This window comes from Actinomadura gamaensis, from assembly GCF_042652125.1.
GTDB lineage: Bacteria > Actinomycetota > Actinomycetes > Streptosporangiales > Streptosporangiaceae > Spirillospora > Spirillospora gamaensis.
In genome coordinates, this window is record NZ_JBHSIT010000004.1 from 57,672 (window position 1) to 114,762 (window position 57,091).

General features: G+C 72.8%; 47 protein-coding genes, 1 tRNA gene and 2 pseudogenes (2 of these 50 only partly in view). 18 read left to right on the forward strand and 32 right to left on the reverse strand.

Going from position 1 to position 57,091, the window contains the following annotated elements; genetic code table 11:
• Window positions 1-736: the beginning of an indolepyruvate ferredoxin oxidoreductase family protein gene (locus ACFPCY_RS14395; RefSeq protein WP_378255257.1), read on the reverse strand. Its footprint begins 2,942 nt before the window's first position; only the first 736 of its 3,678 coding nucleotides appear in the window; its start codon is at window positions 734-736; its stop codon lies off the left edge, out of view.
• Window positions 737-883: 147 nt separating this feature from the next.
• On the opposite strand from ACFPCY_RS14395, the gene ACFPCY_RS14400 reads away from it, so the two are divergent.
• Window positions 884-1,393 (forward strand): Lrp/AsnC family transcriptional regulator, encoded by a 510-nt coding sequence (locus tag ACFPCY_RS14400; protein WP_378255260.1) that lies wholly within the window; start codon window positions 884-886, stop codon window positions 1,391-1,393.
• A gap of 305 nt (window positions 1,394-1,698) precedes the next feature.
• On the opposite strand, the gene ACFPCY_RS14405 is transcribed toward ACFPCY_RS14400, so the two are convergent.
• Entirely contained in the window at window positions 1,699-2,688 is a 990-nt protein-coding gene (locus ACFPCY_RS14405; RefSeq protein WP_378255262.1) for an adenylate/guanylate cyclase domain-containing protein, read from the reverse strand.
• 86 nt (window positions 2,689-2,774) lie between these two features.
• On the opposite strand from ACFPCY_RS14405, the gene ACFPCY_RS14410 reads away from it, so the two are divergent.
• Window positions 2,775-3,551 (forward strand): MerR family transcriptional regulator, encoded by a 777-nt coding sequence (locus ACFPCY_RS14410; protein ID WP_378255264.1) that lies wholly within the window; start codon window positions 2,775-2,777, stop codon window positions 3,549-3,551.
• Here the strand turns inward: ACFPCY_RS14410 and ACFPCY_RS14415 are convergent.
• Both ACFPCY_RS14415 and ACFPCY_RS14420 read right to left on the reverse strand, forming a co-directional pair.
• Complete coding sequence (locus tag ACFPCY_RS14415; RefSeq protein ID WP_378256462.1) at window positions 3,540-4,358, reverse strand: hypothetical protein; 819 nt, start codon at window positions 4,356-4,358, stop codon at window positions 3,540-3,542. The two genes, ACFPCY_RS14410 and ACFPCY_RS14415, sit on opposite strands and share 12 nt — an antisense overlap.
• A gap of 939 nt (window positions 4,359-5,297) precedes the next feature.
• A pseudogene (locus ACFPCY_RS14420) lies at window positions 5,298-5,828 on the reverse strand (RNA polymerase sigma factor); the annotation flags it as partial.
• Between the two features lie 240 nt (window positions 5,829-6,068).
• Between ACFPCY_RS14420 and ACFPCY_RS14425 the strand changes: the two are divergent.
• Window positions 6,069-6,992, forward strand: a complete 924-nt coding sequence (locus ACFPCY_RS14425) for a DUF1906 domain-containing protein (protein ID WP_378255266.1) — start codon at window positions 6,069-6,071, stop codon at window positions 6,990-6,992.
• A gap of 98 nt (window positions 6,993-7,090) precedes the next feature.
• Here ACFPCY_RS14425 and ACFPCY_RS14430 read toward each other — a convergent pair whose 3' ends face one another.
• Window positions 7,091-7,237: a hypothetical protein gene (locus tag ACFPCY_RS14430; RefSeq protein WP_378255268.1), complete on the reverse strand. Its 147-nt coding sequence runs from the start codon at window positions 7,235-7,237 to the stop codon at window positions 7,091-7,093.
• 353 nt (window positions 7,238-7,590) lie between these two features.
• Between ACFPCY_RS14430 and ACFPCY_RS14435 the strand changes: the two genes are divergently transcribed.
• Complete coding sequence (locus tag ACFPCY_RS14435) at window positions 7,591-7,941, forward strand: DUF4234 domain-containing protein (RefSeq protein ID WP_378255270.1); 351 nt, start codon at window positions 7,591-7,593, stop codon at window positions 7,939-7,941.
• A 151-nt stretch (window positions 7,942-8,092) separates the two neighbouring features.
• Here ACFPCY_RS14435 and ACFPCY_RS14440 read toward each other — a convergent pair whose 3' ends face one another.
• The 3 genes from ACFPCY_RS14440 to ACFPCY_RS14450 form a co-directional block, all read right to left on the reverse strand.
• Window positions 8,093-9,715, reverse strand: coding sequence for a long-chain fatty acid--CoA ligase (locus tag ACFPCY_RS14440; protein ID WP_378255272.1), 1,623 nt, complete (start codon window positions 9,713-9,715; stop codon window positions 8,093-8,095).
• Between the two features lie 96 nt (window positions 9,716-9,811).
• Complete coding sequence (locus ACFPCY_RS14445; RefSeq protein ID WP_378255274.1) at window positions 9,812-10,372, reverse strand: SigE family RNA polymerase sigma factor; 561 nt, start codon at window positions 10,370-10,372, stop codon at window positions 9,812-9,814.
• Complete coding sequence (locus ACFPCY_RS14450; protein WP_378255276.1) at window positions 10,369-10,545, reverse strand: hypothetical protein; 177 nt, start codon at window positions 10,543-10,545, stop codon at window positions 10,369-10,371. Before ACFPCY_RS14450 ends, ACFPCY_RS14445 begins: the two co-directional genes overlap by 4 nt.
• Before the next feature lie 182 nt (window positions 10,546-10,727).
• Between ACFPCY_RS14450 and ACFPCY_RS14455 the strand changes: the two genes are divergently transcribed.
• Entirely contained in the window at window positions 10,728-12,167 is a 1,440-nt protein-coding gene (locus ACFPCY_RS14455; protein WP_378255278.1) for a hypothetical protein, read from the forward strand.
• Between the two features lie 20 nt (window positions 12,168-12,187).
• Window positions 12,188-13,438: a MauE/DoxX family redox-associated membrane protein gene (locus tag ACFPCY_RS14460; protein WP_465251224.1), complete on the forward strand. Its 1,251-nt coding sequence runs from the start codon at window positions 12,188-12,190 to the stop codon at window positions 13,436-13,438.
• Window positions 13,439-13,647: 209 nt separating this feature from the next.
• On the opposite strand, the gene ACFPCY_RS14465 is transcribed toward ACFPCY_RS14460, so the two are convergent.
• The 3 genes from ACFPCY_RS14465 to ACFPCY_RS14475 all read right to left on the reverse strand — a co-directional run bounded on the left by ACFPCY_RS14465 (window position 13,648) and on the right by ACFPCY_RS14475 (window position 17,179).
• A complete protein-coding gene (locus ACFPCY_RS14465) occupies window positions 13,648-14,832 on the reverse strand; it encodes an AAA family ATPase (protein WP_465251228.1) in 1,185 nt (394 codons plus the stop codon).
• 550 nt (window positions 14,833-15,382) lie between these two features.
• Complete coding sequence (wrbA, locus tag ACFPCY_RS14470; protein ID WP_378255284.1) at window positions 15,383-16,018, reverse strand: NAD(P)H:quinone oxidoreductase; 636 nt, start codon at window positions 16,016-16,018, stop codon at window positions 15,383-15,385.
• 150 nt (window positions 16,019-16,168) lie between these two features.
• Window positions 16,169-17,179, reverse strand: coding sequence for a pirin family protein (locus tag ACFPCY_RS14475; protein ID WP_378255285.1), 1,011 nt, complete (start codon window positions 17,177-17,179; stop codon window positions 16,169-16,171).
• Between the two features lie 136 nt (window positions 17,180-17,315).
• Here ACFPCY_RS14475 and ACFPCY_RS14480 point away from each other — a divergent pair, with 136 nt between their 5' ends.
• Window positions 17,316-17,774: a MarR family winged helix-turn-helix transcriptional regulator gene (locus ACFPCY_RS14480; RefSeq protein ID WP_378255287.1), complete on the forward strand. Its 459-nt coding sequence runs from the start codon at window positions 17,316-17,318 to the stop codon at window positions 17,772-17,774.
• Between the two features lie 119 nt (window positions 17,775-17,893).
• Here ACFPCY_RS14480 and ACFPCY_RS14485 read toward each other — a convergent pair whose 3' ends face one another.
• The gene (locus tag ACFPCY_RS14485; protein WP_378255288.1) at window positions 17,894-18,286 is read right to left on the reverse strand and encodes an MFS transporter; all 393 of its coding nucleotides are present in this window, start codon (window positions 18,284-18,286) and stop codon (window positions 17,894-17,896) included.
• A gap of 164 nt (window positions 18,287-18,450) precedes the next feature.
• Between ACFPCY_RS14485 and ACFPCY_RS14490 the strand changes: the two genes are divergently transcribed.
• Window positions 18,451-19,296 (forward strand): M15 family metallopeptidase, encoded by an 846-nt coding sequence (locus tag ACFPCY_RS14490; RefSeq protein WP_378255289.1) that lies wholly within the window; start codon window positions 18,451-18,453, stop codon window positions 19,294-19,296.
• A 127-nt stretch (window positions 19,297-19,423) separates the two neighbouring features.
• Here the strand turns inward: ACFPCY_RS14490 and ACFPCY_RS14495 are convergent, their stop codons facing one another.
• Both ACFPCY_RS14495 and ACFPCY_RS14500 read right to left on the reverse strand, forming a co-directional pair.
• Window positions 19,424-19,606, reverse strand: coding sequence for a hypothetical protein (locus tag ACFPCY_RS14495; RefSeq protein WP_378255291.1), 183 nt, complete (start codon window positions 19,604-19,606; stop codon window positions 19,424-19,426).
• Between the two features lie 33 nt (window positions 19,607-19,639).
• Complete coding sequence (locus tag ACFPCY_RS14500) at window positions 19,640-20,725, reverse strand: alanyl-tRNA editing protein (protein ID WP_378255293.1); 1,086 nt, start codon at window positions 20,723-20,725, stop codon at window positions 19,640-19,642.
• A 74-nt stretch (window positions 20,726-20,799) separates the two neighbouring features.
• Between ACFPCY_RS14500 and ACFPCY_RS14505 the strand changes: the two genes are divergently transcribed.
• Window positions 20,800-20,889 (forward strand) — tRNA-Ser (locus ACFPCY_RS14505).
• Between the two features lie 157 nt (window positions 20,890-21,046).
• Here ACFPCY_RS14505 and ACFPCY_RS14510 read toward each other — a convergent pair.
• Complete coding sequence (locus ACFPCY_RS14510) at window positions 21,047-21,421, reverse strand: cupin domain-containing protein (RefSeq protein WP_378255295.1); 375 nt, start codon at window positions 21,419-21,421, stop codon at window positions 21,047-21,049.
• An 83-nt stretch (window positions 21,422-21,504) separates the two neighbouring features.
• Window positions 21,505-24,102, reverse strand: a complete 2,598-nt coding sequence (locus tag ACFPCY_RS14515; RefSeq protein ID WP_378255297.1) for a nucleotide-binding protein — start codon at window positions 24,100-24,102, stop codon at window positions 21,505-21,507.
• A 170-nt stretch (window positions 24,103-24,272) separates the two neighbouring features.
• Between ACFPCY_RS14515 and ACFPCY_RS14520 the strand changes: the two genes are divergently transcribed.
• Window positions 24,273-25,235 (forward strand): NAD(P)H-quinone oxidoreductase, encoded by a 963-nt coding sequence (locus tag ACFPCY_RS14520; RefSeq protein ID WP_378255299.1) that lies wholly within the window; start codon window positions 24,273-24,275, stop codon window positions 25,233-25,235.
• An 11-nt stretch (window positions 25,236-25,246) separates the two neighbouring features.
• Window positions 25,247-25,789 carry a bacterial proteasome activator family protein gene (locus tag ACFPCY_RS14525; protein ID WP_378255301.1) on the forward strand — a complete coding sequence of 181 codons (543 nt, stop codon included), beginning with the start codon at window positions 25,247-25,249 and terminating at the stop codon, window positions 25,787-25,789.
• Between the two features lie 121 nt (window positions 25,790-25,910).
• Here ACFPCY_RS14525 and ACFPCY_RS14530 read toward each other — a convergent pair whose 3' ends face one another.
• Window positions 25,911-26,720: an HAD family hydrolase gene (locus tag ACFPCY_RS14530; RefSeq protein WP_378255303.1), complete on the reverse strand. Its 810-nt coding sequence runs from the start codon at window positions 26,718-26,720 to the stop codon at window positions 25,911-25,913.
• 214 nt (window positions 26,721-26,934) lie between these two features.
• Between ACFPCY_RS14530 and ACFPCY_RS14535 the strand changes: the two genes are divergently transcribed.
• The gene (locus tag ACFPCY_RS14535; protein ID WP_378255304.1) at window positions 26,935-27,843 is read left to right on the forward strand and encodes a tyrosine-protein phosphatase; all 909 of its coding nucleotides are present in this window, start codon (window positions 26,935-26,937) and stop codon (window positions 27,841-27,843) included.
• Between the two features lie 60 nt (window positions 27,844-27,903).
• Here the strand turns inward: ACFPCY_RS14535 and serS are convergent, their stop codons facing one another.
• The 3 genes from serS to ACFPCY_RS14550 all read right to left on the reverse strand — a co-directional run bounded on the left by serS (window position 27,904) and on the right by ACFPCY_RS14550 (window position 32,149).
• Window positions 27,904-29,163, reverse strand: coding sequence for a serine--tRNA ligase (serS, locus tag ACFPCY_RS14540; RefSeq protein ID WP_378255306.1), 1,260 nt, complete (start codon window positions 29,161-29,163; stop codon window positions 27,904-27,906).
• A gap of 122 nt (window positions 29,164-29,285) precedes the next feature.
• Window positions 29,286-31,268: a carboxypeptidase-like regulatory domain-containing protein gene (locus ACFPCY_RS14545; protein WP_378255308.1), complete on the reverse strand. Its 1,983-nt coding sequence runs from the start codon at window positions 31,266-31,268 to the stop codon at window positions 29,286-29,288.
• A gap of 80 nt (window positions 31,269-31,348) precedes the next feature.
• A complete protein-coding gene (locus ACFPCY_RS14550) occupies window positions 31,349-32,149 on the reverse strand; it encodes a class I SAM-dependent methyltransferase (RefSeq protein WP_378255310.1) in 801 nt (266 codons plus the stop codon).
• A 118-nt stretch (window positions 32,150-32,267) separates the two neighbouring features.
• Between ACFPCY_RS14550 and ACFPCY_RS14555 the strand changes: the two genes are divergently transcribed.
• Complete coding sequence (locus ACFPCY_RS14555; protein ID WP_378255312.1) at window positions 32,268-33,542, forward strand: FUSC family protein; 1,275 nt, start codon at window positions 32,268-32,270, stop codon at window positions 33,540-33,542.
• Here ACFPCY_RS14555 and ACFPCY_RS14560 read toward each other — a convergent pair.
• The 5 genes from ACFPCY_RS14560 to ACFPCY_RS14580 form a co-directional block, all read right to left on the reverse strand.
• Window positions 33,524-35,479, reverse strand: a complete 1,956-nt coding sequence (locus ACFPCY_RS14560) for a carboxypeptidase regulatory-like domain-containing protein (RefSeq protein ID WP_378255314.1) — start codon at window positions 35,477-35,479, stop codon at window positions 33,524-33,526. The two genes, ACFPCY_RS14555 and ACFPCY_RS14560, sit on opposite strands and share 19 nt — an antisense overlap.
• An 85-nt stretch (window positions 35,480-35,564) precedes the next feature.
• Complete coding sequence (locus tag ACFPCY_RS14565) at window positions 35,565-37,535, reverse strand: hypothetical protein (RefSeq protein ID WP_378255316.1); 1,971 nt, start codon at window positions 37,533-37,535, stop codon at window positions 35,565-35,567.
• 135 nt (window positions 37,536-37,670) lie between these two features.
• Window positions 37,671-38,606: a prephenate dehydratase gene (gene pheA, locus ACFPCY_RS14570; RefSeq protein WP_378255318.1), complete on the reverse strand. Its 936-nt coding sequence runs from the start codon at window positions 38,604-38,606 to the stop codon at window positions 37,671-37,673.
• Window positions 38,607-38,725: 119 nt separating this feature from the next.
• Complete coding sequence (locus ACFPCY_RS14575) at window positions 38,726-39,181, reverse strand: DUF4446 family protein (RefSeq protein ID WP_378256428.1); 456 nt, start codon at window positions 39,179-39,181, stop codon at window positions 38,726-38,728.
• Entirely contained in the window at window positions 39,181-40,920 is a 1,740-nt protein-coding gene (locus ACFPCY_RS14580; RefSeq protein WP_378255320.1) for a glycosyltransferase 87 family protein, read from the reverse strand. Before ACFPCY_RS14580 ends, ACFPCY_RS14575 begins: the two co-directional genes overlap by 1 nt.
• An 82-nt stretch (window positions 40,921-41,002) precedes the next feature.
• On the opposite strand from ACFPCY_RS14580, the gene ACFPCY_RS14585 reads away from it, so the two are divergent.
• Complete coding sequence (locus tag ACFPCY_RS14585; protein ID WP_378255322.1) at window positions 41,003-43,372, forward strand: hypothetical protein; 2,370 nt, start codon at window positions 41,003-41,005, stop codon at window positions 43,370-43,372.
• Between the two features lie 562 nt (window positions 43,373-43,934).
• On the opposite strand, the pseudogene mptB reads toward ACFPCY_RS14585, so the two are convergent.
• From mptB to ACFPCY_RS14600, 3 genes and pseudogenes are all read right to left on the reverse strand, one after another.
• Window positions 43,935-44,993: pseudogene (gene mptB / locus ACFPCY_RS43110) on the reverse strand (polyprenol phosphomannose-dependent alpha 1,6 mannosyltransferase MptB); the annotation flags it as partial.
• Window positions 44,990-45,724: a glycosyltransferase family 2 protein gene (locus ACFPCY_RS14595; RefSeq protein WP_378255324.1), complete on the reverse strand. Its 735-nt coding sequence runs from the start codon at window positions 45,722-45,724 to the stop codon at window positions 44,990-44,992. The gene ACFPCY_RS14595 and the pseudogene mptB, both read right to left, overlap by 4 nt.
• A gap of 457 nt (window positions 45,725-46,181) precedes the next feature.
• On the reverse strand, window positions 46,182-46,520 hold the full coding sequence (locus ACFPCY_RS14600) for an STAS domain-containing protein (RefSeq protein WP_378255326.1): 339 nt from the start codon (window positions 46,518-46,520) through the stop codon (window positions 46,182-46,184).
• A gap of 258 nt (window positions 46,521-46,778) precedes the next feature.
• Between ACFPCY_RS14600 and ACFPCY_RS14605 the strand changes: the two genes are divergently transcribed.
• Window positions 46,779-47,150 (forward strand): hypothetical protein, encoded by a 372-nt coding sequence (locus ACFPCY_RS14605; protein WP_378255327.1) that lies wholly within the window; start codon window positions 46,779-46,781, stop codon window positions 47,148-47,150.
• Window positions 47,151-47,431: 281 nt separating this feature from the next.
• On the opposite strand, the gene ACFPCY_RS14610 is transcribed toward ACFPCY_RS14605, so the two are convergent.
• On the reverse strand, window positions 47,432-48,550 hold the full coding sequence (locus ACFPCY_RS14610) for a sensor histidine kinase (protein WP_378255330.1): 1,119 nt from the start codon (window positions 48,548-48,550) through the stop codon (window positions 47,432-47,434).
• Window positions 48,547-49,617 (reverse strand): response regulator transcription factor, encoded by a 1,071-nt coding sequence (locus ACFPCY_RS14615; protein WP_465251225.1) that lies wholly within the window; start codon window positions 49,615-49,617, stop codon window positions 48,547-48,549. Before ACFPCY_RS14615 ends, ACFPCY_RS14610 begins: the two co-directional genes overlap by 4 nt.
• 269 nt (window positions 49,618-49,886) lie before the next feature.
• Here ACFPCY_RS14615 and ACFPCY_RS14620 point away from each other — a divergent pair, with 269 nt between their 5' ends.
• The 3 genes from ACFPCY_RS14620 to ACFPCY_RS14630 all read left to right on the forward strand — a co-directional run bounded on the left by ACFPCY_RS14620 (window position 49,887) and on the right by ACFPCY_RS14630 (window position 53,037).
• Window positions 49,887-50,993, forward strand: coding sequence for a hypothetical protein (locus ACFPCY_RS14620; protein ID WP_378255331.1), 1,107 nt, complete (start codon window positions 49,887-49,889; stop codon window positions 50,991-50,993).
• A 168-nt stretch (window positions 50,994-51,161) separates the two neighbouring features.
• Window positions 51,162-51,332: a hypothetical protein gene (locus ACFPCY_RS14625; protein ID WP_253876738.1), complete on the forward strand. Its 171-nt coding sequence runs from the start codon at window positions 51,162-51,164 to the stop codon at window positions 51,330-51,332.
• A gap of 124 nt (window positions 51,333-51,456) precedes the next feature.
• On the forward strand, window positions 51,457-53,037 hold the full coding sequence (locus ACFPCY_RS14630) for a long-chain-fatty-acid--CoA ligase (protein ID WP_378255333.1): 1,581 nt from the start codon (window positions 51,457-51,459) through the stop codon (window positions 53,035-53,037).
• A 110-nt stretch (window positions 53,038-53,147) separates the two neighbouring features.
• Here ACFPCY_RS14630 and ACFPCY_RS14635 read toward each other — a convergent pair whose 3' ends face one another.
• Together ACFPCY_RS14635 and ACFPCY_RS14640 are read right to left on the reverse strand one after the other, a co-directional pair.
• Complete coding sequence (locus tag ACFPCY_RS14635; protein WP_378255335.1) at window positions 53,148-54,062, reverse strand: endonuclease/exonuclease/phosphatase family protein; 915 nt, start codon at window positions 54,060-54,062, stop codon at window positions 53,148-53,150.
• 625 nt (window positions 54,063-54,687) lie between these two features.
• Window positions 54,688-57,091, reverse strand: the 3' portion of a protein-coding gene (locus ACFPCY_RS14640) for a glycosyltransferase (protein ID WP_378255337.1). It continues 488 nt past the right edge of the window; 2,404 of the gene's 2,892 nt are visible here — the last part of the coding sequence; its start codon lies off the right edge, out of view — the gene reads right to left on this strand; its stop codon occupies window positions 54,688-54,690.

Below are 57,091 nucleotides of genomic sequence, written 5' to 3' on the forward strand. Positions count from 1 at the left end.
GGGTGAGCATGTCGTGCTCGGCGTCCAGCGAGGCGGGGCCGACGAGGGTCGGCACCTTGCGGTCCTCGCGGACGGGCATCGGGACGTTGCGGCGGATCTCCTCCAGGTCCACCACGGCGGACGCGTCGGCGATGTCCGCGACGATCTTCAGTCCGGCCCAGAGGCCGCTCGCGCGGGACAGCGCGACGGCGTGCAGGCCGAACTCGATGATCTCCGCGACCGTGCCGGGGGCCAGCAGCGGCAGGGCGAGGCTCTGCGCCATCGGCTCGCACGAGCTCGGCACGGTGGACGACTTGCTGGCGGGGTCGTCCCCGATCCACGCGACCGCGCCCCCGACGGCGGCGGTCCCGGCGAGCTGCGCGTGCCGGATGGCGTCCGCGGCCCGGTCGAGGCCGGGGTTCTTGCCGTACCAGTACCCCGTGACGCCCTCATGGCGGCGGCCCGGCACCTGGCCGAGCAGCTGGGTTCCGGCGACGGCGGTGGCGGCGAGCTCCTCGTTGAGTCCCGCCTGGAAGACCACCCCGGCCTCGTCCAGGAACTTCGCGGCGCGGCCCATCTCCAGGTCGACGCCGCCGAGGGGCGACCCCTGGTAGCCGGAGACGAACGCGCGCGTGTCGATGCCGCGCGCCTCGTCGAGCCAGCGCTGTTCCAGGGTCAGCCGCACCAGGGCCTGGACGCCCGAGATCAGTACTCGCCCCTCGCGCGCGGTGTACCTGTCGTCAAGCCGGACGCCCATCGAACCTCCTCGTTCACGGCCCTGTGGCGTGGAGCACACCACCCGTAAACGGACGAACGCAAGTAACTGCCGACATACATCCTTCAAGACGCAAAGTTTTATACTTGCTTCCGGTATTTCGCCATGTGGTTTGCATGAGGAGCCCCGATGACCGAGGTCGACGACATCGACCACGCGCTGCTGCGCCTGCTCCGCCAGGACGCCCGCCGCACCTTCTCCGAGATGGCCGAGAAGGTCGGCCTGTCCGTCGCCGCCGTCAAGCGCCGGGTCGACCGGCTCCGCGACATCGGCGTGATCACCGGCTTCACCGCCCAGATCGACTACGCCAAGCTGGGCTGGGGCATCGAGGCCTTCACCGAGCTCCGCTACGCGGGCTCCGCGCCGGTCAGCGAGATCATCCGCACCGCCACGGTCGCCCCCGAAGTCCAGGCGATCTACACCACCGCGGGCGACCCCGACGCGCTGGTCAGCATCCGCGCCCGCGACATGCGCCACCTCCAGCAGGTCATCGACACCCTGCGCCGCGCGGGCAACGTCACGGGCACCAAGACCCTGATGGTCATGGACGTCTGGACCCGTTCCGACGTGGACCCGTCCCCTCCCACCCGTCCCTCGGCCACGACGAGGCCCCAACCCGCCCAACGCCCCCGTCCCTGACCAGGAGGCAACCCGATCCCTGACCCGCAACGCGAAACAAAGCCACCCCAGCACGCCGTTTCCTCGCCGACGATCTGCCCCCCGCGCACGATCGAAGGTGCGATCACCGGCGCCATCACCAAGATGCAGGTAGCGGTGCCGGTGACAGTGACAGCGGTAATGGCGACAGTGGCAGCGGTAATGGCGACAGCGGCTGCGGTAGCGGCGACAGCGGCTGCGGTAGCGGCGACAGTGGCAGCGGTAATGGCGACAGCGGCTGCGGTAGCGGCGGACATGCATCGCAGCCAGTCGCGGCTGCGGGACGGTCAGGGGCGGCGGAGGCGGAAGGGGCGGGTTCGGCCCAGGCCTTGGAGGTGGCGGGAGCGTAGGGGGGTGATGTCGTAGATCGTGGAGAGTTCGGTCGCCAGGGCCGAGTCGATCAGGATGGTGCCTCGGTGGGCGGCGGCGGTCAGGCGGGCGGCCAGGTTGACGGGGGTGCCGAAGACATCGCCCAGGCGGAGGACCACTTCGCCGTAGGCGAGGCCCACGCGGACCAACGGGAAGTCCGGGTCGATGGTGTGGCGGTCGGCGAGGCTCAGGCCGATCTCGGCTACGGCTCGGGGGTCGGGGGCTACGAAGAAGGCTTCGTCGCCGAGGGTCTTGACGATGCGTCCGCCCAGGTCCGCGACGGTTTCGGCGGTGACGGACTCGAAGCGTTCGACGAACTCGGCGAGGGCCGGGCCCTCCATGCGGCGGCTGAGGGACGTGAAGGAGACGATGTCGGCGAAGCCGACGGCGAGGCGGGCGACGCCCATGGCCGGGTCGCCGGACGCGTCGCCGCTGGCGGCCGTGACGCGGAGTCCGGCGGCGGCGAGCTGGCGCCGCCAGCCGTGCAGCAGGAGCCATTCGAAGCGGGGCCGGAGTTCCTCGGTGATGCCGAGGACCTCCGAGACGGTCTCCGGGCTCAGCTCGACGTCCTCGGGCATGCGGGCGGCGGCGCTCGGCAGCCAGACGTCGACGACCCAGCTCGCCAGGCGGCCCATGGTCTGGCCGACGGCGCGGATGAGCTGGAACATGCCGTCCTCGTCGACCAGGCCGTCCGCGACGAGGCGCTCGATCTCGACCAGCGCGCGGACGTCGCTCTCGGTGAAGGCGACCTCGTCCTCGGCCGGGGCGGGGAAGCCCAGCGTCTGCCAGACGCGCCGGGCCTTCTCCGGGGGCATCCCGGCCAGCTCCTCGACCTGCGCGCGGGTGTACTTCAGTCGGTCGGCGAGCAGGGTCTCCTCGATCTCCTGCGCGACCTGCGGATCGACCACTGCGGCACCTCGCGATGTCTCATCCGGCGATGTGCCAAGGGTGGCGCGTAAGATCGAGCGGGGTCAAGCAGCGGAGGCGGGGGAGCATGTCCGGGTACCGGATCGACGAGCTCGCGCGGGCGGCGGGGACGACCGTCCGCAACGTCCGCGCCTACCAGGACCGGGGGCTGCTGCCGCCGCCGCGGCTGGAGGGGCGCGTCGGCTTCTACGACGACAGCCACCTCGCCCGGCTGCGGCTGATCGGCAAGCTGCTCGCGCGCGGCTACTCGTCGGTGATCATCAAGGACCTGCTCGCGGCGTGGGAGACCGGCCGCGACGTCGGTGACGTGCTGGGCCTGGAGAAGGTCCTCACCGATCCGTGGTCGGACGAGATCCCCGGCACCGTCACGCTGGACGAGCTGGTCGCGACGTTCGGCCCCGGCCGGGACCAGGCGCAGGTCGCGCGCGATCTCGAACGGGCCGTCCGGCTCGGGTTCGTGGAGCCCGACGGCGACCACTTCCGCGTCCCGTCGCCGCGGTTGCTGCACGTCGGCGCGGAGCTGGTCGCGGCAGGCATCCCGCTGGACGCCGTGTTCGACATCGCGCAGCAGATCCGGGACGACTGCGACGTCATCGCCGGTCGCTTCGTCGACCTCGTCCACGAGCACGTCTTCCGCCGCCTGGAGGACGGGCCGGTGCCGAGCGGCGAGGAGGTCGCCGAGGTCGCGGAGGTCGTGCGGCGGATGCGGCCGCTGGTGAAGATGGTCGTCGACCCGTTCATCGCCCGCGCCATGGAGATCCGCGTGCAGGCCGCGCTGGGCGAGCAGCTCGAGACGCTGCGCGATCATCTCGTGCGCGCGCCCGCGGGCTCGTCAGAGGAGTGAGATCCCCCAGACGACCGTGACCTGCTGCGCGGGACCGTGCGGGGTCGTGAACGTCAGGGTCGCGCGTCCCGGCAGGTTGATCAGTCCGGTGTGCAGCGTGACCAGGACGTCCTGCGAGTCGTTCGGGGACAGACCGCCCGTCCGGTCCTGCAACGTGACCTGATCGCTGGACGACGCGCCGGTCCAGGTGACCGGGCCGTCCTCGGCCTTGATCCGAATCGTGCCGGAACTGCGTCCGTAAAGCTCCAGCCGTGTCGTCAGGACGCGCAGCGTGCCCGGCCGGGGCGGCGTGGCGGGCGGCGAGCTGGGCACCGTGGGCGGCGGCGTCGCCGGCGGACGACCCGGATTCCCGGGATCGGACGTCGGGGGCCTCGTCGGCTTTTCGAGCTGCGGCGTCGGCGGAACCGGACCGCCGCCGTTCCCGGACGGTCCGTGGCTTCCGGGGTCGTCGTCCTCGTGCGCGGAGTGGCGCGGCGACGCCGCCTGCTTTTCGGTCGGGCGCGGGTGCGTATACGGCCAGTCGAACGTCGGGACGCCCAGCTGGGACCCCATGAACACGATCGCCGCGAGCGCGGTGAGCAGCGCTCCGCCCATCCCGCCGCTCACGAACATCCAGCGCCGCACGAACGGCGACGGGACGTCCGGCTGCGTCGGCAGCCCGCCCGGAGTCAGCGCCCCGCCGCGCGCCGCGATGTCCGCGCGGTACCCGGCCAGCTCCGGATCGGTCGCCGTGTGCAGGACGCGCCGCCGCAGCGCCTCGGCCGGCTCCGGCGCGGGCGCGAGCACCAGCAGCCCGGACGCGCGCACCTGCTCCCGCGCCTGGCACGCCGCGCATCCGCGAACGTGCTCGTCCAGCCCGCTGTCGATGATGTCGACCGGACGATCCGCCCCATGACCGCCACTCGCCGCGCCACTCGCCCCGGCACTTGCCGTGCCACTCAGCCTGGCACTTGCCGTGCCACTCGCCGTGCCACTGGCCCCGACACTGGCCCCGGCACTCGGCGCGGTGCTCGGTTCGTCCGCTGGCCGAGCACCAGCGCCTGGCGGCATCCCGGCGGTTCCGTTGCGTTCTGCGGCGTTCCATGCGGTTCGCCTGAACGCGCTCCCGTTTCGGCTGGACGCGTCGGGCCCGCTTCCTCCGTGTACGTCCTGCTCATCGCGGCGGAGCGCCCCCAAGCCGAGTTGGCCGGCGACGTCCTGCCCGTTCAGGTCGCGCGACTCCTGTTCGCTTCGGTCGGACGCGTCCTGGTCAGTTCGACCGAAGGCGTCCTTGTGCGGGACCGGTGGCGTTTGCCTTGGGTTATGCGTCCGGAATCCGGCACCGGCGGGAGTTCGCAAGCCGTTGGTTGCTATTTGCGGGCAGGACGCGACGTCGGTTTCGAGGCGTGATGAGCTTTGCGTTAGCGCTGTGCCAGGAGTGGCGCGTGAGGGTGGGAATTGCGTCCGCAATCCACTGGACGGGGACGGGGACGGTGCACCCGGCTCGCCGGAAGAAGGTGCGGATTGCAAGCGTGGCGTGCTGGCATCTGCTTGCGCATTGGGCTCAGGATATGCGGAAGAGGGCAGGTGCGAGCCGCTTTGCGCGCCAGCAGACGCTCGGCCGTTCGGCCCCGCGGACGGCGTGGGCGTTCGCTTGCCGTCCTCGCCGCCCTCGCCGTTTCCCCAGGTAGATGGCCAGGTGGCGCACGACTGAGCGGCTTGAGCGAAGGAGCCCTTGAGGGCGCTTTCGAATTCCCTCCGAGCGTCCCCGGTGAGCGCCATGACCCTTCGGCGGGAAACGCCCCATAGGACGGCTAGTTCGGACGGACTCAATCCGTGCCGGACGGTCAGCAGGAGCAGTTCGCGCTCGCTGGAATCGAGGCGATTGACAGCGGACTCCAGCAAAGGCCTAAGCTCGGACGTCGGCGGAAGCACGGCGCTGGGCCGAGAAGCCATCTGCCGATCCCTGAACGGACCCGGATACCGGAAAGGACGGTCGGGTTCCCAGCGCAGTTCCTGCGCGCGTCCTCGCTGGAGGCAGCGGCGGCGGACCGCGCCGTACAGCCAGACGCGGAGATGGGAATGGTCGCGCATGCGCGGCGCGCGGCGCCAGGCGTCCACGAACGCGTCGTGCAGGATGTCGTCGGCGGTCCGGGTGTCCCCGGTCATTGCCGTCGCATAGTCGAACAGTCGCTCTGCGTAGGCGTCGTAGAGCATGGCCAAGGCGTCGGCGTCGCCGTCGTTCAGCCTGCGGAGCAGGCGACGCGTCGCGACGTCGGGCGGTGACCACCTCGGCATGTGCGCTCCCGCAGCGAACGGGGCCCCGCACGCCACGGGACGTCCGGACAATAGGGCCCACTCTGGATACACCCACGTACCCCTTCGGCACCATTCGAACCCCGGAAAAATCACCGCACAGGGATTTCCCTATGGTTCAAGCCGGGCTTCTCAGGCGTTTCACCTGAACCCTGGCGGTGAACATGGCACAGTGCCCTCTGATCGCCCCCCAGCAGGGGACGCAGGACGGAAGGACCCGAGGTGAGCATCTTCGGCGTCGACTACGCATGGGGACGTCCGGGGCCCAGCGCGCTCAAACGCGCCGGCGCCAAGTTCGTCTGCCGATATCTCTCGCACGACGCCTCCGGCAAGAACCTGACCCGATCCGAGGCGGACGAGCTGTCCCGCGCCGGGCTGTGGCTCGTCGTGGTGTGGGAGAGCACCGCCTCCCGCGCGCTCGCCGGACGCGCCGCCGGGATCGCCGACGCCACGGACGCGGCCAAGCAGGCCCGCGCGTGCGGCATGCCCGCCGACCGCCCGATCTTCTTCGCGGTGGACTTCGACGCGACGTCCGGCCAGCAGGCCGCGATCAACGCCTACCTCGACGGCGCCGCGGCCGTCCTGGGCCGGGCACGCGTGGGCCTGTACGCCGGATACGGCCCGATCAAGCGCGCGTTCGACGCCGGGAAGATCCGCTGGGGCTGGCAGACGTACGCCTGGTCCGGCGGACGCTGGGACAAGCGCGCGCAGCTCCAGCAGTACTCCAACGACCATGTCGTCAACGGCGTCGGCGTCGACTACGACCGCGCCGTCCACGACGACTACGGCCAGTGGCGCGTCGGCGTGAGCCCCGCCCCGCCACCCCCGCCGCCCCCTCCGATGGAAGAGGACGACATGCCCTACGGCCAGCTCAACAACGGCGCCAACGCGGTGACCCCGGTCTCGTTCCCCCGCGGCACCCTGAAGGCGATCGGCTTCGTCTGCGACAACGGACTCCAGGACCTCCCGCCCGCCCAGCTCCGCGTCGCCGTCCACGACGCCCACGGATGGTCCATCACGCAGGTGACCGTGGACAGCACCAAGCCGAAGACCATCGTGTACTTCAAGGACCCGACCAGCACTGACGGCCTGTCCGTCCAGCGCTCGGACGACGGCCAGGTCAACGTCGCCTGGGACGCGTCCTAGCCTTGCCCTAGCCCCTCACCTGCTGTTCGACGCCCCGCGCACCTCGATGGGCGCGCGGGGCGTTTCGCGTTCACCAGCCGGCTTGGCGCCGCCGAGGGCTAGCGGGGTTCCACCACGCAGCCGCAGGGCTTGAGGGCGAGGAGATCCTCACCCGCGGGGACGGCCTCGCGGACGAGCGTCCCGCACATCGGGCAGCTGGACAGGTCGGTGCGCGGAGCGCTTTCAAGATCGGTCGATGCTGTCACGTCGGCCCAGCCTAGCGGCGGGGACGCCCCGGGCACGGGACGGGGCGCGCGCCTTTGCCGACTGCCGACGCAACGTCAGGACCTCACCAACACGGCGGGGTCCCGCCGAAGCGGGATGGTTCGGACGGAACGGGGGGTGCTGGTGGTGCGTCCGAGTGAGCGCGAGACAGCACATGCCCGGCCAGTTTCTGACAAATCTGGAAATTCCGCAGCATGACGCCTCGATCTACGGAAGGGTGTCAGACTGCGCGAATCATCCATGGTTCGCGGCCAGCCCGTCCGTTATGCCTGCCAGCCACGCGTCGAAGACGCGAAAACGCAGGTCAACGCATGTCACCGGAGGAAACCGCACCGTGAAGCACCGCAACATCCTGGCCGTCTGGCTCGGCCTGCCGATCATCACGCTCGGCATCTACGGGCTCGTCTGGATCTACAAGATCCACGACGAGATCCGCACGTCCTACCCCGAGTCGGGTGCCGTGGGCGCGGGCAACGCGCTGTGCTCGGTGCTGTTCGGCTGGATCACGCTCGGCATCTGGCCGCTGGTCGTCCTGATCAAGTTCGGCGGCGCGATCGCCGAGGCGCAGCGCCGGGCGGGCCGCCAGCCCAGCTTCAGCCAGGGCGTCGGCATCCTGCTGCTGATCTTCGGCTTCGGCCCGCTGTACTACCAGAACGAGCTGAACAAGATCGCCACGCAGCGCTGATCCCCCAGCGCGGACGGGCCGTAGCGGTCAGAGCCATCCCCCGGCGCCCCGCACGGCCCGTCCGCTCGTTTCCGCGCTCGAATGCGCGAACGAACAAGCTCGCTGAAGCTCAACCGAGCACGTCCGGTCGAACATGCTCAGCCGAACGCGGTCAGGTGAGGCGTTCGACGGGGAGGGCGCCTTCGGCGTAGTTGCGGCGCAGCACCTTCTTGTCGAACTTTCCAACGCTGGTCTTCGGGACTTCCTTGATGAAGGCCCATCGTTCCGGGAGCTGCCAGTGCGGGACGTGCTCGGCGAGGAAGTCCCGTAGCTGGTCGGCCGTGGTGGTCGCGCCGTCGCGCAGGACGACCGAGGCCAGCGGACGTTCCTGCCAGCGGTCGTCCGGGACGCCGACCACCGCCGCCTCGATGACGTCCGGGTGGGCCATGAGGCGGTTCTCCAGCTCGACCGACGAGATCCACTCGCCGCCGGACTTGATGACGTCCTTGGCCCGGTCGGTGAGGACGAGGTATCCGTCCGGGCTGAGGGTGCCGACGTCGCCGGTGCGGAGCCAGCCGTCGTGGAAGCGGCCCGCGTCCTCGTCCTTGACGTAGGCGCCGGTGATCCACGGGCCGCGGATCTCGACCTCGCCGACCGCGACGCCGTCGTTCGGCATGACGCGGTCGCCGTCACCGACGACGCGGATCTCCAGTCCGGCGAGGACGCGGCCCTGGGTGACCCGGTAGCGGACGGCGTCGTCCCCGGTCGCCTCGATCGGCGGGTGCGCCATCGTGGCGACGGGCGAGGTTTCGGTCATCCCCCAGGCCTGGACGATCCGGACGCCGATCTCGTCGAAGCCGCGCAGCAGCGACTCCGGGACGGCCGATCCGCCGCACGGCACCAGCCGCAGGGAGGACAGGTCGCCGCCGTGCTCGCGGACGTGGCGCAGCACGTCCGCCCAGATCGTCGGGACGGCTCCGGCGACCGTCGGACGCTCCGTCTCGATCAGCTCGACCAGCGGCGCGGCCTGCAGGAACCGGTCCGGCATGAGCAGTGACGCGCCGGCGAGCAGCGCCGCGTACGGCAGTCCCCAGGCGTTCGCGTGGAACATCGGGACGACCGGCAGAACGCGGTCCGAGGCGCTGAGCCCGAGCCCGTTGCCCGTCGCGGCGGACATCGAGTGCAGGTAGGACGACCGGTGCGAGTACGCGACCCCTTTGGGGTTTCCGGTCGTGCCGCTCGTGTAGCACATGGCCGCGGCCTGGCGCTCGTCCAGCTCGGGCCAGTCGAACTCCGGGGACGCGGCGGCGAGGAGGTCCTCGTAAAAGTGCAGGTCCTTGCCCACGCCCTCCAGCGGCGCCGTGTCGGCGTCCCCCGCGACGATCACATGTCGGACGGTCTTCATGTGCGGCAGGACGGGAGCCAGCAGCGGGACGAGCGAGCCGTCCACGATCACGATCCGGTCCTCGGCGTGGTCGGCGATGTAGGCGAGCTGGTCGCCCGAGAGCCGGATGTTGAGCGTGTGCAGGACCGCGCCCATCGACGGGACCGCCAGGTACGCCTCCAGGTGCTCGGCGTTGTTCCACATGAACGTGCCGACGCGCTGGTCGGAGTCCACCCCGAGGGCGCGCAGCGCGTTCGCGAGCCGGGCGGCGCGCTCGCCGACCTCGGCGTAGGAGCGGCGGCGCGGGCCGTCCGCCGTCCAGGTCACCACCTCGCGCGTCCCGAAGATCCCGGTCCCGAACCGCATGATCGAGGTGATGGTCAGCGGGACGTCCTGCATCGTGCTCCACACGGGCGCGCCTCCTCGTCCGGCACCAGATGGTGAACCGGATTCTGTCCGCTGGGCGGCCCGGTTGTCAGCACTCCGGGGTCAAGTCGAGGACGCTCCTTACCGGCCCTGTCGTCCCTCGTCGTCCGGGTGCGGCTCGTCGGAATCGTGGACGTTCGGCCGCGGGAAGTCGGCCTCCAGGCCCGCGTCGTCGCGGAGCTTGGCCATGGCCCGCGAGACGGTGCTCTTCACCGTGCCGACGCTGATGCCGAGCACCTCGGCGATCTCCGCTTCGGGCATGTCCTCGTAGTAGCGCAGCACGACGGCGGCGCGCTGGCGGGCGGGGAGGCGGCCGAGCGCGCGGCCGAGGGCGTCCTGCATGTCGCTGCGTCCGGTGTGGTCGTCCACCGGACGGTCCGGCAGCTCGTCGGTGGGGTAGACCTCCAGCTTCCTGCGCCGCCACCAGGAGATCTGCGTGTTGACCATGGCGCGGCGGACGTAGCCGTCCACGGCCGCGCGGTCGCTGATGCGGTCCCAGGCGAGGTAGGTCTTGGCGAGCGCGGCCTGGAGCAGGTCCTCCGCCTCGGCGCGGTCGCCGGTGAGGCGCATCGCGGCGCGGAGCATGACGGGTCCGCGCGCCGCCACGTACGCGCGGAACTCCTCGTGCCGCGTGCTGGTCACTTCACCACCGTGTCAGGGCTCGCGCGGTGCCCGCCGCCGGTGTCCGACCCCGCGAGCCGCACCCCGGACGGACGCGTCGCCGCGGTCGCCGTCGCCGTCACCGTCGCCGTCGGGCCGAACCCCGGCGCGGACGCACGCCGCCGCCGTCCAAGATCCCGACCCGCTTCGACCATGGCACGGTGAGCGTAATTCCGGTCCAACAGATACGGTATTTTCGGGTCAACCCGGTGGAGGATGATTCGCCTGAGTATTGGAAAACCAATGCGCCCAATGACTTATGACGACAAATCCGTCGACAGGGTGACCACGCGGCGTGAACCTTGACTGCACCGACTGACAGCCGGAGAGGACAGCGATGCCCGCACAGCGCGATCCTTCCGTCCGGCGCCGGTACCGCCGCGCCGTGCTGGGCGAAGGACCGCCGCCGTCCGTCCGGCCCGGCCCTCCACTGCGCGTCCTGACCGGGACCGTGCTGGACGCGAGCCCGCACCTGCTGGTGCTGGCCACGGCCACCGGCGAGGCGAGGCTGCCGATGACCCCGACCACCGCGGTGTGGCACGGCGGGCGCAGGGGCCCCGCCGCGCTGCGCCCCGGCCGGGAGGCGCTCGTCCGGATGGACGCGGCCGGCCTCGCCGCCGACCGGATCTGGGTCGACATCGGACGGGTGGCCGGCACCATCCTGACCGCCCGTCCGGACGCGCTGGAGGTGGATCTGGGCCCGCACCGGGGCCGGGCCCGGGTCGTCCTCGAACCGCGCTCGCTGCGGCTTGTCCTGGTGCGGCATCCCCGGCTGGAACCCGGCTACCTGGTGGACGTGCTGTGCGTCCGCTCCCCCGACGGCCCGCGCGCCGTCGCGCCCGCCACGTCCCAGCCGGGCCACCGAGCCGACGACCTGGCCTCGCCCGCCCCCGACACCCCCGTCCCCGCGACCACGCAAGGCACCGCCACCTGGTACGGCTGGCCCGGCTCCCCGCAGAACACCGGCCTGGCCACCGGCGCGACCTTCTCCCCGCGCCCGGGCGTACCACCCGCCCGGACCAGCCATCCCGAAACCCCGGCAACCCGCCGTCCACCAGCGGCGCCCGCACCGAACATGAGGCCAAGACCAGCCCCACGGCCGGCTCCAGACGGACGGTCGGGAAGAGATGCATGGCCGGGACGGGCCGCGTGGCCGCGAAACGAGCCGGAGGCGGGCGCAGACATAGGGCCGGGCCAAGGCACTGCGCGCTTGGGAAGGGGCACGTGGCCGGGAAGCGTCCCGGACCCTAGCGCAGACACGTGGCCGGGAAGCGGCGCGTCGTCGGGAAACGACGCGGGTCCGAGCGCAGACACGTGGCCGGGCGGAGGCGGCGCGCGTCCGGGAGGAGACGCCTGGCTGGGGAGTGGCCTGAGGGCGGGGGCTGAGGCGTGGCCGGGGTGGGGGGACGGTCCTGGACCGGGGGGAGGCCCGCCGGAGTACGCGGTCGCGTATCCGGCGGTGGATGGGGAGGGGGCGGCCGGGGGGTGTACGGAGGCACCCCCCGGCTGCGTCCCCCTTCCGCTGCTGTCGGCGGGCAGCGGGCTGGACGTGGTGAACGACTGCTCCGGACGCGGCGCGGAGATGATCGTGGCCGAGTGCGGATGCGTCGCGGCCCGGTTCTGCGACCGGTGCGTGGAGTGCGGGACGTCGCCGCGCGGCCGGCTCGTCGAGCTCGGGCCGGTGGCTTTCGCGGCGCTGGGCGGGGACCTGGAAGCCGGGTGCTTCAACGTGACGGTGCGGTGGCGAGCGGAGCCCGGGGAGGGCCGGCCATGGTGACGCTGGTGCAGAACGTCCAGGTGCTGCTGCTGGCGGGTGTCCTGCTGGCGGCGTGCCTGGCGAAGCTCGCGGTGCGGGATCCGGTCTCGGCGGACTCGCGCGCGCGTGACAGGTTTCGCGTGCACGGTGTCCCGGTCGCGGAACGCCCGACGCGCGCGCTGATCCTGCTGCGGGATCGGCGGGCGGGGATCGTCCTGGGCCTGGTCGAGGGGACGCTCGGACTCGCGCTCCTGCTGTCGTCGCACCTCTGGCTCCGCGTCGTCGCGGCCGTGGGTTTCGCGGGCGCGACGTGGGCGGTGCTGGAACTGCAAGCGCACAGGCCGGAGGCCGGGTGCGGCTGCTTCGGCGGCCTCAGCACCAAGCGGGTCGGACGGCGCAGCGTGGTCCGGGCGACGCTGTTCACAGCAGCGGCCGTCGTGTCGCTCGGCGCGTCGCGAGCCGGTGTCGAGGTGCCGCGCCTCGGCTGGGGACGGGTCGCCGGCGTCCTGTCGCTCGAACTGGCGCTGTTCGCGTCCCTCTCCCCCGAACTCGCCCTCCTCTGCCAACGCGCCCGACAACACGCCCGCGCCCTCCACCGCGTCCCAGGCCATGAGCGCTACCACCACAACCACGAACTCGCGGACGGACACCAGCACGGACACGCACACGACCTCACGCACGGGCCCGAGGACGCTTACGCTCACGGCCTTCGCCGCGAGAACGAGCACGCACGCGCACAGGGACACGAACATGAGCCGCCACAGAACCAGGCCCATGGGCTGAGCCCTGAGGTTGGCCAAGCACAGGCACGCGAACGCGAACCTGAGCCCGCGAGCGAACGCGAGCACAGCTTGGGGCATGAGCAGAAGCACCGGCCCGAGCATCGGCTTGGGCTAGATCACGCAGACGATCCTGCCCAGGAGCAGTGGCGTCAGCACGAACGTGGGCTCGGGCTCGGACGGGTGGGAGGTGCTTTCGGGTTGCTCGCCCGGCGGGACGTGCCGTGTGAGCGGCGGCGGAGCCCGATCGCGGAGACCCTTGGGACGCTGTACGCGAGCAGCGCGTGGCTGGAGTTCGAGAACGCGCTGGTCAGCGCCGTTCCGCTGGACGTCTGGCGGGAGGGCTGTCACCGCTTCCTCGTGTATGCGGCTCGCCTGGACGGCGTCGACGTGGAGATCGTTTTCGCCGTCTCGACCGCCGCGCGCGGCCGGGAGGTGCGGCACGCCGTGCTGCCGGTGGACGGCCGCGAGGACTCTCTACGCCTTTCTAGCGGCATTGCAAGACAGCCGTAGACAACGCGATGGGACGACACCATCGGAGAATCTACGGCTCTCTAGCGCAGGCGCTAGGCACCGCGATATTTCGCTCGTCACGGCTCTATACACTTCTCTAGCGAGAGAGCTAGACGTCCGTAGAGAGCGATATCGGCGCAGGTCGATGTGGCCGTCTAGCGGTTTCTAGCGCTGGCGCGAGAAAGCCGTAGAAGAGGCTGACGAGCCGGTCAGGCGGGTTGGGAGCGCAGGAAGCCGCCGAAGTGCGGGACGGTGAAGGCCACCAGGCCGCGCTCGGCGCTGTAGATCAGTCCTTTCTTGATCAGGCCGTCGCGGGCGGGCGAGAGGCTGGAGGGCTTGCGGCCCAGCTCCTCGGCGACGGCGGCGGTGGGTACGGGGTCGTCGCCGAGGGCGGCCATGGCGCGCATGTAGTCGCGCTCGGCGGGGGTCGCGCGCTCGTAGCGGCTACCGAAGAAGCCGACGGCGAGCTCGCTCTCGGCCTCGGGGGCGGCGACCTTGACGTCGTCGACGGTGATGGGGGTGTCGGGGGCGACGTCCCAGGCGACCTTGGCGTACGCCTGGACGAAGTAGGGGTAGCCGTCCGCCGCGAAGTAGAGGGCGTCGAGCGCGTCCTGGGTGAAGGTGACGTCCTCGCGCTCGGCGGGGGCGAGCAGGGCGACGTCGGCGGACGCGCGGTCGAGCCGGTCGATGCGGGTGTACCGGAACAGCCGCTCGGAGTAGGACTTGCTCGCCGACAGGACGGCGGGCAAGTGCGGCAGGCCCGCGCCGACGACGATCAGCGGCCCGCCGCTCTGCGACAGCTCGTGGCAGGCGGCGCAAAGGGCGGACACGTCGTCGGGCGGGATGTCCTGCATCTCGTCGACGAACAGGGCGATGCCGGCGCTGACGTCGGTGGCGACGGACGCCGCGTCGGTCAGCAGCTCGGTGAGGTCGATCTCGAGGTCGCCGGAGTCGGCGCGGCCGCGTGAGGCGGGCACGTCGATGCCCGGCTGCCAGCGGTGCACGCGCGCCTTCCCCTTGGCGTCCTCCTCGGGCCCCGCCTGCGCGAACGCCTTCAGCACACCGAGGAAGGACTCGATGCGGTCGGGCGCGCGGTGCCGGGGGGCGAGCTCCCGGACGGCCATGTGCAGCGCGGACGCGACCGGCCTCCGGATGGACTGCTCGGGCCGCGCCTCGATCTTGCCGGTGCCCCACAGCCGCTGCATGGCCATCGAGCGGAAGGTGTTGAGCAGCACCGTCTTGCCGACGCCGCGCAGGCCCGTGATGATCATGCTGCGCTCGGGGCGGCCTCGCGCCACCCGCTCCAGCACGACCTCGAACTGCTTGAGCTCGCGGTCGCGCCCGGCCAGTTCGGGCGGGCGCTGGCCCGCGCCCGGGGCGTAGGGATTGCGCACGGGATCCACGGTCTCGGACTCTATGAGGCCATATAGCTGCGGTCGTAGATTTCCGTAGAAAGGTCTACGGCGTGTCGCACCGGCCCGCCCCCGCGAGTGCGGGAGCGAGGGCGCGGCCACCGTAGCCACCATGCGGACCTCCGGACGGAGCGGGTCGAGACTTGCTCGAACCTGTGTTCGAACCGTTCGAACACAGTAACGCATCCCCGCCGCGTCCGTCACCCACCCCCGCGAAGAAACGGCCGCGCCCCGCGAACCCACGGTCGTTTCGCGTGCATTGCCCCGACATCGAGCGCGTTTCCGCCCGTCCAACCCCGGTTTTCGGCCCGACACGCCCGCGCCTTCAGGACACGCCGCAGCGCGCAGACCGCGCATCAGCCGCCCCAGCCCGCCGGCGCCCAGGCGCAGCCCACCGGCACCCAGGCGCTCAACGCCAGGCGTTCGACGGCGCGCGTTCAACGCCGCGCGCTCGACGGCGCGCGCTCGACGACGCGGGGCGCGGGGCGCGCTCGACGGCGCGGGGCGCGGGGCGCGGGCGGCTTCGCGGGTGTCAGGCGGAGCGGAGTTCCTGCCGGCCGAGCTTCAGCGCCTTGGTGACCTCGACGACGCGGCGGGCCTGGAAGTCGACGGCCGCCAGTTCGACGTCCCCCGGCAGGACCTCGCCGTTGTTGGAGGTGTGGCTGGCGCCGTACGGGTTGCCCTGCGCGAACATGACCGGGTCGGCGTACCCGGGCGGGACGATGATCGCGCCCCAGTGGTAGAAGGTGTTGTTCAGCGCCAGGACGGTGGACTCCTGGCCGCCGTGCGCGGTCGCGGTCGCGGCGAACGAGCTGCCGACCTTGCCGACCAGGCGGCCTTGGGCCCAGAGCGGTCCGGCGGTGTCGATGAACTGCTTCACCTGGGCCGCGGGCAGGCCGAACCGGGTGGGCGAGCCGAACATGATGGCGTCCGCCCACTCCAGGTCGTCCAGGGACGCCTCGACGACGTGCTGGGTGGCGGCGGCGTGCTCGGCCCAGCCCCGGTTCGAGGCGATCGCCTCGGCCGGGGCCAGCTCGCGGACCTTGCGGAGCCGCACCTGGGCGCCCGCCTTCTCCGCCGCCGTGGCGGCGGCCTTGGCCAGGCTGAAGACCGTTCCGGTGGACGAGTAGTAGATGACCGCCACGTTGACGGGACGCTCCAGGCTCATCGCGTTTCCCCTTTACCGGTGAATTCGTGTCCTCTCCGGACGCGGGGCACGCCGCATCGCGTCCGGAGAGGGGTCTTTGTTGTGGAGAGAGAAGCCGATCCGTCCGGGCGGTTCCCGGCGGAAGCCGCCCCATTCGCCTCGCGAGTCGCTTTACGAAAGGTTTTCGTCGCGCTCGGACAGGTGCGGGAGCTTCTCCGCGGGGATCGTTCCCATGCGTCCGGCCTGGAAGTCCTCGAAGGCCTGGACGATCTCGTCGCGGGTGTTCATCACGAACGGCCCGTAGCGGGCGACCGGCTCGCGGAGCGGCATCCCGCCGAGGACCAGGACTTCCCAGCCGTTCTTGCTCGCGGTGGGCTGCGTGTCGGCGGCGCGCAGCATCAGGCCGTCCGTCTCGCCGCGGTGGTGCGATCCGGCGAACGCGGCGAGCTGGCCCTCGTCCAGGCCGATCTCCTCGACGCCGGCCGTGCCGCGCCCGGACAGGACGTAGGCGACGGCGTTGAAGTCGCGCGGCCACGGCAGCGTGAGCCGCGCGCCCGGCGCGATCGTCGCGTGCAGGTAGGTGATCGGCGTGTGGGTGACGCCCGGACCGTCGAACCCGCCGACCCGACCGGCGATCACCCGCACGAGCGACGACCCGTCGTCGGACGACAGCAGCTTCACGTCCCCGGCGCGGATGTCCTGGTAGCGCGGCTTGGCCCACTTCTCGGCGCGCGGCAGGTTCACCCAGAGCTGGACGCCGTGGAACAGACCGCCCTTGGCGACCAGTTCCGGCGGCGGCTGCTCGATGTGCTGGATTCCGGCTCCGGCGGTCATCCACTGGGTGGCGCCGTCCGCGATCAGTCCGCCGCCGCCGGTGGTGTCCCGGTGCTGGAACGCGCCGTCGATGATGTAGGTGACGGTCTCGAAGCCGCGGTGCGGGTGCCAGGGGGTGCCCATGGCCTCGCCGGGGGCGTACTCGACGGCGCCCATGTGGTCCAGGAGCAGGAACGGGTCGGCCATGGCCAGGTTCACGGACGGGAACGGACGGCGGACCTGGAAGCCCTCGCCCTCCAGGTGCCTCTCGGCGGTGACGACCTTGGCCACGCGCCGCCAGTCGGTGCCCTCCCGGCCCGGGCGCGGCAGGCGGGGCAGGGTCATCGGGTCGGCCAGCACGGCGGGCATGGCGTCTCCTCTCGGTCGGGTCCCGGACCGGCGCCGGGGCGTGTCGTCCGGAACCCTGTTGAAGCTTCAACTATTCCGGCACGGCCCACCGTAGAGGAACTTAGTTGAAAGTTCAACCTGTGGGTATACTCGTCCCATGACGGAACCGCGCTGGCTCGGCGCATCCCAGCAACGCGACTGGCGCGCGTTCGTGGACGGGAGCGTGCGCCTCACCGAGATCATGGACCGGGACCTCAAGACCAGGCACGGCCTGTCGGTCTCGGAGTACGAGATCCTGGTCCGCCTCTCCGAGGCCCCCGACCGCAGGCTGCGCATGGCCGAGCTCGCCGAGAACGCCAGCCAGTCCCGCAGCAGGCTCTCCCACACCTGCTCTCGGCTGGAGGCCAAGGGCCTGGTGCGCAGGGACAACTGCCCGAACGACAAGCGCGGCGTCTACGCCCTGCTCACCCAGGAGGGCTTCGAGGCGCTCGACCGCGCCGCCCGCGACCACGTCGAGATCGTCCGCGACTACTTCGTGGACGTCGTCGACCCCGCCGACCTCGAAGCGATCGGACGCGCCTTCACCGCCGTCCTCAAGCGCATCGAGAAGGACTGACCGGCGCGCGTCCGCGTCGAGACGAACCGACCGCGCGCTCCTGCGTCGAGACGACCGACCCGCGCGCTTCCGCGTCGAGACGACCGACCCGCGCGCTTCCGCGTCGAGAACGGCTCGGGTCAGATGCCGAGGCCGGTGAGGACGCCGACCGAGACCAGGGTGAGGAACCCCCAGCCGAACATCATCCCGAAGCCGAACGGCCGCCACCGGCCGCCGACCTTCCAGGCCAGCAGCGAGCCGAGCCCGAACGCGACCACGATCAGCGCGACGAACTGCGGCAGCGTGCTCGGCCGCCGGGACGCCATCAGCGGCGCGTACATCATCATCAGATCGACGAACGTGAAGGTCAGGGCGCCCACCAGGCCGACCCACAGGTCGCGCCGGACGGGCAGTCGCGGCGGCCTGTCCCAGTGCAGGCGCGGCTGTTCGGACGGCGGCGCCTCCACCGAGGACGCCACCGAGAAGATCTCGTCTTCCAGGCTGGGGACGGGCTCGTCCCGCGGTTGCGTCATCGTTCCCCCTCGGACCGGGCGAGGGCCCGCGTTCCCGGCGTGTCCGCCGGGTACCGGTCGTCCGGCGGCCCCCCGGCGGCCGTTCGGGCGCGGGCACGCCTTCCCCGAACGGTAGCGAATCCAAGGTCCCACGCGAAGGCCGCCGACCGTGCCATCCTGCTGGAATGCCGTTCCACCGGACTCCTGGCTCCCGGATCCGAACCGTCCGCGACCGCGCCGCCCGACCGTCCCCTACCCCGCTCGCCCGCCGCCGAACGCGGCCGGAGCGGGGCCGCCGCGCCACCGTGCTCGCCGCCGCCTTCGCGCTCGCGACGACCGCCGCGACCGGATGCGGCCACGGGGACTCCAAGCCCGGTTCCGGCGTGTCGTCCGCGACGCCGCCCGTCGCGACCGGGACGGTGGGCGAGCCGACCGCCACGTCCTCGCCGACGCAGGACCTCAACCGCTTCCAGGCCCGGGTCGACAGGCTCACCGCCAAGGACCTGCCCAGCTCGTGGCACTCGGGCTGCCCGGTGCCGCCGTCCGGGCTGCGGATGATCGTCATGAACTACTGGGGGATGGACGGCCGCCCGCATCCGGACGGGAAGCTCGTCGTGAACGCGTCCGCCGCGAGCGACCTGGTGAAGGTGTTCCGGAAGCTGTTCGAGAACAAGTACCCCATCCGCAAGATGGTCCCGGTGGACGCCTACAAGGGCAGCGACTACGACTCCATCGACGACGACAACACCTCGGCCTTCAACTGCCGGAACGCGACCGGGTCCGACCACTGGTCGCAGCACGCCTACGGGCTCGCCGTGGACGTCAACCCCTGCGAGAACCCGTACGTGACGGCGTCCGGGCACATCGACCACGACCACTGCGTGAAGTTCGGGGAGCGTTCGCGCCGCGACCCGGGGCTGATCCACGCGGGCGACGCCACGGTCAAGGCGTTCGGTTCGATCGGCTGGGGCTGGGGCGGTTCCTGGGACGGAACCCGCGACTACCAGCACTTCTCCAGCAGCGGCCGCTAGCGCGCCGTCCAGCTGGAACGCTCCGACGCCGTACGGGCCGCGCCGGGCCGGAGAGGCTTGCGTGCCGACCGCCGGGCGAACGGGGAGCCGGGCGGACGGACGCTGGGCCTTCGGCGGACGGACCCGCCTACATCATCGTGGCGAGCGCGACCACCAGCACGGCGACCACGACCACCACGGCGGCGATCCCGACGATGAGCCCGACGTTGCCGCCGGACGCCGCCTTCTCCGGCTGCTGCTGGCCCTGCGCGACGAAGTTCTGGAACTGGTGCGTCGTACCGGCCGGATCATTCGGTATCTGCTGTGACATGCGCTGAAGGGTAGTGGATGCCTTCGGCGGGTTTCATGCCGTTTCGGCTCTTGTCTCCACGACCAGTTCGTCCCCGGTGTCCGAGAGTTCCAGCCGGACGCGGGCGCGCGACAGCTCCCCCGTCGCGCGCAGGTGGGTGCCGCCGCAGGGCAGCGACGCCGTTCCTTCGGGCAGGTCGCAGCGCCAGAGGCGGCGCGCGGCCAGCTCCGGGGACGGCACGTCCAGGCGGACCGTCGCGTCCGCCGCGATCCATGCCGCGAGCTGCTCGTTCACGGCCGCCTCGACATCGCCCAGCGCGCCGGCGAGCCCTTCGGCGACGAAGCCGCGCTTCCGCAGCGACCTGCCGATCCGGTAGGTGTCCACGCTTCCGTGCGGGACGATCCGGGACGCCGCGATCGCGAGCTGGTCGAAGTCCGGACGGCCGAGCGAGTCCGTCCGGGGCGGCTCCTTGCGCCAGCGGTCCGCGAGGGCCCGGTTCAGCGCGAGCGCCATCAGGTGGCAGGCGGTGTGCCCGGCCGACAGCGCCTCCCGCCGCACCGGCTCGACGTCCAGCTCGACGACCTCGTCCTCCGGGACGCGGCGCTCCAGCACGTGGACGACCAGCCAGGCCCAGTCCGGGTCGCCGCGCCGGACCGGGATGTCGTCCCCCGTCAGCAGCGTGCCGCCGGCGAGCCGCGAACGGCCGCTGATCCGCGCGCTGCCGGTGCGCCGCCCGCTGCCGACGTGCCGCGCGCGGTCGGTGAGCGGCGCACGGTCGGCGTGCCGCTCACGGTCGGTGTGTCGCGCACGGTCGGTGTGCCGCTCACGGTCGGCGTGCCGCTGGCGGTCGGTGGGTCGCGCGCCTTCGGACGGCAGGGCGTCTTCGGGTGGCAGGGCGCCGTCGGCGAGCGGTACCGCGCCGGTCACGCAGTCGGCGACCCGCAGCTCCAGCTCGTCCCAGCGGATCACGCCGGTGTCGCCCGGCTGGTCGGGCCAGGAATTGTCGAGCGGATGGAACGGCGTCTCCGCCACGATCACCCCGTAGCCGCCGTCCACCGGGAGCGCGGCGACCACCCGCGACCGGCCCGCGACCGCCCCGGACGGGAAGGTCACCGCCGTCGACTCCTTGATGTCCCCCATGCCGCGAAGCTACCAACCGCCGCGGTCCGTCCCGGACGTCGCCCTCGTCCCGCACGCTAAGGTGGGGATGCCCAGGAGGCTTCGCCTAGTGGACGAGGGCAACGGTCTTGAAAACCGTCGAGCCGGCACTCCCGGTTCCGTGGGTTCGAATCCCACAGCCTCCGCTCATCCGGACCCCCGAAACACGTTTCGGGGGTTCTTTGTTTTTCGCCATTCCTCCGGCGACGCTTTGCCGCGCGTCCGCGGACGGCTTGTGCCCGCGCCGACCAGGCTTGCGGGCGCCAGAGCTGCGGGGCTGCGTGGCTGCGGGGCCGCGGGGAATCAGGGTTGCGGGACGGCGAAACCGGGGATCGACGGCCACCGGACGGTCAGCACCGTCGAGGGCTCCTCGGCCTCCCAGGAATGGTCGACCTTGTCCCAGACCACGTAGTCGCCCTGCTCGGCGAGCACGACGTCCCGTCCGGGGAACTCCATCCGGAAGCGTCCGCTGATCAGGACGAGGAGGGCCGTCCGCTCGTCCCCGGTGGCCCACTGCGCGCGGCGCTCACCGGCCGGGTGCACGCCCCACTTGATCTCCACGGCCTCGCTGTGCCGGATGTCGCCCTCGGGCTTGAAGTAGCCGAGCAGCCAGCCCCGGTCGCCCGCCGCGTCCACCGGCGCGCGGCCCACGTAGATCCCGTCGTCCCCGTTGCCCACGACGTGCGACTCTAGCGGCCGCGCGCCCCCGCACCGCCGCCGGACGCGCCCAGCACGCAGACGCCCGGCGGCAGGCCGGCCGGTCAGGTCGCGGATGGGCGCTGCCAGGCGAAACCGTCGCCGACCACGGCCGCGAGCTGAAGGTAGGCCTCGCGGGTCGCGGGGGCGAGCGCCTCCAGCTCCAGCTCGGCGCCCTCCTCCAGGTGATCGTCGTACGGGACGCGGACGACGGCTCGGCAGCGGGACTCGAAGTGCGCCTGGAGCTTGTCCAGATCGACCTGGCTGCGGGTGCGGTTGCGGACCATCGACAGCACGACCACGCCGTTGCGCACCAGGTGCCCGTGGTTGTGCGCCTCCAGCCAGTCGAGCGTGGCGCTCGCCGAGCGCGCGCCGTCCACCGACGGGGAGCTGACCAGGACGAGCTGGTCGGCGAGCGCGAGCACGCCCGCCATCGCGCTGTGCAGCAGGCCGGTGCCGCAGTCGGTGATGCAGACCGAGTAGTACTGCTCCAGGACGACCGCGACGGCCGAGTAGTCCTCGGCGCTGAACGCCTCGCTGACCGCCGGGTCGCGGTCGGACGCGAGGATCTCCAGCCGCGCCTCGTTCTGCGAGGTGAACGCGCGGACGTCGGCGTACCGGTGCACCCGCTCGCGGTTGTTCAGCAGGTCCCGGACCGTCGCGGCGGTCTCCAGGCGGACCTTGTCGCTGAGCGTCCCGCGGTCCGGGTTCGCGTCCACCGCGATCACGCGGTCGCCGCGCAGCGAGGCCAGCATCGAGCCGAGCCCGGTCGTGGTCGTCGTCTTGCCGACGCCGCCCTTCAGCGACATCACCGCGACGCGGTGGTGGCCGCCCGCGACCATCGTCCGGGCCCGCGCGACCAGGTCCTTGCGGCGCAGCTCGGAGGACGACTCGCCCGGATGGATGCTGCCCGCGGTCGCCTTGTACACCGCGCGCCGCCACCCGCCGGACGGCGCGATCTTGCGCTCGCCGAGCAGGTTCTCCGAGCTGAGGCTCTCCGCGCTCTGCGGCTGCGGCGGATACCCCGGCTGGACCGGCTGACCGGGCTGACCGGGCTGCGGCGCGTACCCCGGCGCGGCGGGCGCGCCCGGCGTACCCGGCGGCGGGACGGCCATTCCGGGATGTCCGCCCTGCTCGCCGGCGGGCGGGATCGGAATCCCCTGGGGCGGCATTCCGGGACCGTACGCGTTGGGCCCGAACCCGCCGTCCGGACCGGGCGGGAACCCGGGATTGGGCCCGAATCCGCCGTTCGGCCCAGGCCCACCAGGCGCGAACCCGCCGTCCGGGCCAGGCCCGCCCGGCGCATAGCCGGCCTCGGCACCAGGCCCAGGCCCAGCAGGAGCGAAACCACCCTCGGGAGCAGGCCCACCAGGCGCGTGACCAGCCTCGGGGCCAGGCCCGCTCGGCGCGAAACCACCTTCGGGACCGGAGCCACCGGGCGCGAAACCGCCATCAGGGCCAGGGGCACCAGGGGCGTGACCGGCTTCGGGGCCAGGGCCACTCGGCGCGAAACCGTTCTCGGGGCCAGCAGGCGCGAAGCCACCGTCCGGGCTGGGGCCAGCAGGCGCGAAGCCACCGTCCGGGCTGGGGCCGCCAGGCGCGTGAGCAGCCTCGGGGCCGGGTCCGCCGGGCGTGAAACCGCCCTCGGGACCGGCAGGCGTGAAACCACCGTCGGGGGCGGGGGCGCCAGGTGCGAAACCGGGCTCAGGGGCGGCGGGCGCGAAGCCGGCGTCGGGGGCGGGGGCGCCGGGGGTGTGGCCGGGCTGGGGTGGGGCGTCCGCGCTGGTCGTGAGGTCGTTGGGGGCGGGCGGAGGCTGCTCGCCCAGCGCGCCGGGGGGCGGCGCGAAGTTTCCGGGGTCGCCGAACTGGTCGGGGCCCGGGCGCGGCGGGACGGGGGCCGCGTGGCCGGGCGGGTACGGGGCGTCCATGGGAGGCGGTCCCCAGTTGCCCGCGCCGGGGTCGTTCGGCGCGTAGGGCGGCGGCGGGACGGCCGGGACGCCGAACGGCGGCGGGTTCTGACCGTCCGGGCCGGGCATGCCGGGGCCGCCGGGCGCGTCCGTGAAGCCGCCGTTGCCGGGCTCGAAGCCCGGACCGCCCGGATACGCCGGGCCGAGGCCGTTGGGGTCCGGGCCCGGCGCACCGTGGAAGCCCGGACCTGGGGTGTTGGGGTCGTGGCCGGGTGCGCCGGGGTACGGCGCGGGTGGGACGGGACCCGACTCGAACGGCTGGGGGCCTCCGGCGTACGGCGGCGGCGCGGCCGCGTAGGGCGGGGGCGCGGGGAGGTCGCCGTAGGGCGCGGGCTGCGGCGGCTGGCCGTCCATCGGGGGCGGCGGGGTCAGCCACGGGTTCGCCTCGTCCGGCCCGGACGGCTGCGGGCCGCCGATCGGACCGGGAGCCGGGCCGATCGGACCGGGGGCCGGGCCGATGGGGCCGGGCGCGGGGCCGATGGGGCCGGGGGCCGGGTAGGCGTCGGTGCCGGGCTGCGGTTCGGCGGTCCTGTCGCCGGACGCGTCCGGTCCCTTCGGCTCGGCGGAGCCGGAGTCAGCCGCGGTGGCCGGTTCGGACGACGGCGGACGTTCCGCGTCGGCGGTGTCGCCGCTCATCGCGTCCAGGGAGGCGAGGCGCTCCTCCAGCGAGGGACCGTCATGATCGTTCCGTGCCACCGTCACTCCCCTCGGCGCTGCCATTAAACGATCTTTTACCGACATGGACGACGGCAACGACCATGAGCAGGATACCGACGGTTCTTACCGCATATCACGGACGTAGCTCGCCTTTTCCTCCCGGGCGGGACGCAGTTCCTGCCGGTTCGCCGCCCGGTAGCGTGAAGGTCATGCACGCCATCGTGATTCGTGAGCCGGGAGACGCCGACGTCCTCCAGTGGGAGGACGTGCCCGATCCCACGCCCGGGCCGGGCGAGGTCCTGGTCGAGGTCGCGGCGAGCGCGGTGAACCGCGCGGACGTGTTGCAGCGCCAGGGCAACTACGCGCCGCCGCCGGGCGCGTCCGCGTATCCGGGCCTGGAGGTGTCGGGACGGATCGCGGCGCTGGGCGAGGGCGTGTCCGGGTGGGACGTCGGCGACGAGGTGTGCGCGCTGCTCGCGGGCGGCGGCTACGCCGAGAAGGTCGCGGTGCCCGCCGGGCAGCTGCTGCCCGTCCCGGACGGCGTGGACCTGGTCGAGGCGGCCGGGCTGCCCGAGGTCGCCTGCACGGTGTGGTCCAACGTCTTCATGCTCGCGAACCTGCGTCCGAGCGAGCGGTTCCTCGTGCACGGCGGCGGCAGCGGGATCGGGACGATGGCGATCCAGCTCGCGCACGCGCTCGGCTCGCGCGTCGCCTGCACGGTCGGCAGCGACGCCAAGGCCGCGCGCTGCCGCGAGCTGGGCGCGGACGTCGCGATCAACTACCGCGAGGACGACTTCGTCGAGCACGGCCCGTTCGACGTCGTCCTCGACAACATGGGCGCCAAGTACCTGGCGCGCAACGTCCGCGCGCTCGCGACGGGCGGGCGGCTCGCGATCATCGGGCTGCAGGGCGGCGCCCGCGCCGAGCTCGACCTCGGTGAACTGCTGCGCAAGCGGGGCGCGGTGCACGCAACCTCGCTGCGCGCCCGTCCGTTGGACGAGAAGGCCGAGATCGTGCGCGGCGTCCGCGAGCGCGTGTGGCCCCTGCTGGAATCGGGAAGGGTCCGTCCGATCGTGGACCGGACCGTCCCGATGGCCGAGGCCGCGCACGCCCACCGCCTGCTGGAGGACGGCGCGCACGTCGGCAAGATCCTCCTGACCTTGGAAAAATGAGGTGTTTTGAGATGAGCGAACCTTCGCACGGCCCGTCGGAGCAGGAGCCGCAGGTCCTGGTGGTGGGGCCGAACGGGATCGCGATCGAGGGCGGTCCGTCCGACGACAAGGACGAGAAGTCGGTCGCGGAGATGGTGGAGCAGCCCGCCAAGGTGATGCGGATCGGCGGGATGATCCGGCAGCTCCTGGACGAGGTCAAGGCCGCCCCGCTGGACGAGGCGAGCCGGGCCCGGCTGCGCGAGATCCACCAGTCGTCCATCAAGGAGCTGGAGGACGGCCTCGCGCCGGAGCTGGTCGCCGAGCTGGAGCGGCTGTCGCTGCCGTTCACCGAGGACAAGATCCCCAGCGAGGGCGAGTTGCGGATCGCGCAGGCCCAGCTCGTCGGCTGGCTGGAGGGCCTGTTCCACGGCATCCAGACCACGCTGTTCGCCCAGCAGATGGCCGCCCGCGCCCAGCTGGAGCAGATGCGGCGCGCGCTGCCGGCGGGGATGATCCAGCCGCAGGGCGGCGGCGACGACCAGGACACGCGCCGCCAGTCGGGCCCCTACCTGTAGCGACGTCCCCGCCAGGCGTCGCCGATCGCGTCCCTGCCCGTAGCGACGGCCCCGCCAGGCGTCGCCGATCGCGTCCTTGCGTGTAACGACGACCTCGCCAGGCGCCCGGACGGCGTCCGGGTCAGCCTTCGGGGAAGAGGCGTTCCAGGACGCTCGCGACGCCGTCCTCGTCGTTGCTGTCGGTGGTGTCGGTGACCGCGGCGAGGACGTCGGGGTGCGCGTTCGCGACTCCGAACGAACGGCCTGCCCAGGTGAGCATGGGCAGGTCGTTCGGCATGTCGCCGAAGGCGACGACGTGGTCGGCGGCCAGCCCGAGGTCGGCGACGAACTCGGCCAGCGCGGTCGCCTTGGTGACGCCGTGCGCGCTCATCTCCAGCAGCCCGCGCCCGGACGAGTGCGTGACGGTGACCAGGTCGCCGACCGCCTCCATGGCCCGCCGGGCGAGGCCGTCCGGCTCGCGCTCGGGGTGGAAGGCGAGCAGCTTGGTGCCGGGGCGGGAGATCAGGCCCTCGCCGTCCACGGGGCGTCCGCCGAGCGCGTCGGCGTCCCAGCGGCCGAGGTTGTAGCGGGCCTCGAACCCGAACCCGTCGGGGTACTCGACGGCGAACCGGAACTCCGGCTCGACCGCCCGGAGCCGCTCGACGACCTTGGCGATGACCTCGGGCTCGATCAGCTTCGCCGCCAGCACCGACTCGGTGTGCAGGTCGTAGCGGACGGCCCCGTTCGCGCAGATCGCGACGCCGCGGTGCCCGACCGCCTCGGCGATCTCGTGCATCCAGCGCGGCGGCCGTCCGGTCACCATGACGAGGGTGGCCCCGGCACGTTCCACCCGTCCGAGGGCCTCGACCGTCCGGTCCGAGACCGTCCCGTCGGACCGCACGATCGTGCCGTCCAGGTCGGTCGCGATCAGTCGGGGCGTGCGCGCGGCCATGTCACCTTCCACCGTGCCCGGTCCGCGGCGTGATCCGGAACCCGCGGGTTCCCCCGAGCTTAGGCGACCCCCAAACCGCCCGGACCATCCGGACCTGGGCCCTTTTCTCCGTCTCCTCCCGCGACTACGGTGTGATCACCCGGCGGACACCAGGTGTGCGAATTGATCTGAAAAGTTCTTCATGTTCATCGCACCGCCTGGAAGGTCGTTACGGATGTCCCCCCGACTCCACCGGCCGGTCACGGCCGCCCTCGCGGGCGTCGTGGCCCTCGCCCCCGTCCCCGCGTTCGCCGCGCCCGCCTTCACCGCCCCGCACGTCACCCCATCGTCCGTCGCCGCCGCGCGCGTCGCCTCCCAGTCCGTCCGCGTCATCGCGGTGGACGGCGCCGCCAACGTCCGTGACGTGGGCGGATACACCGGCGCGGGCGGACGCCACGTCCGCTACGGCCTGGTCTACCGCTCGGCGTCGCTGAGCAAGGTCACCCCGGCCGGTGTCCGGACGCTCGCCGGCCTGCGCCTCTCGGCGGCCGTCGACTTCCGCTCCGACGGCGAGGTCAAGGCGGACGGCCCGGACAAGCTGCCCGCCGGAGTCACCCCGGTCGCCGCGCACATCAGCCCGTTTTCGACGTCCCTGCTGGAACTCGGCCCGGACGTGATCAAGGCGATCCTCGCGCACAACAAGGCCGAGGGCTTCATGACGCTCTCCTACCGCGGCTTCGTCCACGACCCGGCGTCCCGCGTCCAGTTCGCGGCCACGCTGAAGCGGATCGCCGCGGGGGACGGCCCCGTCCTCTACCACTGCACCGCGGGCAAGGACCGCACCGGCACGATGACCGCGATCCTGCTCACCGCCCTCGGCGTGAGCAAGCGCCAGGTCTACGCCGACTACCTGCGCTCCAACCGCGAGCTCGCCGCCCAGAACGCCGCCACCCTCGCCCAGCTCAAGCGGCTGGGCATCGACCCGGCCCTCGTCCAGCCGTTCCTCGGCGTCGAGCCCGCCTACCTGGACGCCGCCTTCGACCAGATCACCCGCGACTACGGGACCTTCTCCAACTTCCTGGCCAAGGGCCTGGGCATCGACGCCGCCACCCGGGCGCGGCTACGGACCCGCCTCCTGCACTGAGACCGGAACGCGCGAAAGGCCCGTCCCCTTGAACCCAAGGGGGACGGGCCTTTCGGCGCGTCAGCGCTTGACGGGTTCGAGGACCTCCAGGCCCAGGAACTTCTGGAGTGCCTTCGGGACGCGGACGGAGCCGTCCGCCTGCTGGTGGTTCTCCAGGATCGCGACCATCCAGCGGGTGGTGGCGAGGGTGCCGTTCAGCGTCGCGACCGGACGGCTCTTCCCCTCGTCGTCACGGGACCGGACGGACAGGCGGCGGGCCTGGAACTCGGTGCAGTTCGACGTCGAGGTGACCTCGCGGTACCGGCCCTGCGTCGGGACCCACGCCTCGCAGTCGTACTTGCGGGCCGCGCTCGTGCCGAGGTCGCCCGCGGCCACGTCGATCACCCGGTACGGGATCTCGACCTTGGCGAGCATCTGCTTCTCCCAGTCGAGCAGGCGCAGGTGCTCCTCGTGCGCGTCCGCCGGGTCGCAGTAGGAGAACATCTCGACCTTGTCGAACTGGTGCACCCGGATGATGCCGCGGGTGTCCTTGCCGTAGGAGCCCGCCTCCTTGCGGAAGCAGGACGACCAGGCCACGTAGCGGCGCGGCAGCGCGTCGATGATCTCGTTCATGTGGTAGGCGGCCAGCGGCACCTCGGACGTCCCGACCAGGTACAGCTCCTCCTCGGGGAGCCGGTACACCTCGGCGGCGTGCTCGCCGAGGAAGCCGGTGCCCTCCATCGCCTCCGGCTTCACCAGGACGGGCGGGTACATGGGCGTGAAGCCGTTCTCGACGGCCTGCTCCATGGCGAGGTTGAGCAGCGCGTACTGGAGCCGCGCGCCGACGCCGGTCAGGTAGTAGAAGCGCGCGCCGGAGACCTTCGCGCCGCGCTCCATGTCGATCGCGCCGAGCGACTCGCCGAGCTCCAGGTGGTCCTTGGGCTCGAAGTCGAACGCCGGCGCCTCGCCGACGTGCTCCAGGACGACGTAGTCCTCCTCGCCGCCCGCCGGAGCGCCGTCCTCGACCAGGTTCGGGATGGTCCGCAGCGCGGCGTTCAGCTCGCCGGTCAGCCGGTCGGCCTCCGCCTCGGCCTCCTTGACCTGCTGGGCCAGCTCCTTGGCGCGGGCCAGCAGCGCCTGCCGCTCGTCGCCCTGCGCCTTGGAGACCGACTTGCCGAAACTCTTCTGCTCCGCCCGCAGCCGCTCGAACGAGGACTGCGCGGAACGCCGCCGCTCGTCCAGGTCCAGCACGGTGTCGACGACGGTGTCATCCTCGCCGCGGGCGCGCTGGGACGCGCGCAGCCGCTCGGGATCCTCTCGAAGAGCTCGCAGGTCAATCACAGACCCGAGGCTACCGGCCCGGCGCCTCCCGGCGCGCGCCGATATCCCCGTTTCGCGAAGCCTCCCCGCGATCCCCGGCCGCCGCGCCCAGCGAGCGCGGCGGCCGGGGGTGAGGGGGACGGTCAGCGGACGTCGACGTAGTCGCCGGCGCTCTTGCTGCCGAGGTAGGCGGCGCTGCCGGCGTAGGAGGCCGACCAGGTCCCGTCGGCGGACGCCTTGAAGCCCTTGCTGAACCAGCCGTCGCGGCCCGCCTTCACGGTGGCCACGGCCTTCCAGGTCTTCGCGCCGCGGGGCAGGAAGGAGATCACCACGGCCGCGCCGGACCCCGGCTGCCAGGTGCCGGTGTACTTGGTGATCCTCCCCTTGACGGTGATCGTCCGGCCCTTCCGCACGGGCTCGGGCGAGGCGTTGAGGGAGGTGATCGCCGTCCGGTAGCGGACGTCCACGTAGACCGGCTTGCCGGTGGAGGCCAGGTCGAGGTTGTAGGCGGGCCTGTCGAGCGAGGTCCCGTCGTACGCGACCCGCCAGTACGCGTCGGCGGACGCGGTGACGTTGAAGGTGAAGCGTCCGTCGCCGGCCGTCTTCCCCTTGGACACGGCGTTCCAGTTCTTGCCGTCGCGCGAGGACCAGAGCTGCACTTCACCGCCGTTGACCTGCGGGTGGGCGGCCGAGGCGTGCAGCCGGACGACCCGTCCGGTGATGGCGAACTTCGAGCCGAACGCGGCCGGCGACGGCGTGGCCTTGACGTCGGTGACGGCGGTCGCGTAGTTGGCCTTCACCCTGACGCGGTTCTCGGACGGTGCGAACGCGGCATCGGTGACAGGATTGTTGAAGTCGATCTGCCAGTCGCCGTGGCATCCGACCGTCGTGGAGAGGCTGTAACGGCCCTGCGCGTCCGTGACGGGGTAGGCCCACGGCTCCTCGCAGGCGTTCTCCATGCCGTGGAAGATGAGGCTGACCTTCTCGCCCGCGAGCGGGCTCCAGCCGGTGGCGGTCTGCCGCTCCAGCGTGCCGGAGACCGTGACCTTGTCGCCGATGCGGGCGTCCGTGGTGCTCGCGGCGGCGGAGATCCGCGTCGCGATGACCTGCCGCGTCAGCGTGACCGTGCCGGACGCCTTCAGGTAGTCGCCGGACGCGGCGGCGGTCACGCCGATCCGGCCGCCGTGCGCGGCGGCGTCCGCGATCGTGTCGATGGAGAACGTGCCGTCCTGCGCGGTCGTGACCTTCGCGTCCGTGCCGTCCGCGCTGATCGTCCGCCCGGCGAGGGGCCGGCCGTCCGCGTCCACGAGCCGGCCGGTGATCACGGCCGGCTGCTGGAGGTGGTCCGCGTCGTACCGGTCGGGGGTCACCTTGAGGTCGGTCAGGCTGTTGGCGAGCCCGACATGGATGCGCTGGGTCCGGGACGAGACCGTGTCGCCCTGGGCGTCCCACGCGGTGACGACGGCGTCGTACTCGCCGAGCGGCGGGGCGAACGCGTCGTCCGCGGTCCGGTACTCGGTGGAGTCGTAGTCGCCGATCGTGGCGGTGTCGTGCAGGGTGAGGCCGACCTCGCCGCCGACCTTCTCGTTGGTGCGCCACTTGTAGAGCTGCGCGGTGACACGGCTGACGGCGTCCGTGTGCTGCACCTTCCCCCGCACGCCGAAGGCGCCCGCGACATCGACGCTGTAACCGGCGCCGCGGGGCCCGGACGCCCAGACGTCGAACCGCTTGTAGGGAAGGTCCACGAACGCCGCCGCGGGGAGGACGGCGCGACCGCCGGCGCTGTCGGTGAGCTCGACGTCCACGAGGGTGCGTCCCGGACGCAGCTCCACGGGCGTGCTCCGCCACGAGCCGGAGTTCTCGGTGCCCGTGTCTTGGGTCAGGTCGTCGAACGACGCGTAGGGCGCGCTCTCGCCCTTCGTCCGCAGCCGCGCGGTGACCTTCGCGACGCCGACGTTGGAGGAGGCCATGACGGTCAGCGCGGCGCGCGGACTGTCGGTGCCGCGCCTGACGGTCACGCCGGTCAGGGCGGGGCCGTCGCCGGCGTCATCGGCCGAGGCCGGGGTGGCGGGGAGGAGGGATACGGCGATGAGCAGCGACAGCAGTGCCGCGAGGGGTTTGCGCAAGAGGTCAACTCCAAAGATCTTGCAGAGCTTAGGAGATGACGCGCGATGGTTAATTCCGGTTTACCTGAGATGCGGAAGTTTCAGCGGGTTCCGGTGGCGATGAGAGCGTTGGCGGGGAGGGCCACGCGGCCGTCGGACGTGGCGTACCGGGCGGCCAGGCGGTCGTAGGCGGCCTTGATCTTCGCGACGGTGGGCTCGTCCTGGCGGGAGACGATGACGCCGTTGGTGCCGACGCGGGCCAGGGCGCCGGTCGTCCACCACTCGTCGGGATCGACGTGGTGGGTCCAGCGGAGCTCGGCGTCGCGGGCGTCGGTGAGACCGGCGTCGCGGAGCAGGGCCGCGAACGGGCCGCGCTTGCCGAGGTCCATGAACGGGGCGGCCGGGATGTCGTCCGGAAAGGCGACGCCGGCCTCCTCCAAGGCCTCGGTGACGAGCGCCAGGGCCCCGGACGGCGGCATCTCCCAGCAGGTCAGCGCCAGTTTCCCGCCCGGACGCAGGACGCGGGCGAACTCCCGGACGGCCGCGTCCGGCGCGCCGATGTGGTTGATCACGAAGTTGCCGACGACCGCGTCGAACTCGGCGTCCGGCAGGGGGAGGTCGGGCAGGACCGCCAGGCGGACGTCCAGGCCGGGGACGTTCGCGCGGGCGATCGCGGCCATGCTCGGCTCGGCGTCCACCGCGGTGACGGACGCGCCGCGCCGCACCGCCTCGGCGGACACGACGCCCGGCCCGGTGCCGACGTCCAGCACACGGCTGCCGGGCCCGACGCCCGCCGCGTCCAGGAGGGGCCCGGCCGCCCACCCGCTCATCTTCGCGAACCCGCGCTGATAGGCGTCGGCCCGCCCGTCCCAGAGGTCCCGCTCATAAGTGTCGAAGTCCACGCACCCACGCTAGATCAACCCACCACCGACGTCGCGTGTCCGCGTGCATCAGGCGGCGGGACCAAGACTTTGCTTGGAGGCGGCTAAAGGCGAACTGTTCGTCCTTTTCAGTGGAAAGGTGAGGAACGAGGTCCGCTGCCGGATCCGCGCGGAGTCGCTCGAGGCCGCGCGGCTGACGCTGATCGCGGTGATCGCCTACGTCCTGGCGCGGTGGGTCCTGCCTCCGAACGCGCAGTTGCCGCTGCTCGCGCCGCTCACCGCGCTGCTCGTCGTCCAGGTCTCGGCGCTGCGGACGCTGTGGACGGCGTGGCAGCGCGTCCTGGCCGTCGCGTTCGGCGTCCTGACGGCCGTGGCACTCGCGGACTGGCTCGGCTTCTCCTGGTGGAGCCTCGGGCTCGCGATCTTCGCGGGGCTCGCGCTCGGGTTCGGGTTGCGGCTCGGCGACCAGGCCCTGGAGGTCCCGATCAGCGCGATGCTGATCTTCGGGGTGGGTGCGAGCAACGAGTTCGCCGCCTGGGACCGCGTCGTGGAGACGCTGCTCGGCACGGCGGTCGGGCTCATCGCGGGGCTCGCCTGGCCGCCCGTCAGGATCGGCGCGGGCCGCGAGGCGCTGACGGACGTGGGCCGGCGGCTCGCCGACGTGGTCGACGGCATCGCCTCGGACATGCGCGGCGAGCCCGGAGTGGACGACGCCGAGCACTGGCTGGCCGAGACCGGGCGGATGCTCAAGGAGATCACCCGGACGGACGAGGCCATCGGCCAGGCCGAGGAGAGCGTCCGGCTCAACCCGCGCGCGCTCAGCCTCATCGACGCCGGCGTGGCGCTCCGGGACGGCCTGGAGATGATGGAGCACTTCGACCTGTCCCTGCGGACGCTGACCCGCGCGTTCGTGGACAGCGTCCGCGCCGAGGGCGAGGACGACCACATCCTGACCGAGCCGGCCGTCCGGGACCGGCTGGCGGAGGTCATGGACGAGCTGGCCGACGGCATCCGCGCCTACTGCGAGCTGGCCGTCGCCGACCTGGACCGGGACGCCGACCCGCGCGACCTCGAACGCCGCCTGGACGACCTCGTCGAGTCCGCCAGCGAGGACCGGCACGCCCTGGCCGAGCTGCTGACCGACCGCGCCAAGGGCATCCGCCAGCGCACCCTGTACGGCGAGATGGTCATGCACATCGACCGTCTGATCAACTACCTGCATCCGGAGCACCGCGAGCGGGCCCGGCAGCGCTGGCGCAGCCGCGACCTGGCCGCCCGCCACCTGCCGGACCGTCCGGCCGCGATCCTGCGCCGCACCAGCCGCGGCGTGCGCCGGGCGGCCGGGGACGCGGCGCGTCAGAACGCCACCGGCTTCCCCGACCGCCGGGACGACGATCAGCGCACGTCCACGTAGTCCCCGCCGCTCCAGGCCCCGAGGTAGGCGGGGCTGCCCGGGTACGCCGCGGCCCAGGTGCCGTCCGCGAACGCCTCGAAGCCCCTGCCGAACCATCCGTTCCGGTCGGCCTTCGCCGTGCCCATGGGCCGCCAGGCGGACTCGCCGGCCGGCCTGAAGTAGATCATCACCACCGCGCCCGCGCCGGGCCGCCAGGTGCCGACCAGCTTGGTGACGCGGCCCTTCACCGTGAGCGTCCGCCCCTTGCGGACCGGCTCGGGAGAGGCGTTGAGCGACGGGATCGCCGTCTTGTAACGCGTGTCGACGAAGAACCGCTCGCTCGTGGACGGCAGGTCGTAGCTCGGCTTGCCGGTGCCGGGCCTGCGGCCGTCGTAGGCGACCCACCAGCGGCCGTCGGCCTTGGCCGCGGCGGACAGGGTGAAGTGGCCGGACGCATCGGCCCGTCCCTCGGCCAGCTTGACCGTCCGCTTGCCGTCGGGACTGGCGAACAGCGTCACGTGCGCGTTGCCGGCGAACATCCGGTCGACGGGCGAGTTCGCGCGGGTGACCAGGCCCTTCACCGTGACCCGCTCGCCGACGGCGACGGGATTCGGACGGGCGGTGATGTTGGTGACCTGCGTCCTGTACCCGGATCCGCGCTGCGCGGACGCCTCCGCGCCGACGAGGTAGGTGGTGCCGCCGTAGACGGCCTTCCACGTGCCCGGACCGGGCACGGTGACGGGCAGCGAGTAGCGGCCGTCCGCGCCGGTGACCGGGGTGGCGAGCGGCCGCGCCTCGCCGGTCTCGGCGTCGGTGAAGGACAGCATGACCTGCCGGCCGGGCAGCGCGGCCCAGGTCCCGGCGCCGGTCTGCCGCTCCAGCACGCCGGACAGGGTGATCTTGTCCCCGACCTTCGGGTTGCCGGGGGCGAGCGCGAGCGAGACGCGCGTCGGCGCGTTCCGGACGCCGAACTCGACGCGCTCAAGGGAGTAGGTGTAGTCGCCGTGCGCCTCCGCGGTGAGCCAGAGCGCCGTGGAGCCGGGCGCCGCCTTGAGCGTGAAGGTGCCGTCACCCGCGGTCGTGGTCTTCACGTTCAGGGTCCCGGCCGAGACCGTGACGCCGGCGAGCGGCGCGCCGCCGGAGTCGACGACGCGTCCGGTGATCGTGGCCTCCTGGTGCTCGTAGTCGAGCGTGGACGGCGTGGCCTTGAGGTCCACCAGGCGCTGCGGCAGGCGCGCGTCGAGGACGGCCGTCCGGTTGGTGACGCTGTCGCCCGCGGCGTCGGTGGCGGTGACGGCGACCTCGTACTCGCCGACCGGCGGGGAGAAGACCGCACCGGTCGTGTAGGAGGTGAGCGAGTAGCCGCCGGAGACCGTCGTGCCGACCTCCGCCGGGACGACGTCCTCGCCCACCTGGTCGTTCGTCCCCGACCGGTAGAGGCGGGCGACGACCTTGCTGACGTCCTGGCTGTGCACGACGGAGATGTTCGCCCTGAACGGCGCGGTGACCCGCGTCGATCCGCCCCCGCCGGTCCCCGGCACGCTGACGTTCACGGCGAACCGCCCGGACGGCGAGTCGGCGAAGGCGGCCTGCGGGACGACGAGGTGCTCGCCGGACGGCGAGGCGATGTCGAGGTCCAGGTACGTCCGGCCCTGCTGGAGCGCCGTCCAGGTCCCGGACGCCCAGGACAGCCCGCCGCCCATGACCCCGGCGGTCGCCCTGATCTTCGGAAAGGTGGCGTAGGGCTCGGCCGCGCCCTTGAGCCGGAGCCGGAAGTCCACGGTGGTGCCGGCCTGAGCGGACAGCAGCCGGACGTACGGTTCGGCCTTGCCGTCCTCCCGGATCCGGAACACCGCCTCCGCGACGACCGGTCCGGACGCCGCGGAGGCGGAGGGGGCGAAGGGCAGCAGGGCCGCGAGGGTGAGCAGCGACACCAGGGCCGCCAGAGATCTGCGCAAGGGACGTTCTCCGTGATCACGAGAGTGGAGCAAGGAGATGACGCGCCGAGATCGGTCCCGGTTTACCCCCGAATGCGATCTTCCTTCAGCGCACGTCCACGTAGTCGCCCTCGCTCCAGTCGCCCATGTAGGCGCCACTCCCCGCATACGCCGCGGCCCAGGTGCCGTCGGCGGACGCCTTGAAGGCCTTCGTGAACCAGCCGTTGCGGTCGGCCTTCACACTCGCCATCGCCTTCCACTTCGCCGACCCCCTGGGCTTGAAGTAGATCTTCAGCACCGCGCCCGCCCCCGGCAGGGTCCGCCCGGTGTACTTGGTGATGCGGCCCTTCACCGTGAGCGTGCGCCCCTTCTTCACCGGCTCCGGTCCGGCGTCGAACGGGGCGATGAAGGTGGGGTACCTGGAGTCCACGTAGATCTTGGCGCTGCTGGACGGCAGGTCACCGGTCCCGGCGGTCTGGCCCGCGTAGTCGGCGCGCCAGTAGCCGTCGGCCGTGACCAGGCCGGGAATCTCGAACGAGCCGTCCGGCCTGGTGGAACCGGTGTTCTTGGAAGCCCAGTGCCGTCCGTCCGGCGAGAACAGGAGCCGCACGAGACCGCTCCGGACGGGGGTGCCCGCGCCGGACGGCCCCTTGCGCAGCAGCTTGCCCTTGAACGTGAAGCCGTCCGTGCGGAAGGCCGCCGTCCTCGGGGCCGTCGCGCCGACGATCTCGGTCGGATAGGCGGCCGCCACCGGGGCGGGAGCGGAACGGGAGTCGGCGAAGAAGCCGCCAGGGTCGTGGGACGTCACCGTCCAGGTGCCCGATTCCGGGACGTTGACCTGGGCGGAGTAGCGGCCGTTCGCGTCCGTGGTCGCCGACGCCACCCATCGGTTCGGAGCGGTGTCCGTGGTGAACCTGAGGGATACCTGCTGATTCGCCAAGGGGACGAGCTTGCCGTCCGCACCGGCGCGGGTCACCTGGCCGGTGAACGTCGCGAGCGACCCGACCCGCACCCGTCCGGACGGCGCGGACAGGACGGTCGTGGTCGGAATGGCCCGCGTCTGCACCGCGACCTCGCGCACCGCCTGGGCGTACTCGCCATGCGCCGCGGCGACGAGCGTGAACTTCGAGCGGCTCAGGTTCACGGTGAGCGAGAAAGCACCGCCGCCATCGGTGACCGTCTCGGCGACCGGACCTTCGGCGCGGACGCGGACACCGGCCTGGGGAGCTCCGTCGCCACCGAGCAGCCGGCCGGTGATCGTCACCGTCCGGTGGTCGGCGTCGACGGTCTCCGGCGCGACGGTCAGGCCGGCGAACTGCTGCACCGGCCGGCTCACGTCCACGCCGCCTTGGTTCCGGACGGTGTCGCCCTGCTCGTCGCGGGCGGTGAGGACCACGGAGTAGGCCCCGTCGGGCTGCTCGATCGGGTCGCTGACGACGTCGGTGACCGTCCACTGGTCCGCCTCGGTGGACGCGCCGGGCCGCAGCTCGAACTCCGCGCCCACCGGCCTGGCGGTCCGGGCGTCGTAGAGCCGGCCGGTCACCCGGCCGACCGCGCCCCGATGGAAGACCTGGCCCTTCACCTGGAACGGGCGGGACGCGGCGGTGGCGCCGGTCACCGCGACGGCGTACACGCCGGTCGAGGTGTCGGCGAACGCGGCGGCGGGCACGAGGGTGTGCGCGCCGGAGGTGTCCGTGAGATCGACGTCCAGGTAGGAGCGTCCGGGGCGCAGTTGCAGGCGCTCCCTGGGCGTGTAGTAGCCCGCGTTCCCGTCACCGGACTTGAGCGGGACGTTCGGGACCGTCAGGTACGGCTCGGCGGACCCCTTGAGGCGCAGCCGGAAGTCGACGCGCGCCACGCCCGTGAAGGCCACGGCTCTGATCGTCGCGGTCGCGGTGTTCGAGGCGTCGACCGCGCCGAAGTAGGCCGCCTGGACGCCGGTGTCCGACTCGGCCGCCGTGGCCGGGACGGCCCGCGGGCGGGGTTCGGCGGCCGAGGCCGCCGAGGCCTCCGGGGTGAAGGCCATGGCCGCGAGCAGCGAGGACGAGGCCACGGCCGCGGTGAGGAGTCTGCGCAAAGGGGTTCCACTTCATGATCGTGCAGGGCGAGCACGAAGAGGACGCTCCAGGGTTAACGCCGGTTTACCTTCGCCGCGAAGTTCTCCGGCTCGTCCAGGCGGCGGAGGGGCCGTCCGCGCCGATCGTGCGGCGGTTCACCGTTCGGTGGCGCCGCAGCGGATGGTCGCGAGCCAGGCGGCGGCTTCGGTGAAGTCGTGGTCGTGGGTGCCGCGGCGGATGTCGGGGCGGACACCGTCGGCGCGGGTGTAGGAGCCGAGGAAGCGGACGTCGGCGCAGATGCGGCGCAGGCCCATGAGGGCCTCGCCGACGCGGGACTCGAAGACGTGGCCCTCGAAGTCCATCCAGAAGAGGTAGGAGCCGAGGCCCTCGCCGGTGGGACGGGACTGGATGAGCGACAGGTTGATGCCGCGCACCGAGAACTCGGTGAGGATCTCCAGGAGCGCGCCGGGGTGGTCCTCGCCGAGGAAGGCGACGACGCTCGTCCGGTCCATGCCGGTCGGGGGCGGCGGGGAGCAGGGGCGGCGCAGCGCGACGAAGCGGGTGACGGCGTCGGCGACGTCGTGGATGTCCTCGGCCAGGACGTCGAGGCCGTAGCGGGCGGCGGCGAACGAGCCCGCGAGGGCGGCGTCGTAGTGGCCGTCGGCGACGTGCTGGGCGGCCTCGGCGTTGGACGTCGCGGCGCGCCACTCGGCGTCCGGGACGTTGGCGGCGAGCCAGCGGCGGCACTGCGGCTGGGCGTGCGGGTGCGACGCGACGGTCTTCACGTCCGCCAGGGACGTGCCGGGCCGGACGAGCAGCGCGAACGACACCGGCAGGTGCACCTCGCCGACGATCTGGAGGGGTTCGCCGGTGGCCAGCTCGTCCAGCGTCGTCGGGACGGAGCCCTCGACCGAGTTCTCCAGCGCGACGATCGCGCCGCCCACCTCGCCGCCGCGCAGGGCGTCGAGGGCCGCCGGGACCGTCGAGTAGGGGACGTGCTCGGCGCCGGCGGCCGCGGGGAAAGCGCGCAGCGCGGCCTCGGTGAAGGTGCCCTGCGGTCCCAGGTAGGCCCAGCGGCGCGGTTCTGGCACGGTGCGTCCCCCCGAGTGCGAGTGTCCGGACTCAGGAGTTTACGTGGTGGGGCGCTTCGGTCTCAGGTGCGCACCGGACGCGTGGTGTCCGTCACGTCCCGCGGGGAGCGGACGGCGGGTCAGGCGCGGGCGGGGCGGGTGTGGTTGCCGAAGTCGGGGAGCGGGTCGTCCATGGTGACGACCGGGCCCTTGCCCAGGCGGGCGGCGCGCAGGGCCTGGTTCTCCTCCGGGGACAGGGGCTCGGTCGGATGGCCGTCCCGGACGACCTTGGCGTACGTGCGGGTCTCGGTGCGGCCGATGATCGAGCTGATCACGACCCCGTCACCGGAGGCGTTGATCAGCGCGAGCGAGAACGAGCGGTGGCCGGACATCTCCCTGAGCGCGTCGTAGTGCACGATCGCCAGGTCGCGCAGCGCCTGCCGGTCGACCGCGCCCGGCGCGGCGACCTGGAGGCGGCGGCGCAGCACCTCGGCGCACTCCTCGACGACCTGGTTGACGCGGTTGTGGGCGACCACGGCGACCGACAGTCCGGCCACCCCGGCGAGCAGTCCGGCGACGGCGACGGCGACAAGCATCACGGAGTGAGCGTACCGACACCGTCCAGGGGACGAGAGGGATCCTCACGATCGCGCTCGCCGGCCAGCCTGTTGAGCAGCCAGATTCCGAGCACGAACATGAGCGCGACCGCGCCGAATCCGAACAGATCCCTGACCGTCTGGCCGATGGCCTGCAGATACAGGGGGTGGCCGCGTCCGGTCAGGTGCGTCCCCCACCAGGGCACCGGGAACAGGTAGAACAGCCAGACCGCGGCGGCGGCGAGACACCGCCGCGCGTTCCGGCCGTCCCCCACCAGCGCGCCCACGACGGCGATGATCCACACGAGGTGGTGGATCCAGCCGACCGGCGACAGCAGCACCGACAGCAGGCCCGTGATCGCGACCCCGGCGAGCAGCAGGCTGCGCGCGGAGTCCCCGGCGGCCGGGTCGGCGGCGAGCATCCGGTCGGTGCCCCAGCGCCGGGACGGGTCGGGCGGCAGCGCCGGCAGCGAAGGCCGGTCGGACGCGAGCCGGTCGGACGCGAGCGCGGTGCGGCCGGCGAGGCGGTCGGACGCGAGCGCGGTGCGGCCGGCGAGGCGGTCGGACGCGAGCGCGGTGCGGCCGGCGAGGCGGTCGGCGGCGAGCGTGGTGCGGCCGGCGAGGCGGTCGGCGGCGAGCGTGGTGCGGCGGGCTAGGCGGAAGCCCGCGTACGCGACGGCGACCACGAGGAGGCCCCACAGGGCCGTCCGGACCGGGCCCTCGGGGACGATCCGGGAGACCCAGCCGTTCAGCGCCTGGTTCGTCGTGCCGTTCACCGCGCCGGTCCGGTCGCCGCCCTGGAGCAGCGCGCCGAACCAGTAGTCCACCGAGTCCGACGGCAGCCAGGCGAACGCGAACAGGGACGTCGCGGCGGCCGTGAGCAGGGAGTTCGCGGCGGCCTGGCGGCGTCCGGTGAGCCAGAAGTAGATCAGGAAGACGCCGGGGACGAGCTTGACCGCGATCGCGACGCCGACCAGCACGCCGCGCGGCCAGTACGCCGTCCGGGCCATCGTGTCGGCCAGGCAGAGGGCCATGAGGAAGAACCCGACCTGCCCGAACCGGATCTGGTCGAACGCCGGGGTCAGCCACGCGCACGCGCCGAACAGGACACCGAAGGTCAGCGGCGCCCAGCGGCCGGTCCGCGCGATCAGGTCGCGGAACGCGTACCGGACGATCACGACGAGCGCGAGGTACTCCAGGGCCGTCCAGGTCCACTGCGCGGCCGTCCAGGACATCAGCGTGAACGGGACGGCGAGCAGCGCCGGGAACGGCGGGTAGGTGAACGGAAGCAGCTGCGGCGGCTGGGTGAGGACGTCGTACAGCTTGGCGTCCCGGAGCACCGCGCGGCCGCCCTCGCGGTAGACCTCCAGGTCGACGAGGCGCTGGTCGGGCGGGTTGCCGAGCCAGCGGACCACGATCGGGGTGACCGCGGCGACCGCGACCAGGATCCCGGCGGCCAGGATCAGCCAGTCCGCGCCGCCGCGCGGACGCCAGCCGGTCTCCGGCGCGGCGTCCCCATCGTTCGCGGTGCGCGCGTCGCGCCGGTCGCGGCTGTTGCGGCTCTTGCGGCCGGTGCGCGCGTCGCGGCTTCTGCGGCCATCGCGTCCGTTGCGGCCCTCGCGTCCGTCGTCGGCCGCGGCGGATTCGTTGACGGCAGTCGCCCCCACCGCCGCACCCCCGTTCGAGCCGGACGCGCGCCGCTCCGGCGCGACGTCGCCCGTCCCCATGGCTCCTCGCATGTTCACATCCTGTCCTAACGGTGCCACTACCCTGGACGACATGGGGCTACCGGGGGCGAGACTCCGCATACCGCGACCGGCCATGGCCGCTGTCCTGCTGGTTCTCGCCGCGTCGGGGTTCCTGCTCGGCCTTCCGGCGCGATCGGCGCAGGCCACCGAGCCGGGCTCGGGTCCGGGCGCGGATCCGAGCGTGGTGTCGAACGCGGGCTCGAACGCCGGTTCGGGCGCCGGTTCGGGCGCCGGTTCGGGCGCCGGTTCGGGCGTCCGAGGCGGTGCGGCTCCGGCGAGCGCGGCGGGGCGCGGAGCTCCGGCCGGACGCGTGGTCCTCGTGGGCGTGGACGGCCTCATGTGGACGGACGTGACCGCCTCGAACACCCCCACGCTGTGGCGGTTGACCGGCCAGGGCGCGGCCGGGGCGATGACGGTCCGGACGACCAAGCCGAACACCTGCCCGACCGACGGGTGGCTGACGGTCTCGGCCGGTCAGCGGTCGCTGCTGAAGGACGCCGACTGCGTGCTGCCGTCCAACCCGGTGGTGCCGGGGGCGCCGGTGCCGCCCGGATCTCCCGTCCCGGCGCAGGGCGGCGCGCTCGCGCCCGGCTGGACGAAGATCGTCAAGGACAACGCCGACTCGTCCTACGCCGCCGAGCCCGGGCTGCTCGGCGAGACCGCGCACCGGCACGGGCTCTGCACGACGGCGGTCGGGCCGGGCGCGGTCTTCGGCCTGGCCGACCGGTCCGGCCGGGTCGACCACTACATCGACGGCACCGACCGGGCGACGCGGGACGACTGGGCGCGCTGCGCGCTGACCGCCGTCGAGATCGATGACGTGTTCCGCGTCTACCTCACCGCCGGGGTGGACGCGAAGGGCGCGCAGGTGCCGGTGAACTCCGCCGACCGGGCGCGCGCCGCGGCCGCCGCCGACCGCCGGGTCGCGCAGGTGCTCGCGGGCGTCCCGGCGGGCACGACCGTCCTGCTGGCCGGAATGTCGGACAACGGGCCGAAGCCGCACCTGCGGGTCGCGGCGGCGACCGGGCCGGGCTTCACCGGCTCGTCCTACCTGTACTCGGACGCGACGCGGCAGAAGGCGCTGGTCACGCTGACCGACGTCACGTCCACGATCATGAAGGCGGCGGGGCTGCCGGAGCCGTCCGACGCGGTCGGCTCGCCGTTCCGGACGCGTCCGACCGGGGATTCGACCGCCCGGAAGGTCGAGGTCCTGACGGACGCGGAGATCGCCGGGCAGGCGATCCGGCGCGTCCAGGGCGGGTTCCTGTCCACGCTGATGATCGTCCAGATCGTGTTCTACCTGGTCGCGGCGCTCGCGCTGCGGCGGAGCCGGAGCGGCTCGGCCGCGCGCCGCCGGATCCTCGCCGCGACGCGCGCGGTCGCGCTGACCGGGGCGTCCGTGCCGGGCGCGTCGTTCCTCGCCGGGGTCGTCCCGTGGTGGAAGGCCCCGCACACGACGCCGGTCCTGGTCGCGACGGTGCTCGCGATCAGCGTGGCGATGGCGGCGGTGGCGCTCGGCGGGCCGTGGCGGCGGACGGTGACCGTCCCCGGCCTGATCGTCGCGGGCATCACGGCCGCGACGCTCGGGCTGGACGTCATGACCGGCTCGCACCTCCAGATGAACTCGTTCCTCGGCTACACCGCCGTCGTCGCCGGACGCTTCTACGGGTTCGGCAACCAGGCGTTCGCGCTGTTCGCGGCCGCCGCGGTGCTGTCGGCGGCGTGGCTCGCGGAGTTCCCGCTGCGGCGCGGGCGGCGCTGGTGGGCGGTCGCGGTCGTGGTCCTCGTCGGGCTCGCCGCGATCGCGCTGGACGGCGGGCCGATGTGGGGCGCCGACTTCGGCGGCGTCCTGGCGTTCGTCCCGACGTTCGCGCTGCTCGCGCTGATGGTGTCCGGACGGCGCGTGTCGCTGGTGAAGCTCGCGCTGTTCTGCGTGGCGGGGGCCGCGGCGGTGCTGCTGCTGTCGTTCGTGAACTCGCGCAGCTCGCATCCGACGCACATGGGCAAGTTCTGGAACGACCTGGTGGGCGGCGGCGCCTGGTCGGTGGTCACCCGCAAGTTCGACTCGATGCTCGGCAGCCTCGCGTTCTGGCCGGTCACGCTGCTCGTCGCCGCCGGGATCGTGGTCCTCTACCTCGTCCTCGTCCGGCCGGCCCGGTACCGCCGGACGTCGCTGCTGACTTCGACTTACGCGCGAGCCGAGACCATGCGTCCGGCGCTGGTCTGCGCGCTCACCGTCGGCGTCATCGGCACGCTCGCGAACGACTCGGGCATGATCATCCTGATGGTGGCGCTGGTGCTGACCGTGCCGCTGTTCATCGCGGCGGTGCTGCGGACGCTGGAGCTCGGCGACGACGAGGCCGGCGCCGCTCCCGATTCCGGTCCGGCCGGAACGCCGTCCACAGAGTCCACGCCGGCAAGGCCGTCAAGAACGCAGGGATGATCCCGGAGCGGACGACGCTGATCAGCCAGTGCAGGTCGTCCGGCAGCCCGGCGACCTCGGGGCCGCGCGCGGGCAGGTAGGCGAGCGAGAGCGCCGTGGTGTGCGCGAGCAGCAGGACGTCGAACCGCGACCAGGGCAGCAGCGCGAGCACGGCCCAGCCGAACGCGTCGTACCAGGGCAGTTCGTAGGGCGCGGCGAGCAGCCAGCCGAGGACGAGCGCCGCCGCGATCGTCGTGGCCTGCGGCCGGACGGCGGCGGCGGCCGTCTCGCTCTTGCGGATTTCCGGGGCGTCCGGGTTATCCGGCCGGGGCAGGACGCGCGCCAGACCCCAGACGAGGACGGCCCCGAGCAGCACCCAGCCGACCTTCACGACCGTCCGGAGGGCGGGGACGTGCAGGAGGGCCACCAGATGCCAGGGCGTGGCCAGCGAGATCATCCGGCTGGCGCGGTTGACCTGGTCGAGCGAGTGGACGCCGCCGAGCACATACGCGAGCACGACCGTCACCGCCGCGCCGCCGACCAGCGCCAGAAGGCTTCGCCGGGCCGCCGCGTCCGCACGGAGGCGGCGGACCATCGTCCAGGCGGGTCCGCCGCCGACCAGCGCGGCGGGCAGCTTGATCGCCGCCCCGACGCCGATCAGCACGCCGCCCAGGAACGTGCGGAGCGCGCCGCTCGCCGTCCGCGTGGCCAGGACGAGCCCGGCGACCATGGGCGCCACCGCAAGGACGTCGTTGTGCCCGCCGCCGACCAGATGGAAGATCGTCAACGGGTTGCACGTCCACATGAGCGCGGACCGCAGGCGTCCGGCGTCGGTGCGGGCCGTCCGGTAGAGGATGAGGCCGGTCAGCCCGAACGCGAGCAGGTTCTCCAGCGACAGGACGAAGACGGTCAGCCGCACCGAATCCCCGCCGACCCACGACGCGAGCGCCTGCCCGGCCGTCGCGACCGGCCCGTAGACGGACGGCGTCGTCCGCCACTCCTCGGCCGCGCCGATGACCGGATCGTGCGGAATGTCCGACGCCGTCGTCGCGTACGGGTCGTGGCCGGTCGCCGCCATCCGTCCGTAGGACGCGTAGTTCAGGTGATCGGCCGAGCCGACCGGCGGCATGAACGCGAACGCCGCCGCGACGAGCATCCCCACCGCCACCAGCGGAAACGCCCGGACCCGCCACCCCCTGCGGGCGGCGAGCAGGCACGCGAGAAGCCCTCCGGCGCCCGTGAAGATCCCGGCGACGACCAGCCCGATCACCAGATACGGCGACGGATGCGCGGTCAGCGAGAACGGCGGCTGCCCCTCGCCCCCGGCCAACGCGGGCTGAAACACCGAAGGCCCGAGCAGAGCGGTCGCCAGAAAACAGACCAGCGAAACCCCGCCCCCAACCAGCCCGCCCCACCCGACCGCCGTGACGCTCCGGCCCACCACCTCAGCGTCCCGACCCGCCACCTCGCCGTTCCCGTCCACCACCTCAGCGGACTGCCCCGCAGCCTCGCCGGGCCGGCCCGCAGCATCGCCTGCCCCGTCCACTGCCTCAGGGGCCGGATCGTCGACGACCTCGCGCTGCGTGGGCGGGTCGTTCGGGCTGGGGCGGCGGGCCGGGGAGTGCTGGTCGGCCGGGGTCACGGGCGGCGGAAGGAGCGCAGCCGGTCCAGGCGGGACACGACGGCGGGCTCGCGGACGGCGAGGGCCCGCGCGACGTCGCGGAACTGCCGCGCGCGGTGCGCCTGCGCGCGCCAGTCGGTGCCGGTGGCGCGGTGCGCGAGCGGCACCTCGACCTCGGTCACCCGGAAACCCTTGCGCAGCAGGTCGATGGTGAGCGCGGTCTCCACGCCGAACCCGGCGGCGAGCGGACGCGCCGCCTCGAACGCGGCGCGGGTCAGGCAGCGCTGGCCGTTCAGCGGCTGGGTGGCCGTCCAGCCGGTCGCGCGGCGGATGCCGTCCCGCGACAGCCGCACGACGAAACCGTGCCCGCCGAGCTTCACGGTGGTCGAGAACACCGCGATCGTCATGTCCGCCTCACCGGCCCGGACGGGCGCGACCAGCGGCGCCGCCTCGGCGGCCGTGTCGGCGAGGTCGGCGTCCAGGAACAGCAGGTGGCGGGGCTGGTCGCGGCCCTCGTCCAGCAGCCGGACGGCCTCCGCGCCCGTCTCCATCGCCGCGCCCTTGCCCCGGTTGCGGCTGTGCCGGACGACCCGCGCGCCCGCCTCCTCGGCGACCCGCCCGGTCCCGTCGGACGACCCGTCGTCCACGACCACGACCAGATCCGCGCCGGGCAGCCCGAGCGCCGCCTTGACCGTCGCCCCGATCCGATCACCCTCGTCCTTCGCGGGAATGATCACCGCTACGTCCTGCATGCGCCCGATCGTAGTAGCCCGCACCCGCCCACTCCCCGCAGACAGACCCGCCCGCGCGCCCGATCCCGCTCCAACCCGTCAGGCGCCCGAGCGCGCACTAACGGCTGCAACAGCACCCCGTTCCAACCACCAACGCTGCGCAAGGTTGCGCTCCAACCCGCAAGCCGGGCCACCGCGCGATAACGCGCGATTCCGGACGCGACGGCGCGCGTGAGCGGGTCAGTGCGCGCGGCGCCGAACGGCCGTGCTCTGCACAGCGCCCGCGCGGGGCGGGTCGAAGGGCGCCGGAGCGCGCGGGGATGGGTCAGTGCGCGCGGCGCCGAACGGCCCGTGCTCTGCACAGCGCCCGCGCGGGGCGGGTCGAAGGGCGCCGGAGCGCGCGGAAGGATGGCGCGCGCGGGGCCGGACGGCGCGCTGGTGGCGCCGTCCGGCCGGGTCGGTCAGGTCGCGGGGACCGTCAGAGAGAGGAGTCGAGGGCGGGCACGGCGTCCACCACGGTGAACACCGTGTCGAGCCCGGTGACCTGCAGGATGCGCCTCACGGCGGGGCGTGGTGCGGCCAGTTCCAGCGCGCCGCCCTGCTCCTTGATCCGCTTCATCGCGGAGAGCAGGACGTTCATGCCGGTCGAGTCGCAGAATTCCACGCCGCTCAGGTCGACCGTGATGCGGTCGGCCCGGTCGCGCAGCAGGGCCGCGAGCGCGGCCTGCAACCGGGGCGCGGTGTACAGGTCCAGTTCGCCGGTCGCCGTGACGACGGCGTGACCTCCCTGAGATGCGGTCGAGACATTGAGCTCCACGACGGGCACACTATCGGGCGGACGGCCCGCTAGCCAGGGAGTCGGCCATCTCCCCGTGTCACGTGGGCGTGTCAGGCGCGTCGCGACGGCGCGTCGCGGTAGGGCGACGGGGCGTTATGTCCGGCAGGTCGGTTTCCACGTGGTGGATCTTGCTCTTCTTGGCCGTGTCCGGACCCTGGATCTGCACCGTTCGCCCTCCGCGACCGGCTCGCATGGGGGACCGTAGATGCGTGGCCGTGCGGAGGGGGTGAGCCACCGATGAGGTCCGAGCAGGGCGCGGATCCCCGCGAACTACGGCTGCGCGAGCGCATCGAGTCGATCCGGACGCGGTCGGAGAAGTCGCACTCCTGGCGGTCGTCCACCCAGTACCTCGGGCGGCTGGTGAACCGGTCCGGTTTCGTCCCGATCCGCACCCGCCTCGCCCGCGAGGACCTGACGTTCCTGGCGACGGCGCGCGACGAGGTCATGATGTTCACCGAGCTGGCGCTGCGCCTGGTCGAGCTGCACCGGCCGCAGGACGCGGGCGGCATCACCAGCGACCCGGCCAGCCCGATCCAGCGCTGCCGCGCCTGCATGTGGCGCTGGCCATGCCCGACATTCCGGGCGATCGAGGAGACCCTCGAACCATAAAATGGCCGAATACTGGTTCACCCTTGGGACGCCCCGGCCGATGACGGCGTCCGCGGCCCGGAACTGACCGTCACCGACGTCCGCGCCAAGCCCGCGCGGCGACTATGCAGCGCAGCGTCCAATAACGACGGGACGTCACGCCACCCCGAGCAAGCGACGCCTTATCGAGCGTGACGCGTCGCATCCGGCGGCGCGTGTGCGCTGGTCAGCAGGCTTTTCCAGGTTCCAGGCGCACGGCACCGATGATTCGGATCATGCTGAGTCGCTGCTCACCCTCCCCCTCACGTCACCGCGGCGGGCAGGCTGACCTCGAACCGGCAGCCGGGGCCCATGTTGGTCACACCGATCCGTCCGGAATGGGCCTCGACGATGCCGCGGGCGATCGCCAGCCCCAGGCCCGCGCCGCCGCCGGGCGTGCGGGCGGTCTCGCCGCGGAAGGCCACGTCGAACACGCGCGGGAGATCCTCGGCGGGGATACCACCGCACGCGTCGGCGACCGTGACCCGGGCCTCGCCCGCGACGAGCTCGGCGGAGATCTCGATCGCGCCGTCCCCCGGCGTGTGCCGGATCGCGTTCACCACCAGGTTGCGGAGGGCGCGACCCAGCTCCGAGGCGTCCACCTGGACGGGGCCGCCGGTGTACACCTCGCCGCGCAGCCGGACGCCCTTCGCGCTGGCCAGCGGCTCCGCGCCCGCGACGGCCTCGGCCACCAGGTCGGCGAGCCCGACCCGCTCCCGCGACAGCCGCAACGCGCCCGCGTGGATGCGGGAGAGCTCGAACAGGTCGTCCACCATCTCGGCCAGCCGCTCGACCTCGACGCGCATCCGGCCGTGGTACCGGTGGACGGTCTCCGGGTCATCGACGACGCCGTCCTCCAGCGCCTCGGCCATCGCGCGCAGCCCGGCGAGCGGGGTGCGCAGGTCGTGGCTCACCCACGCGACCAGCTCCCGGCGGCTCGCCTCCAGCGCCTGCTCGCGCTCGTGCGCCGCCGCGAGCCGCGCCCGCGCCGCCTCCAGCTCACGCGACAGCTCGGCCAGCTCGGCGGGCAGCCGCACGGCGGGCGGCTCGAACGAGTCCGCCCGGACGGCGTCCACGAGCACCCGGTTCGCCGCGACGAGCCGCCTGCCGAGCAGCACCGAGACCGCCAGCGCCACCAGCCCGGCCGCCGTCACCACCCACATGACGACCAGCAGGTCGTGCTCGTTGAGCAGCATCATCAGCGAGATCACCACGATCCCGGACACCGTCGCCAGCACGGTCGCCACCCCGACCACGACGAGCTGCGTCGCCACCGACCGTCCGCGCAGCAGATGCAGGGTCAGCAACCCGGCCCCGGCCACGACGACAGCCGCGAGCGCCGAGTACCAGGCGACCCATACGAGATCAGCGAGAGGAATCACCCGAGCACCCTCCCGCTCTCACCACCGGACGCGCCACTCGCACCCCGAGCCCGTCCCGACTCCCCCGGCCCGGACGGACGCCCCTCGAACTCCCCGCCCCCGGACCGGCCGGCCGCGGACGCGACGGCCTCGGACCTGACGGGCTCGGACCTGACGGGCTCGGGCTCACCGTGTTCGGCACCGACGTGCTCAAGATCTGCGCGACCGGGCTCGGCGGGCTTGGGCTGGGCGGACTCGGCGGGATTTGAGCGGGTTCGCTGAGGGGCGGTGTGGTGGGGCTGGGGGTGTTCGGAGGTGTTCTCGGTGAGGGCGGGCGTGGCGGTTTCGGGGTCGTAGCGGTAGCCGACGCCCCAGACGGTGACGAGGCGGCGGGGCGCGGCCGGATCGGGTTCGAGCTTCTCGCGCAGGCGGCGGACGTGGACGGTGACGGTGGCGGAGTCGCCGAACGACCAGCCCCAGACGCGGTCGAGGAGTTGCTCGCGGGTGAAGGCGCGGCCGGGGTTGCGGAGCAGGAAGGCGAGCAGGTCGAACTCGCGCGCGGTGAGCGTGAGCGGGATGCCCGCGAGGGTGGCGGAGTGGGCGTGCGGGTCGAGTTCGAGGTCGCCGTCGCGGAGCGGGCCGCTCAGGGCGGTGGGGACGACCGCGCCGTGCGCCCGGCGCAGGACGGACCGGACCCGGAGGGCCAGCTCGCGCGGACTGAACGGCTTGGTGACGTAGTCGTCGGCGCCCATGGCCAGGCCGACGAGGCGGTCGGCCTCCGCGCCGAGCGCGGTGAGCATCACGACCGGGACGGCCGAGGTCTCGCGAAGCCGGCGGCATACCTCCAGGCCGTCCATGCCGGGCAGCATCAGGTCGAGGACGACCAGGTCGGGCGGGTTCTCGTGGGCGCGGCGCAGCGCCTGGCGGCCGTCGGCCACGCATTCGACGTCGTGGCCGTCGCGGACCAGGTAGCGCGCGACGACCTCCGCGACGGTGGGGTCGTCGTCCACGACGAGAACGCGTCCGGTGACCTCCGGCGCAGCGGCGGCTGGACGTCCGCCGGGCGAGGGGCGCGTCGGTGTACTCACACGACAACGGTATTCGGCGCAGGGGAATTCACACCGCCACGTCATCACTCCGTAAGAACTTCGAGTCAGGATCGCCGCAGGTTAGGGCGAACCGGACGGGCGCGGCGCCGTCCCCTTCGCGGCGAAAGCGCATCGAATCAGCCCGGACGGCTGCACCAGGGAGCGATGGTGGATTTAATGGTCAAATGCACCAGCCGACCCCCGCCGTACCGCCAGCGTCCCCGTTTCCGCCGCAGCCGTCGCGTCCGGGCCGTCCCGGCGGATCCCGGGTGCTGCCCGCGATCCTGCTGATCATGGTCGGCGGCGCGGCGGCGACCGTCGTCATCACGATCATGAGCTATCTGGCGGTGCGGTCCATCGCACGGCTGGTCAGCAACGGCGGCCACGCGGGCTTCCTGCTGTCCGACACCTACCTGTACCTGCAACTGGTCCTGGCCGCGCTGATCGTGGCGCTGCCGGTGCTCGCCGTCCGGTCCGCCAACCCGGCGGTGCCGGTGGTCGCGGCCGTCGCCGCCTGGATCGCGCTGCGCGTGGGGTTCGTGCTGGGCAGCGTCCTCTACTACGCGGGGGACAACCTCACGAACATCGTCGAGGGCGCGTTCAAGCACATGAGCGCGCGCGAGCTGATCACTCCGGTGGTCGCGCTGCTGGTCGCGGGAGTCGGCACCCTGCTCGGAATGTCGCGAGCCAAGAACGCCGGCCCGGCCGCTCCGGCGATGGGCGCGCCTGCGATGGGTGCCCAGCCGATGGGGGCGCAGCCGATGGGGGCGCAGCCGATGGGGGCTCCGGGCGGGGCGCAGTGGGGCGCGCCGCAGTCGGCGCCTCCCGGCGGACAGCCCGGCTATGGCCAGCAGCCGTACGGCGCTCAGCCCGGTGCCCCGGCCCCGGGCCAGCCTGGCGGTCAGCCGTACGGCGCGGCTCCCGGCTACCCGGCCCAGCAGCAGGCGCCGTCCGGACCGTACGCGCAGCCCATGCCCGGCACTGCCCCGTCGCCGCCTCCAGGCGCGCCGCAGGCCGCACCCGGTCAGCCGGGGACGCCGCAGGAAGCGTCCGGTATGCCGCAGGCCGCGCCGGGCACGCCGGGAACGCCGCAGGCCGGTTCCTCGCCGGGAGCGGCTGATGGACCGCAGGGCGCGTCCAGCGGTCCGCAGCAGGGGGCGGGAAGTGCTGGCCAGAGTGGGCCGCAGGCCGTGCCGGGTGCGATTCCGCGGCCCGGCTGGTCCGAGGACGGGAAGCAGGACGCGCCCGTGCAGCACACCATGCTCGACACCAGCCGGACGATGCTCGACGGAAGCGCGAAGGCCGACCCGGCCGCCTCGCCGAAGACGCAGCTTGACCGGCCGCTTCCCGACGCGTCCGACACCGACAAGGGCTAGAGCGACGGCAGCAGCGCGCGAGGCGGGCCACAGTGCGAAGTGGCCCGCCTCGCGCGCGCTCGGGGGAGATGGCTCTGAAGTCTCAGGGTCGGCCTCGGGGTTCGGTAGGGGGACGGGTCGTCCTCCAGAGTGATGACGCCGGACGGGCCCGGCCCTAGATTGATGGGCATGGGTCGGACAATCCTGACAATCGTTGGTGTCATCCTCGCGCTGTGGCTGGCCTTCTCCGTGGTCGGCTGGGTCCTGTCGATGCTGAAGTTCTTCTTCATCATCGGCTTCTTCGCGGTCGTCATCGCGCTGGTGGTGACGCTGGTCTCCAAGAGCTCGCGACGCCGCTAGCCCCTTTCCCCTCATACCGGACGCACTGCCGGATCGCTTGTCCCGGAGCGCCGATGGCCCGATGATGCCCTCACCGCCGCGCGGTGGTGGGCGCGGGCGGGCCGTCGGCGAGAGGAGCGGATCCATGCCGGTGCTGACCGAGATTCTCCGCGCACGCGCGCGCGAACACCCGGGCAAGGTCGCCTTCCACGCGGACGGTCCGGCGGTCGCGCGCGACGGCGACGCGCCTTCCGGGCGAGCGCGGGCGGTCACCTACCGGGAGTTCGACGAGCGCGTCGACCGGGTGGCGGCGGCGCTCGCCGCCTCCGGCGTCGGGCCCGGCGACCGGATCGCGATCCTGGACAAGAACTCCGTCGAGTTCGCCGAGCTGATGTTCGGTGCGGCGCGGATCGGGGCCGCCCTGGTTCCGGTGAACTACCGGCTCGCGGCCGACGAGGTCGCGTTCATCGTCTCCAACGCGCGCGCACGAGTGTTCGTCGTCGGCCCCGACTTCGTCCCCATGCTGGACGAACTGCGCGGCCGTCTCGAACACACGAAGAAGACGTTGGTGATCGGACCCGCCTACGAGGAGTGGCTGGCGTCCGAGGCGTCCGCACCGCCCGCGCACGAGGCGAAACCAGCGGACGTGTTCGTGCAGCTCTATTCGTCCGGCACGACGGGTCGGCCGAAGGGCGTCCTGCTCACGCACGACAATTTCGTCACGGCGCTTCCGCTCACCCAAGAACTCTGGGGCCTGGACGACTCGACCGTCCTGATGGTAGCGATGCCGCAGTACCACGTGGCGGGAACCGTGCTCACGGTCTGCACGGTGTTCGACGGCCTGACGGGCGTGATCGGACGCGAACCCGACCCGCTCCTCATCGCGCGCGCGATAGAGCGGCACAAGGTGACGCACATCTTCCTCGTCCCGGCGCTGCTGCGGTTCATGCGACTCATCCCGGAGGTCGCCGCACACGACATGAGCAGCCTGCGGTTGCTGCTGTACGGGGCGTCCCCCATCAGCGAGGACGTGTTGCGCGGCGCGATGGAGATGCTGCCCGGCACGCGGTTCATGCAGGTCTACGGCCTGACGGAGACGACCGGGGCGATCACCTACCTGCCGTCCGCCGACCACGACCCGGACGGCCCGCACGCCGCGCGCCTGCGCAGCGCGGGCATCCCGTACCCGGCCTGCGAGCTGCGCATCGCCGACCCCGCGACGCTGGAGGAGCTGCCGCCGGGCCAGGTCGGCGAGATCCTCTGCCGGACGCCGCAGAACATGCTCGGCTACTGGGACCTGCCGGACGCCACCGGCGCGGCCCTGCTCCCCGACGGCTTCTTCCGCACCGGCGACGCGGGCTACCTGGACGAGGACGGCTACCTCTACATCCACGACCGGGTCAAGGACATGATCATTTCGGGCGGGGAGAACATCTACCCGGCCGAGGTCGAGAACGTCCTGATGGGCCATCCCCAGGTGACCGACTGCGCGGTCATCGGCGTCCCGGACGCCAAGTGGGGCGAGACCCCGAAGGCCCTGGTCGTCGCGTCCGGCGAGGTCTCCCCGGACGCGCTGATCGACTACTGCCGGGCCCGGCTGGCCCACTTCAAATGCCCCACCTCGGTCGAATTCCGCGACGCCATCCCGCGCAACCCCACCGGAAAGGTCCTCAAGCGCGACCTACGCGCTCCCTACTGGAAGAACGAGGACCGCTCCGTCCACTGACCTCCGCACACGCCTCCAAACAAGTGGGCTCGCGCATGGGACGGCGGGCTCGGGGCTCGTGCGCGCGCACGGGGCGGCGGGCGCGGGGCTCGTGCGCGCGGGCGGGTGGGTCAGGCGAAGTGGATGGTGGCGGCCAGGGGACGGTGGTCGGACGAGCGGACCGGCGTCGCCGGGACGCCGCAGGCGAGCGTCGCCGAGCGGGTCGCGAAGAGGTAGTCGGTCTTCTCGGTCGCCTTGCCGGACGCGTCCTGCCGGGTCGCCGCGCCCGCGCGATCGCCGCCGCACTCGGAGTAGATGCTGTAGAGGGAGTCCAGGGAGCGGGCGCGCGGCTTGTCGGTGAAGTCGCCGCCGATGATGACGCGGTCGGCGTCGGCGAGGCCGAGCAGGGTCTGGATCTGCTTGGGCCGCCAGGAGCCGTCCGGGTCGTCATCGGGCTCGGACGAGCTGAGCTGCGCGGTGCAGACGCGCGCGTTCCACGCCTGGACCGTTCCGCAGACCGCGGTCCGGCCGTGCCCCGGCTGGGACGGCAGGCCCGCGTGGTGCACCTCGGTGAGCTGCTCGCGGGTGGCGATGGCGAGACCGAGGCGGCCCTGGCCGTTGACGCAGGTCCGCTCCGTCCGGTCGTCGGCGGCGGGCTGCGGGGTGAACGTCCAGCTCCAGGACTTCAGCCTGCCGAGCGCCTTCAGCGACCGGACCTGCTCGGAGCACACCCGCTGCAGCAGCAGGACGTCCGGCTGGACGGCCCTCCCCGCCACGGCCGTCCCGGCGAGCTGCCGGTCGATCCGGCGGACGAGCCCGGCGGGGTCGCCGCCGAGCGGGCAGCCGGGCTCGGCGTCGCCGCAGACGTCCCAGGTCACGGCGGTGACCGAGACGGGTCCTTCGGCGCTCGCGCGTTGCGGCCGGGCGGCGTCGGTCGACCCGAGGGCCGGACTCTTCTCGATCGCCGCTCCGGCACCTGCCAGAGCGACCACGACGCCGGCGCCGCAGACGGCGACCAGGGGAATCAGAGCGCGGGGGGCTCGCACACGTACTCCATCAGGGGATCAGCGGGGGTCTGGGGGAATCCCACCACATCAAGATCGACCTCGCCAGCAGAACGGGACGACCATCTCGGACAACCTACGTCCTCTTGGACGCTCTACCGCACATCTCCCGTCATCCGGGCGAGTGGCGCAAGGGGACGCCGCAGCTCAGGTGACGGGACACGACATCTCAAGTGCCGCGTTGCATAACGCGACTCCAGTGGCAAAGGAGCCAGCCCAGGGGCCGGAAGAACGGCCGCCTGAGCAGCGGGGAAGCCTGCGCGGGCAGCGAAGACCGCCCCTTTGATCGGCGGACGTCGCCCCTTTGAGCAGCCGAGGACGCCCGCCTGAGCACAGGGAAGTTCCGTTGGACGACCGAGGGCGCTCGTCTGAGCAGCGGCGGGACGCCCGCTTGAGGGGGGCCGGCGGAGGCCCCAGAGGCAGGGCGGGGCCGGCGGGGCCCCAGAGGCAGGGCGGGGCCGGCGGGGTTCCGGAGGCAGAGGCGAGTGGGCGGGAGGGACGCCGCAGCTCCGGACGGCGTCCCTCCCGCGTTCCCCCCTGCCCGCGGCGACCGGTGGACGCTCGCGGGCGGTGCCGGTCGGAGGCCCCGCTCTCCTCCGGGCCGGCATCAGGGGGCCGCGATCCCGGCCGGGGGGCCGGGACCGAGGTCGGTGTCGCGGCCGAGGCCGAGTCCGGCGTCGCCGAACGTCCCCGTCCGCCGGATGGTGTGCCAGCGCAGCCGCGTCCCGAGCAGCGCCGTCACCACGGACTGCACGACGACCAGGTACAGCAGCTGCCGGTAGACGACCTGCTGGAGCGGCATCGTCCACAGGGGGCGCAGCTTCTCGCCGTCCAGCCAGAGCGCGTATCCGCCCGCGGCGACCTGTGCGCCCGCGAACAGCGCCCACATCGCGATCGGCGCGACCGGGTCCATGAAGAACAGGCCGAACAGGGCGAACAGGTCCACGGCGGGCGCGAACAGCGGCAGGATCACCTGGAAGGCCGTCAGGTAGATCAGGCAGCGGCGGCCGAACGGACCGCGCTCGACCAGCGCCCCGCGGTGCTTCCACATCGCCTGAAGCGTCCCGTAGCACCAGCGGTACCGCTGCCGCCAGAGCTGCCGCAGCGAGGACGGCACCTCCGTCCAGGCGAGCGCGTGCTCGGCGTACACGACGCGCCAGCCGCCGCGGCAGATCGCCATCGTGAGGTCGGTGTCCTCCGCGAGCGTGTCGGTGGGGACGCCGCCGACCGACACCAGCGTCCGGCGGCGGAACGCGCCGATCGCGCCGGGGATCGTCGGCATGCAGCGCGCCACGTCGAACATCCGGCGGTCGAGGTTGAACCCGATCACGTACTCCAGGTGCTGCCACTGGCCGAGCAGCCCGCGCCGGTTGGCGACCTTGGTGTTCCCGCTGACCGCGCCGACGGACGGATCGGCGGCGAGCGGCGCGACGAGGTTGCGGATCGTGTCGCGCTGGAACACGGTGTCGCCGTCCACCAGCACCAGGATCTCGCCGTACGAGGCGGCGATGCCGACGTTCAGCGCGCCCGGCTTGCCGCCGTTGGGCTTGCGCATCAGCCGGACGCTCGGCAGCGCGAGCCGCTCGACGATCTCGGCCGTCCGGTCGGTGGAGCCGTCGTCCACGACGATCACTTCGAGTGGGCCGGGATAGTCGGTGTCCAGCAGCGACCGGACGGTCGCCGCGATCCCGGCCTCCTCGTTGTAGGCGGGGACGATCACCGTCACGGAGGGCGGCGCGTCCGGGCCGGTGGGCTCGCCCAGAGCGTTCAGCGCGGATCCGGGTCCCGACGGAGCCCGCAGGTTCTCGGGCAGCCGGCTCCGCCGCGCCCGCTGCCGGTGGACGTGCGCGAACACCAGCAGGACGGCCAGCCGCACCGCGCACAGCACCCCGGCGATCATGAACAGCAGCTGCATCCAGCCGGTGAGCGCGGACGCCGTGCGCTGCGCGGCGACCAGCGTCCACCCGATCGCCTTCTCGGACCCGGTGGCGGGCACGTCCGCCGGCGGCAGGCCCATCGCCTGCGAGACGGTCGTGAACCGGTAGCCGCGCGCCTGGAGCCGCACGATCATCTGCTCGACGGCGGCGACCGTCTCGGTGCGGTCGCCGCCCGCGTCGTGCAGCATCACGATCGCGCCCCGGCCGCCCTTCTCCGCCGCCAGCGCCGCCTGGACGATCTTGTCGACGCCCGGCTTCTGCCAGTCCTCGGTGTCGCGGTCGGTGAGGACGACGAGGTAGCCGTCCTTCCCGGCCTGCTGCGCGGCCCGCCACTCGGGCGCCGTCAACCCGTTCGGGACGGACGAGTACGGCATGCGGATCAGCCGGGTGTGCACCCCGGCGGCCCCCGCGAGCGCGCGCTGCGTCAGGTCCAGTTCCAGGCGGTTCCGCCAGGCGGGCGCGCTGGCCATGTCCACGTGCGTGTAGGTGTGCGAGCCGATCTCGTTGCCCTCGGCGAGCATCCGCTTCACGATCGCGGGCTGCTGCGCGATGTGCGCGCCGATCGAGAAGAACGTCGCGTGCGCGCCGTGCCGCTTCAGGACGTCGAGGAGCTTCGGCGTCCACTTGGGATCCGGGCCGTCGTCGAAGGTCAGCGCGATCGTCTTCGGCGGCGTCCGCAGGCTGTGCGGGGTGCCGCCCGCGAGGTTCACCACCGGTCCGCCGGACATCACGTCCGCCGGTGCGGGGGCGGGTTCGTGCTTCGGCTCGTGCTTCGGCGACTCCCCGACCGCGCCGTTCGCGAACCCGTCCAGCAGCAGCAACGTGATCAGGGCCAGGCTGCCGAGCGCCATCAACACCCAGTGCCCGCGCGGCTCCCGCGCCCGCTCCGCCGCCGACCCGCCACGGCCACGCCGCTGCTTCCGAGCCCGTCCACGCGGCGAGTTCGGAGCCTGCCCGCCGCTCTTCGGCGTGCGCGCGTCCTGCCGGGGAGGCTCCGGTTGACGCGTCTCCCGCCCGTCCGGCCAGCCCTCCGCCGCTTGAAACGCGTGCCTCGGCGCGCCGTATTCGTCACCT

Coding starts and splice junctions, on each gene's coding strand:
- ACFPCY_RS14450 (WP_378255276.1), bottom strand. CDS start 10,545: ATGGTCGAAGCGGGTCGGGATCTTGGACGGCGGCGGCGTGCGTCCGCG.
- ACFPCY_RS14480 (WP_378255287.1), top strand. CDS start 17,316: ATGACGGAACCGCGCTGGCTCGGCGCATCCCAGCAACGCGACTGGCGC.
- ACFPCY_RS14575 (WP_378256428.1), bottom strand. CDS start 39,181: ATGCTTGTCGCCGTCGCCGTCGCCGGACTGCTCGCCGGGGTGGCCGGA.
- ACFPCY_RS14400 (WP_378255260.1), top strand. CDS start 884: ATGACCGAGGTCGACGACATCGACCACGCGCTGCTGCGCCTGCTCCGC.
- ACFPCY_RS14605 (WP_378255327.1), top strand. CDS start 46,779: ATGAGGTCCGAGCAGGGCGCGGATCCCCGCGAACTACGGCTGCGCGAG.
- wrbA (WP_378255284.1), bottom strand. CDS start 16,018: ATGAGCCTGGAGCGTCCCGTCAACGTGGCGGTCATCTACTACTCGTCC.
- ACFPCY_RS14475 (WP_378255285.1), bottom strand. CDS start 17,179: ATGCCCGCCGTGCTGGCCGACCCGATGACCCTGCCCCGCCTGCCGCGC.
- ACFPCY_RS14525 (WP_378255301.1), top strand. CDS start 25,247: ATGAGCGAACCTTCGCACGGCCCGTCGGAGCAGGAGCCGCAGGTCCTG.
- ACFPCY_RS14485 (WP_378255288.1), bottom strand. CDS start 18,286: ATGACGCAACCGCGGGACGAGCCCGTCCCCAGCCTGGAAGACGAGATC.
- ACFPCY_RS14625 (WP_253876738.1), top strand. CDS start 51,162: ATGGGTCGGACAATCCTGACAATCGTTGGTGTCATCCTCGCGCTGTGG.
- ACFPCY_RS14520 (WP_378255299.1), top strand. CDS start 24,273: ATGCACGCCATCGTGATTCGTGAGCCGGGAGACGCCGACGTCCTCCAG.
- ACFPCY_RS14455 (WP_378255278.1), top strand. CDS start 10,728: ATGCCCGCACAGCGCGATCCTTCCGTCCGGCGCCGGTACCGCCGCGCC.
- ACFPCY_RS14595 (WP_378255324.1), bottom strand. CDS start 45,724: ATGCAGGACGTAGCGGTGATCATTCCCGCGAAGGACGAGGGTGATCGG.
- ACFPCY_RS14535 (WP_378255304.1), top strand. CDS start 26,935: ATGTCCCCCCGACTCCACCGGCCGGTCACGGCCGCCCTCGCGGGCGTC.
- ACFPCY_RS14495 (WP_378255291.1), bottom strand. CDS start 19,606: ATGTCACAGCAGATACCGAATGATCCGGCCGGTACGACGCACCAGTTC.
- ACFPCY_RS14530 (WP_378255303.1), bottom strand. CDS start 26,720: ATGGCCGCGCGCACGCCCCGACTGATCGCGACCGACCTGGACGGCACG.
- ACFPCY_RS14580 (WP_378255320.1), bottom strand. CDS start 40,920: ATGCGAGGAGCCATGGGGACGGGCGACGTCGCGCCGGAGCGGCGCGCG.
- ACFPCY_RS14630 (WP_378255333.1), top strand. CDS start 51,457: ATGCCGGTGCTGACCGAGATTCTCCGCGCACGCGCGCGCGAACACCCG.
- ACFPCY_RS14500 (WP_378255293.1), bottom strand. CDS start 20,725: ATGGGGGACATCAAGGAGTCGACGGCGGTGACCTTCCCGTCCGGGGCG.
- ACFPCY_RS14490 (WP_378255289.1), top strand. CDS start 18,451: ATGCCGTTCCACCGGACTCCTGGCTCCCGGATCCGAACCGTCCGCGAC.
- ACFPCY_RS14410 (WP_378255264.1), top strand. CDS start 2,775: ATGTCCGGGTACCGGATCGACGAGCTCGCGCGGGCGGCGGGGACGACC.
- ACFPCY_RS14585 (WP_378255322.1), top strand. CDS start 41,003: ATGGCCGCTGTCCTGCTGGTTCTCGCCGCGTCGGGGTTCCTGCTCGGC.